This is a genomic window from Sphingobacterium nematocida (assembly GCF_900168125.1).
Taxonomy (GTDB): domain Bacteria; phylum Bacteroidota; class Bacteroidia; order Sphingobacteriales; family Sphingobacteriaceae; genus Sphingobacterium; species Sphingobacterium nematocida.
Map to the genome: position 1 here is coordinate 57,672 of NZ_FUZF01000012.1, position 57,671 is coordinate 115,342.

62 protein-coding genes and 1 tRNA gene (2 of these 63 cut by a window edge) are annotated in these 57,671 nt (G+C 39.0%); 19 read left to right on the forward strand and 44 right to left on the reverse strand.

Annotated features, from left to right (window positions below):
• From B5X76_RS13345 to B5X76_RS13440, 20 genes are all read right to left on the reverse strand, one after another.
• On the reverse strand, positions 1 to 269 hold the start of the coding sequence (locus tag B5X76_RS13345; RefSeq protein ID WP_079643650.1) for a polysaccharide deacetylase family protein. The gene continues 508 nt to the left of window position 1, outside the view; only the first 269 of its 777 coding nucleotides appear in the window; it begins with the start codon at positions 267 to 269; its stop codon lies beyond the left edge, outside the window.
• Between the two features lie 51 nt (positions 270 to 320).
• On the reverse strand, positions 321 to 1,391 hold the full coding sequence (locus B5X76_RS13350) for a beta-ketoacyl synthase N-terminal-like domain-containing protein (RefSeq protein WP_079643652.1): 1,071 nt from the start codon (positions 1,389 to 1,391) through the stop codon (positions 321 to 323).
• 90 nt (positions 1,392 to 1,481) lie between these two features.
• Positions 1,482 to 2,678 (reverse strand): beta-ketoacyl-[acyl-carrier-protein] synthase family protein, encoded by a 1,197-nt coding sequence (locus B5X76_RS13355; RefSeq protein WP_079643654.1) that lies wholly within the window; start codon positions 2,676 to 2,678, stop codon positions 1,482 to 1,484.
• 3 nt (positions 2,679 to 2,681) lie between these two features.
• On the reverse strand, positions 2,682 to 2,939 hold the full coding sequence (locus tag B5X76_RS13360) for a phosphopantetheine-binding protein (protein ID WP_079643656.1): 258 nt from the start codon (positions 2,937 to 2,939) through the stop codon (positions 2,682 to 2,684).
• A gap of 1 nt (position 2,940) precedes the next feature.
• The gene (locus tag B5X76_RS13365) at positions 2,941 to 3,546 is read right to left on the reverse strand and encodes a hypothetical protein (protein WP_217699657.1); all 606 of its coding nucleotides are present in this window, start codon (positions 3,544 to 3,546) and stop codon (positions 2,941 to 2,943) included.
• Positions 3,546 to 4,613, reverse strand: a complete 1,068-nt coding sequence (locus B5X76_RS13370; protein ID WP_217699658.1) for a beta-ketoacyl synthase N-terminal-like domain-containing protein — start codon at positions 4,611 to 4,613, stop codon at positions 3,546 to 3,548. The genes B5X76_RS13365 and B5X76_RS13370 overlap by 1 nt, the downstream gene beginning before the upstream one ends.
• 26 nt (positions 4,614 to 4,639) lie before the next feature.
• Positions 4,640 to 5,086 (reverse strand): acyl-CoA thioesterase, encoded by a 447-nt coding sequence (locus tag B5X76_RS13375; protein WP_079643660.1) that lies wholly within the window; start codon positions 5,084 to 5,086, stop codon positions 4,640 to 4,642.
• Positions 5,061 to 6,347 carry an ABC transporter permease gene (locus tag B5X76_RS13380; protein WP_079643662.1) on the reverse strand — a complete coding sequence of 429 codons (1,287 nt, stop codon included), beginning with the start codon at positions 6,345 to 6,347 and terminating at the stop codon, positions 5,061 to 5,063. The genes B5X76_RS13375 and B5X76_RS13380 overlap by 26 nt, the downstream gene beginning before the upstream one ends.
• The gene (locus B5X76_RS13385) at positions 6,337 to 7,086 is read right to left on the reverse strand and encodes an ABC transporter ATP-binding protein (RefSeq protein WP_079643664.1); all 750 of its coding nucleotides are present in this window, start codon (positions 7,084 to 7,086) and stop codon (positions 6,337 to 6,339) included. Before B5X76_RS13385 ends, B5X76_RS13380 begins: the two co-directional genes overlap by 11 nt.
• Before the next feature lies 1 nt (position 7,087).
• Positions 7,088 to 8,092, reverse strand: coding sequence for a BtrH-related acyltransferase DarH (locus tag B5X76_RS13390; protein ID WP_079643666.1), 1,005 nt, complete (start codon positions 8,090 to 8,092; stop codon positions 7,088 to 7,090).
• Positions 8,092 to 8,496 (reverse strand): flexirubin biosynthesis protein DarG, encoded by a 405-nt coding sequence (locus tag B5X76_RS13395; protein ID WP_079643668.1) that lies wholly within the window; start codon positions 8,494 to 8,496, stop codon positions 8,092 to 8,094. The genes B5X76_RS13390 and B5X76_RS13395 overlap by 1 nt, the downstream gene beginning before the upstream one ends.
• 5 nt (positions 8,497 to 8,501) lie before the next feature.
• On the reverse strand, positions 8,502 to 8,963 hold the full coding sequence (locus tag B5X76_RS13400) for a hotdog family protein (protein WP_139375316.1): 462 nt from the start codon (positions 8,961 to 8,963) through the stop codon (positions 8,502 to 8,504).
• Positions 8,964 to 8,967: 4 nt separating this feature from the next.
• Complete coding sequence (locus B5X76_RS13405) at positions 8,968 to 9,393, reverse strand: hotdog family protein (RefSeq protein WP_079643672.1); 426 nt, start codon at positions 9,391 to 9,393, stop codon at positions 8,968 to 8,970.
• A complete protein-coding gene (locus B5X76_RS13410; protein ID WP_079643674.1) occupies positions 9,393 to 10,526 on the reverse strand; it encodes a dialkylresorcinol biosynthesis protein DarB in 1,134 nt (377 codons plus the stop codon). The genes B5X76_RS13405 and B5X76_RS13410 overlap by 1 nt, the downstream gene beginning before the upstream one ends.
• Before the next feature lie 3 nt (positions 10,527 to 10,529).
• Positions 10,530 to 11,435, reverse strand: a complete 906-nt coding sequence (locus B5X76_RS13415) for a dialkylrecorsinol condensing enzyme DarA (RefSeq protein WP_079643676.1) — start codon at positions 11,433 to 11,435, stop codon at positions 10,530 to 10,532.
• A gap of 4 nt (positions 11,436 to 11,439) precedes the next feature.
• Positions 11,440 to 12,333 (reverse strand): LpxL/LpxP family acyltransferase, encoded by an 894-nt coding sequence (locus B5X76_RS13420; RefSeq protein ID WP_079643678.1) that lies wholly within the window; start codon positions 12,331 to 12,333, stop codon positions 11,440 to 11,442.
• Positions 12,334 to 12,345: 12 nt separating this feature from the next.
• Positions 12,346 to 12,594: an acyl carrier protein gene (locus B5X76_RS13425; protein WP_079643680.1), complete on the reverse strand. Its 249-nt coding sequence runs from the start codon at positions 12,592 to 12,594 to the stop codon at positions 12,346 to 12,348.
• Positions 12,587 to 13,813, reverse strand: coding sequence for a beta-ketoacyl-[acyl-carrier-protein] synthase family protein (locus B5X76_RS13430; protein WP_079643682.1), 1,227 nt, complete (start codon positions 13,811 to 13,813; stop codon positions 12,587 to 12,589). The genes B5X76_RS13425 and B5X76_RS13430 overlap by 8 nt, the downstream gene beginning before the upstream one ends.
• Before the next feature lie 8 nt (positions 13,814 to 13,821).
• Positions 13,822 to 14,553: a flexirubin biosynthesis SDR family reductase FlxB gene (gene fabG, locus B5X76_RS13435; protein WP_079643684.1), complete on the reverse strand. Its 732-nt coding sequence runs from the start codon at positions 14,551 to 14,553 to the stop codon at positions 13,822 to 13,824.
• Between the two features lie 2 nt (positions 14,554 to 14,555).
• Entirely contained in the window at positions 14,556 to 16,079 is a 1,524-nt protein-coding gene (locus B5X76_RS13440) for a flexirubin biosynthesis tyrosine ammonia-lyase FlxA (protein ID WP_079643686.1), read from the reverse strand.
• Between the two features lie 183 nt (positions 16,080 to 16,262).
• Here B5X76_RS13440 and B5X76_RS13445 point away from each other — a divergent pair, with 183 nt between their 5' ends.
• Complete coding sequence (locus tag B5X76_RS13445; protein ID WP_079643688.1) at positions 16,263 to 17,531, forward strand: NAD(P)/FAD-dependent oxidoreductase; 1,269 nt, start codon at positions 16,263 to 16,265, stop codon at positions 17,529 to 17,531.
• A 25-nt stretch (positions 17,532 to 17,556) separates the two neighbouring features.
• On the opposite strand, the gene B5X76_RS13450 is transcribed toward B5X76_RS13445, so the two are convergent.
• Positions 17,557 to 18,405 carry a sugar phosphate isomerase/epimerase family protein gene (locus B5X76_RS13450; protein WP_079643690.1) on the reverse strand — a complete coding sequence of 283 codons (849 nt, stop codon included), beginning with the start codon at positions 18,403 to 18,405 and terminating at the stop codon, positions 17,557 to 17,559.
• Between the two features lie 30 nt (positions 18,406 to 18,435).
• Positions 18,436 to 19,956: a glutamate--tRNA ligase gene (gltX, locus tag B5X76_RS13455; RefSeq protein ID WP_079643692.1), complete on the reverse strand. Its 1,521-nt coding sequence runs from the start codon at positions 19,954 to 19,956 to the stop codon at positions 18,436 to 18,438.
• A gap of 126 nt (positions 19,957 to 20,082) precedes the next feature.
• Here gltX and B5X76_RS13460 point away from each other — a divergent pair, with 126 nt between their 5' ends.
• From B5X76_RS13460 to B5X76_RS13475, 4 genes are all read left to right on the forward strand, one after another.
• Positions 20,083 to 21,306 carry a sensor histidine kinase gene (locus B5X76_RS13460; protein ID WP_079643694.1) on the forward strand — a complete coding sequence of 408 codons (1,224 nt, stop codon included), beginning with the start codon at positions 20,083 to 20,085 and terminating at the stop codon, positions 21,304 to 21,306.
• Complete coding sequence (locus B5X76_RS13465; protein ID WP_079643696.1) at positions 21,287 to 21,805, forward strand: DinB family protein; 519 nt, start codon at positions 21,287 to 21,289, stop codon at positions 21,803 to 21,805. Before B5X76_RS13460 ends, B5X76_RS13465 begins: the two co-directional genes overlap by 20 nt.
• Before the next feature lie 5 nt (positions 21,806 to 21,810).
• The gene (locus B5X76_RS13470; RefSeq protein ID WP_079643698.1) at positions 21,811 to 22,242 is read left to right on the forward strand and encodes a hotdog fold thioesterase; all 432 of its coding nucleotides are present in this window, start codon (positions 21,811 to 21,813) and stop codon (positions 22,240 to 22,242) included.
• A gap of 267 nt (positions 22,243 to 22,509) precedes the next feature.
• A complete protein-coding gene (locus B5X76_RS13475; RefSeq protein WP_245801038.1) occupies positions 22,510 to 23,817 on the forward strand; it encodes a sugar MFS transporter in 1,308 nt (435 codons plus the stop codon).
• A gap of 56 nt (positions 23,818 to 23,873) precedes the next feature.
• On the opposite strand, the gene B5X76_RS13480 is transcribed toward B5X76_RS13475, so the two are convergent.
• The 7 genes from B5X76_RS13480 to B5X76_RS13510 all read right to left on the reverse strand — a co-directional run bounded on the left by B5X76_RS13480 (position 23,874) and on the right by B5X76_RS13510 (position 30,372).
• The gene (locus B5X76_RS13480) at positions 23,874 to 24,449 is read right to left on the reverse strand and encodes a 5-formyltetrahydrofolate cyclo-ligase (RefSeq protein WP_079643700.1); all 576 of its coding nucleotides are present in this window, start codon (positions 24,447 to 24,449) and stop codon (positions 23,874 to 23,876) included.
• Between the two features lie 84 nt (positions 24,450 to 24,533).
• A complete protein-coding gene (gene efp, locus B5X76_RS13485) occupies positions 24,534 to 25,094 on the reverse strand; it encodes an elongation factor P (RefSeq protein WP_079643702.1) in 561 nt (186 codons plus the stop codon).
• An 84-nt stretch (positions 25,095 to 25,178) separates the two neighbouring features.
• Positions 25,179 to 25,799, reverse strand: coding sequence for an ABC transporter ATP-binding protein (locus B5X76_RS13490; protein ID WP_079643704.1), 621 nt, complete (start codon positions 25,797 to 25,799; stop codon positions 25,179 to 25,181).
• A 17-nt stretch (positions 25,800 to 25,816) separates the two neighbouring features.
• Positions 25,817 to 26,611 (reverse strand): acyl-ACP--UDP-N-acetylglucosamine O-acyltransferase, encoded by a 795-nt coding sequence (gene lpxA / locus B5X76_RS13495; RefSeq protein ID WP_079643706.1) that lies wholly within the window; start codon positions 26,609 to 26,611, stop codon positions 25,817 to 25,819.
• 17 nt (positions 26,612 to 26,628) lie between these two features.
• Positions 26,629 to 28,020, reverse strand: coding sequence for a bifunctional UDP-3-O-[3-hydroxymyristoyl] N-acetylglucosamine deacetylase/3-hydroxyacyl-ACP dehydratase (locus tag B5X76_RS13500; protein WP_176141072.1), 1,392 nt, complete (start codon positions 28,018 to 28,020; stop codon positions 26,629 to 26,631).
• Positions 28,021 to 28,046: 26 nt separating this feature from the next.
• Positions 28,047 to 29,078 carry a UDP-3-O-(3-hydroxymyristoyl)glucosamine N-acyltransferase gene (gene lpxD / locus B5X76_RS13505; RefSeq protein WP_079643710.1) on the reverse strand — a complete coding sequence of 344 codons (1,032 nt, stop codon included), beginning with the start codon at positions 29,076 to 29,078 and terminating at the stop codon, positions 28,047 to 28,049.
• A gap of 58 nt (positions 29,079 to 29,136) precedes the next feature.
• A complete protein-coding gene (locus tag B5X76_RS13510; RefSeq protein ID WP_079643712.1) occupies positions 29,137 to 30,372 on the reverse strand; it encodes an HD domain-containing protein in 1,236 nt (411 codons plus the stop codon).
• Positions 30,373 to 30,626: 254 nt separating this feature from the next.
• Here B5X76_RS13510 and porX point away from each other — a divergent pair, with 254 nt between their 5' ends.
• The 6 genes from porX (at position 30,627) to B5X76_RS13540 (ending at position 35,900) form a co-directional block, all read left to right on the forward strand.
• Positions 30,627 to 32,180: a T9SS response regulator signal transducer PorX gene (gene porX, locus B5X76_RS13515; protein ID WP_079643714.1), complete on the forward strand. Its 1,554-nt coding sequence runs from the start codon at positions 30,627 to 30,629 to the stop codon at positions 32,178 to 32,180.
• A 15-nt stretch (positions 32,181 to 32,195) separates the two neighbouring features.
• Positions 32,196 to 32,612, forward strand: coding sequence for a tRNA (adenosine(37)-N6)-threonylcarbamoyltransferase complex ATPase subunit type 1 TsaE (gene tsaE / locus B5X76_RS13520; protein WP_079643716.1), 417 nt, complete (start codon positions 32,196 to 32,198; stop codon positions 32,610 to 32,612).
• A gap of 69 nt (positions 32,613 to 32,681) precedes the next feature.
• The gene (locus tag B5X76_RS13525) at positions 32,682 to 33,218 is read left to right on the forward strand and encodes an RNA polymerase sigma factor (RefSeq protein WP_079643718.1); all 537 of its coding nucleotides are present in this window, start codon (positions 32,682 to 32,684) and stop codon (positions 33,216 to 33,218) included.
• 6 nt (positions 33,219 to 33,224) lie between these two features.
• Positions 33,225 to 33,995, forward strand: a complete 771-nt coding sequence (locus B5X76_RS13530; RefSeq protein ID WP_079643720.1) for a hypothetical protein — start codon at positions 33,225 to 33,227, stop codon at positions 33,993 to 33,995.
• Between the two features lie 4 nt (positions 33,996 to 33,999).
• Positions 34,000 to 34,800: an outer membrane beta-barrel protein gene (locus B5X76_RS13535; protein ID WP_139375317.1), complete on the forward strand. Its 801-nt coding sequence runs from the start codon at positions 34,000 to 34,002 to the stop codon at positions 34,798 to 34,800.
• Positions 34,801 to 34,856: 56 nt separating this feature from the next.
• The gene (locus B5X76_RS13540) at positions 34,857 to 35,900 is read left to right on the forward strand and encodes an ABC transporter ATP-binding protein (RefSeq protein WP_079643724.1); all 1,044 of its coding nucleotides are present in this window, start codon (positions 34,857 to 34,859) and stop codon (positions 35,898 to 35,900) included.
• Here the strand turns inward: B5X76_RS13540 and B5X76_RS13545 are convergent.
• Positions 35,890 to 36,744: an alpha/beta hydrolase gene (locus tag B5X76_RS13545; protein ID WP_245801040.1), complete on the reverse strand. Its 855-nt coding sequence runs from the start codon at positions 36,742 to 36,744 to the stop codon at positions 35,890 to 35,892. The two genes, B5X76_RS13540 and B5X76_RS13545, sit on opposite strands and share 11 nt — an antisense overlap.
• 58 nt (positions 36,745 to 36,802) lie before the next feature.
• Complete coding sequence (locus B5X76_RS13550; RefSeq protein ID WP_079643736.1) at positions 36,803 to 38,014, reverse strand: alanine dehydrogenase; 1,212 nt, start codon at positions 38,012 to 38,014, stop codon at positions 36,803 to 36,805.
• Positions 38,015 to 38,146: 132 nt separating this feature from the next.
• Between B5X76_RS13550 and B5X76_RS13555 the strand changes: the two genes are divergently transcribed.
• The 5 genes from B5X76_RS13555 (at position 38,147) to ytxJ (ending at position 42,801) form a co-directional block, all read left to right on the forward strand.
• Positions 38,147 to 40,066 carry a polysaccharide biosynthesis protein gene (locus tag B5X76_RS13555; protein ID WP_079643738.1) on the forward strand — a complete coding sequence of 640 codons (1,920 nt, stop codon included), beginning with the start codon at positions 38,147 to 38,149 and terminating at the stop codon, positions 40,064 to 40,066.
• 94 nt (positions 40,067 to 40,160) lie between these two features.
• Positions 40,161 to 40,817 carry a tetratricopeptide repeat protein gene (locus B5X76_RS13560; protein WP_079643740.1) on the forward strand — a complete coding sequence of 219 codons (657 nt, stop codon included), beginning with the start codon at positions 40,161 to 40,163 and terminating at the stop codon, positions 40,815 to 40,817.
• 71 nt (positions 40,818 to 40,888) lie between these two features.
• Positions 40,889 to 41,377: a 6,7-dimethyl-8-ribityllumazine synthase gene (gene ribH, locus B5X76_RS13565; RefSeq protein WP_079643742.1), complete on the forward strand. Its 489-nt coding sequence runs from the start codon at positions 40,889 to 40,891 to the stop codon at positions 41,375 to 41,377.
• A 361-nt stretch (positions 41,378 to 41,738) separates the two neighbouring features.
• On the forward strand, positions 41,739 to 42,461 hold the full coding sequence (locus B5X76_RS13570; RefSeq protein ID WP_079643744.1) for a hypothetical protein: 723 nt from the start codon (positions 41,739 to 41,741) through the stop codon (positions 42,459 to 42,461).
• 10 nt (positions 42,462 to 42,471) lie between these two features.
• Entirely contained in the window at positions 42,472 to 42,801 is a 330-nt protein-coding gene (gene ytxJ / locus B5X76_RS13575) for a bacillithiol system redox-active protein YtxJ (protein WP_079643746.1), read from the forward strand.
• Here ytxJ and B5X76_RS13580 read toward each other — a convergent pair.
• Positions 42,791 to 45,280: a beta-N-acetylhexosaminidase gene (locus tag B5X76_RS13580; protein ID WP_079643748.1), complete on the reverse strand. Its 2,490-nt coding sequence runs from the start codon at positions 45,278 to 45,280 to the stop codon at positions 42,791 to 42,793. The genes ytxJ and B5X76_RS13580 overlap by 11 nt on opposite strands.
• A gap of 113 nt (positions 45,281 to 45,393) precedes the next feature.
• On the opposite strand from B5X76_RS13580, the gene B5X76_RS13585 reads away from it, so the two are divergent.
• Positions 45,394 to 45,465: transfer RNA gene (locus tag B5X76_RS13585), tRNA-Glu, on the forward strand.
• A 55-nt stretch (positions 45,466 to 45,520) separates the two neighbouring features.
• Here B5X76_RS13585 and B5X76_RS13590 read toward each other — a convergent pair.
• On the reverse strand, positions 45,521 to 46,318 hold the full coding sequence (locus B5X76_RS13590; RefSeq protein WP_079643750.1) for a M90 family metallopeptidase: 798 nt from the start codon (positions 46,316 to 46,318) through the stop codon (positions 45,521 to 45,523).
• Positions 46,319 to 46,369: 51 nt separating this feature from the next.
• Here B5X76_RS13590 and B5X76_RS13595 point away from each other — a divergent pair, with 51 nt between their 5' ends.
• Positions 46,370 to 46,882, forward strand: coding sequence for a CD225/dispanin family protein (locus tag B5X76_RS13595; RefSeq protein ID WP_079643752.1), 513 nt, complete (start codon positions 46,370 to 46,372; stop codon positions 46,880 to 46,882).
• Positions 46,882 to 47,265 carry a DUF2752 domain-containing protein gene (locus B5X76_RS22465; RefSeq protein ID WP_079643754.1) on the forward strand — a complete coding sequence of 128 codons (384 nt, stop codon included), beginning with the start codon at positions 46,882 to 46,884 and terminating at the stop codon, positions 47,263 to 47,265. The genes B5X76_RS13595 and B5X76_RS22465 overlap by 1 nt, the downstream gene beginning before the upstream one ends.
• Positions 47,266 to 47,341: 76 nt before the next feature.
• Here the strand turns inward: B5X76_RS22465 and groL are convergent, their stop codons facing one another.
• From groL to rlmD, 11 genes are all read right to left on the reverse strand, one after another.
• Positions 47,342 to 48,979: a chaperonin GroEL gene (gene groL / locus B5X76_RS13605; protein WP_079643756.1), complete on the reverse strand. Its 1,638-nt coding sequence runs from the start codon at positions 48,977 to 48,979 to the stop codon at positions 47,342 to 47,344.
• 84 nt (positions 48,980 to 49,063) lie between these two features.
• Entirely contained in the window at positions 49,064 to 49,339 is a 276-nt protein-coding gene (locus tag B5X76_RS13610; protein ID WP_079643758.1) for a co-chaperone GroES, read from the reverse strand.
• Positions 49,340 to 49,554: 215 nt separating this feature from the next.
• Entirely contained in the window at positions 49,555 to 49,908 is a 354-nt protein-coding gene (gene secG, locus B5X76_RS13615; RefSeq protein WP_079643760.1) for a preprotein translocase subunit SecG, read from the reverse strand.
• Between the two features lie 17 nt (positions 49,909 to 49,925).
• Positions 49,926 to 51,029 (reverse strand): hypothetical protein, encoded by a 1,104-nt coding sequence (locus B5X76_RS13620; RefSeq protein WP_079643762.1) that lies wholly within the window; start codon positions 51,027 to 51,029, stop codon positions 49,926 to 49,928.
• 19 nt (positions 51,030 to 51,048) lie between these two features.
• Positions 51,049 to 51,579: an LptE family protein gene (locus tag B5X76_RS13625; RefSeq protein WP_079643764.1), complete on the reverse strand. Its 531-nt coding sequence runs from the start codon at positions 51,577 to 51,579 to the stop codon at positions 51,049 to 51,051.
• A 6-nt stretch (positions 51,580 to 51,585) separates the two neighbouring features.
• A complete protein-coding gene (locus tag B5X76_RS13630; protein WP_079643766.1) occupies positions 51,586 to 52,854 on the reverse strand; it encodes a sigma 54-interacting transcriptional regulator in 1,269 nt (422 codons plus the stop codon).
• A gap of 45 nt (positions 52,855 to 52,899) precedes the next feature.
• Complete coding sequence (gene miaB / locus B5X76_RS13635) at positions 52,900 to 54,333, reverse strand: tRNA (N6-isopentenyl adenosine(37)-C2)-methylthiotransferase MiaB (protein WP_079643768.1); 1,434 nt, start codon at positions 54,331 to 54,333, stop codon at positions 52,900 to 52,902.
• Between the two features lie 477 nt (positions 54,334 to 54,810).
• The gene (locus tag B5X76_RS13640; RefSeq protein ID WP_317042862.1) at positions 54,811 to 55,494 is read right to left on the reverse strand and encodes a YiaD family glycine zipper/OmpA-like lipoprotein; all 684 of its coding nucleotides are present in this window, start codon (positions 55,492 to 55,494) and stop codon (positions 54,811 to 54,813) included.
• Between the two features lie 109 nt (positions 55,495 to 55,603).
• On the reverse strand, positions 55,604 to 56,362 hold the full coding sequence (locus tag B5X76_RS13645) for a hypothetical protein (protein ID WP_079643772.1): 759 nt from the start codon (positions 56,360 to 56,362) through the stop codon (positions 55,604 to 55,606).
• A 60-nt stretch (positions 56,363 to 56,422) separates the two neighbouring features.
• Complete coding sequence (locus tag B5X76_RS13650) at positions 56,423 to 56,824, reverse strand: hypothetical protein (protein ID WP_079643774.1); 402 nt, start codon at positions 56,822 to 56,824, stop codon at positions 56,423 to 56,425.
• 6 nt (positions 56,825 to 56,830) lie between these two features.
• Positions 56,831 to 57,671, reverse strand: the 3' portion of a protein-coding gene (rlmD, locus tag B5X76_RS13655) for a 23S rRNA (uracil(1939)-C(5))-methyltransferase RlmD (RefSeq protein ID WP_079643776.1). It continues 566 nt past the right edge of the window; 841 of the gene's 1,407 nt are visible here — the last part of the coding sequence; its start codon lies off the right edge, out of view; the stop codon is at positions 56,831 to 56,833.

Below are 57,671 nucleotides of genomic sequence, written 5' to 3' on the forward strand. Positions count from 1 at the left end.
TTTAACAGATCTAAAAACTCTTCCGTAATAGGTGTTGGCCCATCGTCAAACGTCAACGATAGGGTATGCCCATCATGACGGAGTTTCTTGTAAAATACATCTGTAAAATAACTTTGACGGATGTCAAAAGAGCCCCAAGTCGTCAGTCCTATCCAAATCAAAATCAAAATAAAACACCAAGACCACGATATCACCGAAAAGACAGCCAATATCGCAGCTAATATCCCCAAGGATAGCAAAAATGGAACGATATTTTTATGTTTGAACATACTTTAAGCAATTTTCTTTTTATCATGCTATCAAGTTAACTAGACAACTCGTTAACTTGACAACAAACTTCCTCTCAACAATACCAAGCTGTGATCTCTTCCTTTATACTGATTATATAGTAAAACATAATTAAGTGGCATTTGTTTTCCTGTTTTCCAAATGATATTTTCTGGAATCATTTGTTCTTTTAAGACATAAGCAGCTGTAGCCACACCAAAAGCCGAAGTCACATCAGAATGTCCAAATAAATGCTTATAATACATCTGTGTACAGCCATCAAACAACAGCCCAAACCGATCGAAATAACTATCATAAAGAACGTCACCATTATTACCAATTACAACAGCTGAAATCAGGGCGGGATCAACGGAGTTCTTGCACAGAAAATCCGTGACGAAAGAACTCACTTCATTTAGATCCAACCGATTCTGAATATGCACATCCACGACCTCCGCGTATGAATTCTCGGTTGAGGTATCACTAAGCGCGAAAAATGCAGCACCTTCACCATAATTAACACCGCGACTACGTGAATCTCGTATAGTTTCATATACACCATCCTCCTTGATCTCTCCGATCAGTTGCTTCAATGTAAACGTGTGTCCCGATATCTCATCAATACCTCCAACCAAAGCTGATTGTACATCGCAAGCTTCAAATTGTTGCAAACTGTCCAATAACGCAGATTCAAAGGACACGTTTCCATTGACATAGGTAAAATTGTAGGCCTTACAGCCTAACCGTAGGGCAATTTGAGCTCCCACAGTATTGTGCGTAGACTGAATAAACGAAGTCGGCGTCAAAAACTCTTCGTCATTATCCAATACACCTTTTAAGAATTTCTCGGAATCCTCTAAACAACCTAGTCCGGTTCCGGTAATAATCGCATCCAGCGCCTGTAGTCTCGATTCATCCAAGGCCTGTTGTGCAGCAAATATACCCATCTTAATGCCTTTGGACATGCGTCGGATCATGTTTGGAGCGATGAGCTCTTTATAAGATGGCTGTTCCGCATAGGCCTTAGATACCCGAATCTCGCTAGCTTGTTCAAAAAAATCAGCCCGCCAGATCCCCTGCGCAGTAACGGCACCTATACCCTGAATAAAACATTTACCTTTCATTTCTCTTTTTATGTGATGGAGTTAACCAGTTATCGTGTTATCCTGTTTTCTAATTAACTACATAACTTATTTACTTGATAACTCAATTAACTATCGTCCAAAAATCAATGTCGAACAATTGCCCCCGAATCCGAAAGAATTAGATAGGACGTAGTTAATATCCTTACGCAATAGCGTGGATTGCGGAATTAAATCAAATTCCTCCATAGGCGTTTCAAAATTTAAACTTGGGAACACCACCCCTTCCTGAATAGCCAGAATACTGTAGACGGCCTCAATAGCCGCAGCCGCAGCTAAAGTATGTCCCGTAAATGCCTTTGTCGAACTGAACAATGGAACATCCGAACCAAATGCACGTAAAAGCGCCCTTCCTTCGGATAAATCATTATTCGGTGTTGCTGTACCATGTACATTAATATAATCCACCTGTTCAGTTGCTATTCCACTAACCGAAAAAGCTTTCTGCATAGCCAGAAAAGCTCCTTCGCCATTTTCGGAAGAGGCTGTCTGATGAAAAGCATCATTAGCATTCCCATATCCCGACAGATAAGCTAAAACAGGCTTTTGTTCACGAGCTATTAATTCAGCAGATTCCAAAACGAGATAAGCAGCTGCCTCACCCAAATTGAGTCCTTTACGATGTTGATCAAATGGTTTGCAATACGTGTCTGACAGAATCATCAATGTATTAAAGCCGTTTAGCGTAAATTTGCTTAACGCATCCGTACCACCCACGATGACTCGGTCCAATCTACCACTTTTGATAAGCCTAGCCCCTAGCATAATAGCATTGGCTGCAGAGGAGCATGCTGTACTAACAGTGGTTACTAGACCCTTCAACCCTAAATCATCCGCTATTTGCTGCGTCGACACTCCTGCATCATGGCTAAGAATGTAATGTTGGAGCTCTGGCTTTTCGGCATAGGTATAAAAATATTTTTCGGTAATGTCCATCCCACCTACGCTTGTAGCAGAAATAAGTCCAGTCCGAATCGAGGAATCTCCTATCTGTAATCTAGCCTGACCTACAGCTTCTCTAGCGGCAAGAATACCCAGCATCCCCGTCCGTGTGACACTATGCCCCTTCTGTAACCCAATTTGATCCTCAAGCTCGCTATTAGATAGTTTAATCTCGCCAACAAGGACATGATCTCGGTGTATGGTTGCAAAATTATCAAGACGGCTAATTCCGCTTTGAGACTTACCAAGCGAAAACAGATTCTCCGTCACGGAAAGACCGATGGCAGAGACAATCCCCATTCCAGTAATACCTATCCCCTTCGACATCGACTATTTAGTACGATTTTTCGAAATAAAATCAGCCATCGTATTGATTGATTCAAATATTGCCTTACCTTGTTTAGGGTCACTTAATTTGATCCCATATCCCTTATCCAATAGTACAATGAGTTCCAGTGCATCGATAGAATCCAATCCCAAACCATCGCCAAACAAAGAATCATCATCATTGATATCTGCTACGCTTACATCCTCTAAATTTAAAACCTCTATGATTTTACCTTTTAATTCCTCTTTTAATTCTTCCATTTTATATTAAAAATAATTGATCAATTTGTTCTACAGTATGGGGTTTTGTCCCATTTCTTTCTACGGTATACAACACCGCCCTATATTCTTCTCCAAACACCTCTACCCAACCACATAACACCCGCTCAGCCTTACCGGACAACAATAAATACTCGGTATAGGTATGTTGGGTAACAGCATCATAACAATCACTTACGAAAAAAGTGTTTTCCGACAACAAATCGTGACGGATACATAACTCGCCAATACATATATTCGCAAGTGTATATACAAATACAGCAGGACTTGGATAATAGTTAGTCTGATCCGCGATCGTAGACCAATGTCGGAGATCTGTATCCAGACTACCTGATTTATTCGCTAAAACAACTGCCGTATCCTGTTTTTCTGGTATCCCTTTCAACAAATATTCTGTTGCAGTAAAGGCCAGTTTGCTCAGGTTATCCATTTTATAAAATTTGGGATAGTCCACCTGAATATTTTTAAAAGCATCCTTTAAAAAAGAAGCTAATGTTCCGACTATATTCGAAAATACGACTTTCCCATTGACAATTATTTGTCGATTTGCTATTTCCGTATACGCTGATATGTAAAATTCCTCTTTCACTAGATCTTCTTTAGAATCATAGCCGTATTACTGCCTCCAAAACCTGAAGCTGTCTTCAAACAATAGTCCAAGGCCTTCTCTTCAGTACTTTTTATTATATTTAGGTATTTGGAAGTTCCTAAGGTATCAAACCCGATCGTGGGGATCAATATATTTTCCTCCATTGATTTGATCGCTATAGCAAGTTCTAACAATCCTGAGGTACCTAGTGTATGTCCATAATAACCTTTTAAACTATGTATAGGTGTATTTGATACCCCCAACCGATCGAAAGCGATGGCCTCCATCTCATCGTTGTATAAAGTCGCTGTGCCATGTGCGGACACTAAGTCGACCTTATCCAATTTGACATCTGCTTCTTGAAAAGCGGATTTGATACTCCGCACTAACCCCTCGCCGGTACGTGAAGGACCAGATATATGGTTCGCGTCATTAACAGCACCTTCACCCAAAATCTGTATCGTACTTATCGATTTTCTATCCGTCACCCAGGCCGCAGCTACCGCCTCTCCTAGAGAAACACCATTTCGTGCGGCATCGAAAGGCCTACATGGCCCACTGCTCATCGCTTGGAACGATTGAAATCCAGATAATACAAACTCACTAACCTGATCGGCAGCGAGGACCAATACATCATCATACTGCCTCATCTGTATTAGCCGCTTGGCGACAGAGACCGCCAACACGCCCGAGACACAGGCATGAGACACCACGATAGGCTTTGTAACAATCCCCAATCGCTTAGCCACTATATCCGCTAATCTCCCTAACTCGGCAGCTTCTACTTGGCCTGATTGTAACTTATCTATGTTTCCTTTTGTTGTGGAAAGAATCATCCCTGTGCGTTCAGACAAAATCCGACCAACGACCAGCGGTTGCGCGACTTGCAACAATAGGTTTTCTAAAATCGATAATGATTCATCCAACAAAACTGTCGGCTCTGAAAACGTAGCCGCATATACCTCTTTGATCCCGCCTACATCCACACATCGTATAGCACTCTTCCCTTTCATCAAAGCGTCCCAGTTACTCTCCAAATCCATTCCCAATGGACTCGCACAATTCACAGCCGATATATATACCGATTTAAACACTATAATAACCCCACTTTCTTCTTCCAATTCAGGATAAAATCGGGTGTATTCAACGTCAATATACCTTCACCATCCAAAAACACCTGTGTTGTTTCTCCTAAACAAACCAACGTATCCTGTATATTGAAAATCCGATACTTAAAGATCATTTTCGCGGCAGGGGTGTCGATAAAAGAGGTTTCTATCCTAAACTTATCCCCGTACCGCAACGGCAGTTTATGTTCACAATTTGATTTGACAATAGGCGTTGTATACCCAGCAGCCTGTACCGCGAGATAATCGATACCATATTCTCTACCGAAAGCTTCTCGTCCGTCCTCAAAAAAAGTAATATAATGACCATGCCATACAATCCCTAACGAGTCAACCTCGTTAAACCGAACTTCGGCCCATTTGGATATTGTCAAATGACTCGCCTCGTTATATAGTTCTTTTCTTCTTATCATATAGGACCGCAATCAGCAAGGTAAGTATAAAAAACAAAAATAATAAAATTAGTTGAGGGAGGATAGCCGTCCAACTACCCTGCCTCAATAGAATATCATAGAAACCATTCAGCGCCCAATTCATCGGTGAGAGATTCGAAATTGTCTGCATAATAGTAGGCATCACGAATACAGGTACCCAAACACCACCCACCGCAGCCAGAATGACCACGAACGTAGCACCAAAAGGAGCTGACTGCTCTTGTGTAGTAGCGATTGTTCCCAATAATATACCAAATCCAATAGCTGCAAGTCCAGCAAATAGAGCCATAGTAGATAGTTGTAAAAAATTATCAGCAACCTCAAATGAAGGCAAATCCAAGAGCGGAAATACATATACCCCAACAATAAGCATCAGGTAAAATTGAATCAGACTAACCAATAAATACGTAAAAGTCTTACCTAAAAGAAATAAGGTATAGGGTACCGGATTGGTAATAAGTCGGATCATAGTACCCTGGGACTTTTCCTTTACGATATTAATAGAGAGCGGTACAACGATAAAAAAAATAGCAAATAACGACCATGCTGGAACATTATGTTGAACAGCACTCGGCTTTATACTATTTCCTTTTTCATCTGGGCCAATCTCACGATACTGTAGAATCTGTCCTTGATCAAACACAGCTTCATCGTTTACACCTAGTTCTTCCTGAAAGACCTTATAAACCTTATCTTTTTCAATCGTCGCAATCAGTTTATCAATAGAACTCTTAATTGCGGTCTTAAAAGATTCTTGTGTAGCTGGGTCGAAATATAAGTTAACATCTTTTTTTTGAATTTGTATAATTGCTGGCTTAGTACTATCGGCCTCTGTATAAGAAAATTCGGCCATCACCTTATCTACATTTTGTTTGATATGAAGATTGAGGTCATCACTAAGTCTTGGCGGAAGTACAATAGCCAGTTGATAATCTCCTCTAAAAACCGCATCCTTCGCCTCAATTTCAGAAAAAGCTATGCCATTGACTCGTTCGACTACCTCAAAATTACCAGTTCCCCCCAACTCTTTTCTAACCGTCTCCGCAATCTCGCCCAAGTCATTATCGACTAATAACACAGGGATACGAGTACCTGTAATAGAATCAAACGACCCTTTTTGTACCATGGTTATTGTTACTAATAGCACCATAGGCATTACAAAAAGTATAATAAGGCCTCCAATATCTCTCGATTGAAGCAACAACTCCTTTCGAATAGCCATTCCGAGCTTATATAACATCCCTAAGTCCCCTTCCTGTCAAAGCAATAAATACATCTTCCAAATTGCGGGCATCTTTTGTTGTACGAATCAATTCCTGTGCTGTACCCTGTACCATCACCTTTCCGCCTTCAATAATCGCAATCCGAGTACACAGTTCCTCCGCTTCTATCAAATGATGTGAAGTATATACCATAGTCATTCCTAACTCATTTTGCTCTTTTAAAAAATCTAAAATCGCATTCTTCGACTGTACGTCCACGCCGACTGTAGGTTCATCTAAAAATAATAACTTGGGCGCATGTAAAATACCCGCTAATAAGTTAACCCGTCGTTTCATACCACCGGAAAATGTACCGATCTTTTTGTGCGCAAACTTTAATAGTCCCATTTTTTCCAACGATTCTTCAATCAATCGCTGCAGATGCAGGCCCCTTAAACCATACATCGCGCCAAAGTACGCTAAATTTTCGCTGGCTGTCAGCGTAGGATATAACGCGTAGTCTTGAGGTACTACACCAATCAACTTACGGATATCCATTGGAGCAGTCTTATAGGTAAGTCCAGAGATAGTAAAACTACCCGACGTAGGCTTTAACAGACCACATAACATGGAAATCAACGTCGTCTTTCCTGCTCCGTTAGGGCCCAGCAATCCAAATATCTCACCTTCGAAAATCTGAAGATTAAGATTCTCAACTGAATAATAATCGCTGTCTTTATATTTTTTGGAAAGGTTGTCTATTCGAATTATCTCCATCTTAACTAACGACTTTTTTCAATTTCTTAAAAAATGCTTCTTCGAGATCGGCAAGGTGGAGTAATTCGGCTGACAATGTGTTGTAGACATCCCCTTGATTACTCCGCTTTTTATAAACGCGAGAAGCATTGACTGCAAAATCACGCCATAAATCACCAATTTCTGTCATTTCCTTAGAAAGATCCAACAAAGCAGGGCTATCAATCTTATGACCCGCTTCCTGTAAAAAAGCGGAATAAATATAGCGAAACCCGCCCCCCCCAGTGCCGATCTCCTCCTGCATACGCACCATCTGCGCTAAATAATAATTTGCCTTTGGTATACCAACTTTCGTTGGCCATTTGGCTATAGCCTTTGCTACAATACGCATTCCTTTGACACCTACAATGGGAACTGGCGCCAACATATCGTTACAGGCCTTTCGTATAGATTTACGAATAGCCTGAACCCAATCAATATCACGCTCAGCCGGCACATAGATCGGATAATATAAATGTCCTTTCGGAGCAAGTACTCCCTTGGCGAAACGAACCCGCTCTAATTCTCTTTCACTCAACCTATGCACGCCTTCCATAGTAGGATCGCTTACAAGATACTCATCCCCTTCTTTACCATAAATCACCAAATTATGAGCATTGAAGTGAAATCTGTAATCATCAGGAAAGTAAGGTAGGTGATATACACCGACTTGTAAGCCTGATGGTATATTTTTCTTTAAATTTTCGTCCAACTGCTGTTGCGCTTTTACTGGATTCGCAAACTTCTTTCTCTTTATTTTTACCCCCAACCGCTTAGCCATACGGCTAAAAATCCATCCCGGCATGGGACGGTAGCTCAGCCCAGGTGCATTACTGACTTTCAAAAAAGGCAAATAAACGTAAAAAATACCTGCACCTAAACCAAAAACCATCGGTTCTGAGAGCTCAAGTCCCTTATTCTTTAACAAATTGGAAGCGACCCCACTTTCACAATGTGCAGATTGGTAATGTATAAAATCTAATTGCATTAATCTCCTTTAAAACTTTTCAATTCTACCACCGTAATGTCGAAGGCACCTGCATACCGTTGCAATTGCCTATTATTTAACCGTTCAAAAATCTGTGGTTGAAAATGTCGCTTAATACGCCATTTCCAAAAACCAGTATACCCAGACAACACACCTATATCCATCCGCGTCAACAACATAAAGTAGTAAATAGGGCTTATTTTACCCTCCTTTACATTAGCCTTTGCCTCATCAATTTCAAACTGTAAGACCTGCATAGTATGGTCCTGAACAATATTTTTCGCTTCCCAACCTGTGCTCAAAGCGGTTGTATATTCTCCGTTCTCATCGACTGCGTAGTATAGCTCGCGGGAGCCCTTTTGCACAATCCTTCCACTGTCTTGAGGTACTTCTGACTTCTTCATGGATATTAAGATTTACGTTCTTGTAAAAACAAATTGATATCAGCCTCTGCAATCTTCATGTCGACAACTTCTGCCACGACCGACATCGTACAAATAGTATAGCCCACACCTTCAAACTGCGAGACCAAGCTTGCCTTTGTACGGATACAGGCTCCTTGCTGGGGCAACTGCTCAATACAAACACTTTTAATAGCAGAAATGAATCCAATCACCCGTTCATCAACGTCTGGATTATAGTCCTCCGAATAGTAGTTCTGCCCGACAATAGAGGAGCAGGTCTGTGCCATATGCTCAATCAAACCCACTTCCTGCAAACAGTCTCCAGTCAAAAACACACAATCCTTCGTAATAGTATACTCACAAATCACATGCCGTTGGCTGATTTCAACGATATAGTCTACCATCAACATGGGGGCTCTGTGAGGTAAAAACTCGTGAATCGGTATTTTGACCAAACCTATATCCATATTATCAATTCGAAGCAATTACTGTTTTCATTTGTGCAGAAGCAACATATTCCTCCCCTATATAGGTCTCTATATTTACCAGGGTAACACCCATAAATTCTTGAACCAGCTCCACTTTAGTCGTTAAAATTTGGCCCACAAGCGGTAATATATTTATATCAGCTTTCTGAATAGAACCTATATATCCTGTTGGAGCTTTCTCTTTACGAATATAGTATCCATATCCTGTATGGGCCGCTACCGACTGTGCCATATGCTCTAGCAGACCACTTTCTTGGAGTCGACCGCTAACTACGAACAAATTGTCATCCATAATTTCAAAATCAACGACAACAGTATCAACTGTATATGCAAGCAGACCTCCAATCATAACCATCGGAGACCGCTGTGGAATCAAATCTATAATATGTTCTCCTCGTAGTGGAAACATCAGCAAACAGTTAAATAAGCATAAGAATAGGTGAACCTCGCACTTTCAGGCACACACAACAGCACATGCTGTCCAGCGAGTAACTTCCCAGAGTTTACTAGCTCCTCTAGCATTAGGTATACAGATCCTGCCCCCACATTTCCAACCGAGCGTAAATTCATAAACCATTTGTCACGCGTGATTTCTATACCTGCTTTTGCAAAGCGATCATACAAACCGTCTACAAAATAATGCGATGACACATGTGGCAATAGATAATCGACGTCTCCAGGATTGATACCATGTTTGTCCATCGCAGATTTCATGCTTTCTACCCCCTTGTCCAAAATATACTTGTCCAATAGTTTTGTATCTTGTTTCACCGCAAAAATTGATTGTTTCAACCATTCGACTGAAGAATAATCACTAAACGGCTTTAATGTTCCGTCAGATAGCTTATCCGAGCCTGCGTACATACATACATCCAGTTCATGGGCATACGAATAACCCTCTATCCACTCTACACGCAACGATAGTGGTCCTCTAGGTTTATTTTCCAAAAGCATAGCGCCTGCACCATCCGAAAGCATCCAGCGTAAAAAGTCTTTATTAAAAGAAATAATAGGTTGTTGCTCCAGCTCCTGAAGGTTTTCAACTTCCTTATTATAATGATCTGCTAGCATCCAAGAAGACATCCTTTCCGAACCTGTGCATACTGCATTTTCGGTATTTCCTGCTTTTATAGATAAATAGCCAAACTTTAAAGCATTCATACCAGCACAACAGTTTCCTGAAGCAGAATTTACTTCTGACTGTCCGTTCTTGAGCTCTCCATGAACCATAACAGCATGTGAAGGCATTAAATAATCAGGAGAAGAGGTACCACAGGAAATCAACTGAATATCCGAAGCCTTGAAATCCTCGTCTAATAAATTCCGTATAGCATTCGCTGTCAATAACACATTAGTGTGGGTAGCTACGCCTTCTTTCGTAAGCGCATAATATCGTGTCTGTATGCCGTTATTACGTAAGACAATCCGTTTTGCCTTGGATTCTTTATCATTGATTTTACCCAAATACATTTCCATATCCTCATTAACAATGGGATCATTGGGTAAAAATTTACTCACACGATTTATAAAAACTTGATTCATCTGCTAAATACCTTGATAATGTGCCTTTTCTTTTTTTATACGTAAAAAATATAAAAGTGGAAAGAGCAATAATTCGATTAAAAATACAATGGGTGACAGAAAATATATTGCAAAAATCACATAATATTTAAAACTTGTCACAAGTAGCTTTCTCTTCTTGGGGTTTTTCAAAATTAGCGTCGACCAGATATGGAACATGCGGTTTGCCTTTTTATCCATAGATACTAAAAAGAACTTGTAATCTACAGCCCCCTGAGCAAGCAACAAAGCCTGTAAACTATCAAAGTTATCTTTCTTCATACTGGATTTAATGGTCTCTCCATACTTATACGCACCCTTTATTTCTTCTTCCGCTACTCCTGGTAACGGAAATATGCCATACGCCCGACGTTTTAAGCCGGAAAATAACCAATCGACTATTGTGACGACTGAAATCATATTATGATGCCTATCCGTCAGTGCAATATTACCAACCAAGCGGGCCCCATTTTGCAACAATAAAGCTTTTACCTTATCCTGTGCTTTGGCCCACATATTACGAGATCCACTGATCGTCACAACAGGTGTACCGCACAAAATCGTAGCAGCATACGGACTTTTCAAAAAAGAATTAATAGGAATTGAAGGCGTCAAATACCATACCTGATAGTGGAACAATATCAGATCATACTTCTTTTCCAGAATATGTTTGGCTGGAGGATGAATCTCTTCAGGAATTTGCTGAAAAGTCTCCGGAAAGACATCAAAGAAAACGGCACTACGCCACGGAAAAGGAAAAGAATGTACAGTTTTGATTTCATAAAAATCAAGCTCCACCTTTTCATCCTCTAAAAATGGTTGAGCTATCGACTTGGCGATATCTTCCAATTGCCCAGACTGGCTATAGTATATTACTAAAACTTGTTTCATAAATCTAGGGAGAAGCCTTTTCCTTTCTATTCCAAAAATCAAAAAAATTAAACCATTGCAATGGGTAGAGAGATAGTATCCCTTCTACACTCTTCACATATGCTTCCAATGCACCCTGTGCATCTCTCCGTCTCACTCCTTCTGCCCGACGTGCATAAAGATGATAATGACTATTGGTCTCTTTCATCACATACACAAATATAATAGGTACGCCCAATCTTGATGCCAAATGGAATGGTCCTGCTGGAAAAATAGCCTTCTTACCAAGGAAATCTGTCTCCAGTACTTTAGAACCTTCAAAATAACGATCTCCAGTAAAACAGATCAGTTCGTTATTAGAAAGGGCATCATTGATATCGAACACGTGCGTCATATCTTCTTTAATATAGATATGCTTGATTGTTGATTTTTCGGCAATCGTCTGTAGATATTCTTTAATAACAGAAACCTCCTGATCTACAGTAACTTGATTAATTTGAAAGCTGAGATCTAGATCAGAAAAAAACTGTTCAGATATTTCAAAATTACCGACATGTGCCGAAATTAAAATCCCACCCTTATGCTCTTCCAAAACTTCTTTTAACGATTCAATTCCATCAAAATCATAGGTGAATCGATCTCGCATACCTGCTGAGATAGCTACTTTATCGATAATGGTCTGTCCAAATATAAAATAGACACGATAAACTTTCCAAAATGCTGTCCACTTTGAAAGCCCTTGCCGATCATGGAGATAATAGAAAATATTTTTAAAACTACGGGGGTAGAACAGGAAGTAATAAAGGGCTACAAAAACAAGAAGTCCGTAAGCTGTACGGACACCAAATTTCTTTATGAAGAAAACAAATATTTTATAGCCAAGGAGTGTTCCTTTCGACTTTCCGTCCCATTGGCTCATGGTTATCAAAAATTATTTTGTCGATATTTTATGTTCAATCACGCTGTAGAAGTCCTGGAAAGTTGTCATGCCTGCAAAATCTGCCTCCCCCAATTTGACACCAAAGTTAGACTCGATCAACACGACTAAATCCACATAATCCAAACTATCTAGATCAAGGGACTCCCTAAGAGGCGCTTCAGGCTGTATGACCTCCGCATCAACCTCAAACTCCTCGATTAAAATTTCATTTATCTTCTGCTTAATATCCGCGTTACTCATTATTAAATTTCTTAACTACTACCGCTGAATTTGTTCCACCAAACCCAAAGGAATTTGACAAATATATGTCAAATTCTTGTTTTATTGTTGATGAAACTAAATTTAATTCTTCCAGTCCCTCATCTACCTGCTTCAAATTAATATTAGGTGCTATAAAGCCATGCTGCAACATCAACGTAGAATACACGATCTCACTCGCTCCTGCCATCCAACATTCATGTCCGGTCATCGACTTTGTTGAGCTTACAAAGGGCTTCCCGCCAAAAACCTCCAGTATAGCCTTAGCTTCATTGGCATCACCAATAGGCGTAGATGTAGCATGGGCATTAATGTAATCAACATCTTCTGCAGCTATACCAGCCTGCTTCAAAGCACGACGCATTGCCATAGCCGGCCCATCTATATTAGGTGTCGAAATATGTCCTCCATTAGACGAAAAACCATATCCCAAGACCTCTGCGATAATAGGTGCCCCACGTTTTATCGCCGATTCATAGCTTTCAAGAATTATTGTAGCTGCTCCGCCGCTAGGCACCAGTCCTGTACGATTGACATCAAAAGGACGAGAAGCTAACTCGGGATGTTCAATATCCTCGGCAAATACACCAAGTCCATCAAAACTTGCCATAGCATAAGGGTTAATCTCTTGTGCTCCTCCACAGATAATCATATCCTGCAGTCCCTGCTTGATAAACATATAGCCCAAACCAATGGCATGTGAACCACTGGCACAGGCAGCACTGATGGTCATATTTATCCCTTTTAAACCTAAGATCGTAGCCAAATTCATCGTTACCGTCGAATTCATAGACTTAAAGATAGCGCCCGAACCGATCAATTGTGTATCCTTCTTGTCCCGGACAATATCCGTAGCTTCTATCACCGCTTTAGATACACTATCGTTGCCGTATAAAATCCCTATTTCGTTAGTCTCGAAGTAAGCAGAATCGATTCCAGCATGCTGTAAAGCCTCACGTGTAGCAACATATGCGTATTCGGACTCTTCTCCCATACTAATTCGCTGTCTCCGAGTCAGCTCATTCTTCAGGTTTGGTACAGGAACCATCCCTGTAAGCGGTGACTTAAATCCAAAATCTATTCTAGATTTATCAACCGTTATACCAGATTTTCCCTCGAATAGAGATTGCTTAACCTCTTCCAAGTTTGTTCCTATGCAAGAATAGATTCCCATTCCTGTGATCACCACCCTTTTATCCATACGTGTATCTAGGAATAAATACCCCCATTTATATTTATTATTTCACCTGTAATATAACTAGATTTTTTGGATGCCAAAAATGAAACTAGGTCCGCTACCTCCTCTGCTTGGCCAAAACGATTTGCTGGAATTAGCTTAACCAACTCCTGTTCATCCATTTCGGCAGTCATATCGGTTTTAATAAAACCTGGAGCTACGGCATTGACTGTAACATTACGTTTAGCTACTTCTTGCGCCAATGCCTTTGTTGCGCCGATGACCCCAGCCTTAGCTGCAGAATAATTGGCTTGTCCTGCCGTACCTTTTACCCCAGAAACTGACACCACATTAATAATACGTCCGTATCGATTTCGTAACATCTTTTGGATAAAAAAGTTCGTCACATGAAAGAATCCATTCAAGGATATATCCAACACACTTTGCCAATCGTCCTTCTTCATCCACATAAACAATCCATCTTTAGTAATACCAGCATTGTTAACCACAACCTCCACAACCGCATCCGGATGCTCTTGTACCCACTTCGTTAACACAGTATTTACAGCCTCTTCATTTGCTACATCAAACCTCAACAAAGTTCCCTGCCCACCGACCTCTTCAACCAATCGCAGTGTTTCAAGCGCCGCAGTTTCATTCCCTTGATAATTGATCAAAACAAAATAGCCCAAATCAACAGCTAATTTTTGACAAATAGACCGTCCAATACCTCGAGATCCACCCGTTACTAATGCACACTTCATAGTTACGCCTGTTTCATTAAATAATTCTTGACAGATTGAATAGCTATATACAAGGGCTTATCTTCGGAAAAAGCTGGAATTATATTTCTAATATCGGTATAAATTGCCTTTGTACGACTAGAAACTAAATCTTGACAGGATAATATATCAATGGCCTGCACTACAGATATTAGCTGTATAGCCAGTACTTCATATGCATTCACGATAACCTTGTGGGTAATCACGGCTGCATTTGTACCCATACTTACGATATCTTGATTATCGTTATTATTGGGTATACTATGCACATACATTGAGTTAGAGAGCGTTTGATTTTCAGCTGTCGTCGAGGTAGCCGTAAACTGGGCACCTTGCATTCCAAAGTTAAAACCAAGCTTACCCATGTTAACGAAAGGAGGCAATATTTCGTTAATCTTCGAATTCATCAGATAATTCAACTGACGCTCTGCCAACATCGTCAATCGGGTTACAGCCAACTTCAATTTATCCATTTCTAACGAGATGTAATCTCCATGAAAATTACCTCCATGATATACATTCTGATCCTCAACAGATATAATCGGATTATCGCTCACAGAGTTTACTTCGCTTTCTAGAATATGTCCCACTTGCTCTATAGTCTCTAATACAGGTCCCAAGATTTGTGGCACACAACGCAAAGAATAATATTCCTGCACTTTATCCTTAAAAATCTCTTCTAAGTTATTTCCTGAATACAAGTCTTCTTCACGTTTACGGATCAATTTAGAGTCTACCAAATGACGGCGCATCATAGCTGCTATATCCTGTTGTCCTTGGTGCTTCTTCACTTCATTTAAAGTAACCGAATAATGGTCATCATGTGCCTTTACAAGTTCATTCATAATAGAAGACAACTCCACGGACCAACTGAGCAACTGTTTTGCATGGAAGTAATTAACCATTCCGGCTCCCGTCATCACCGAAGTACCATTAATTAGGGATATACCCTCCCGAACCTCTACCGCGATTGGTTTCAACCCCAACTCAGAAAACACTTCATGTGTTAATCTCCTTTGATTTTGATATATCACCTCTCCCTCACCGATTAAAGTAAGTGCTAAATGCGCCAACTGCACTAAATCTCCACTAGCTCCTACCCCTCCATGGGCAAAAATCACGGGAGTGATATCACGATTTATAAACTCCAGAAGTAACTCCAAAACGGAGATATGTACACCAGATTTTCCTTTCGAAAGATTACAAAGACGAGTAAGCATAGCCGCCTTAACAATGTCATTTGGAAGGAGGTCTCCAGTTCCAGAGGCGTGACTACGAATCAAATTGTATTGCAATTGAATACGATCTGCATCTTGAATACGATACTGCGCCATCGGGCCAAACCCCGTATTAACACCATAAATAATCTTATTCTCAATAAATGACTTCAAGAAGCTAAAACTCTCTTCGACAACTTTGACAGTCTCGCTGGCCAGTCCTACTTGTTTGTGATTTAATAATATGTCTGCAAATTGATCTAATGAAAGATCTTTATGAATAGAAATCATTTATATATGTGGTCTTTTTACTTTCCAATTTTTAGATTATCTTCTTTCGTCAGCAAGATAATTAAGTACCTTTGCTAGTAGCTGAGTGCAAAAATAACACATTTCCTCTATAAAAAAGCCCTTGATGGCAGAGGTGTGCTAAATAATTGAATTTATTTAGGTTTTAATTGAATTCTTTATAGAATGAAAACAAGTCAAGTTGATATTTTGATTATAGGAGCAGGTCCTTCTGGCTGTGTAGCTGCCGGGTACCTGCAAAAACAAGGTGCGAATATCAAAGTTGTAGAAAAAAGTAGGTTTCCTAGGCTCGTAGTTGGAGAGAGCCTTATTCCTCGTGTCATGGATCACTTCGAAGAGGCCGGCCTCTTGGACGACTTAGACAAGCAGAATTTCCAAAAAAAACCCGGAGCTCGTTTCATCCGAGGGCAAGTCATTAGTATTTTTGATTTTAGCCAAAAATTTGGTAACGGTTGGGATTGGACCTGGCAAATTCCGAGAGCTGATTTTGATATGGTAATGGCACAAAGCTTAATTAAAAAAGGTGTTGATATCAGCTTTGAGACCACGGTAACAGGAATCAGCTTCGAAGGCTCTGACTCCATTACCACAGTTATAGATAAGGACGGAAATCAATCGCACATTAAATCTAAGTTTGTAATCGACTCCAGTGGGTATGGCCGAGTACTGCCTCGGTTACTACAATTGGACAAACCGTCGAAACTGAATCCACATTCAGCGATCTTCTCCCATGTAAAGGATATCAACAGACCCGAGGGCCTCGAAGGTACACAAATCTCATTCGATGTATTAGACACCGAAGTCTGGTTATGGGTTATTCCATTTTCCAATGGAAATACCAGTCTTGGGATAGTGGCCGACACAGCATTTATCGAACAATTGGCTGAAAATGGAGATACGGCCTTAGCGCTACAAAAGGCTATCCAACTCTCCGACTTCTACGTCAAACGATTCGCTGGAACAGAATTTATTTTCGAACCGATTCACTTGAAAAATTACTCCGCCGCAGTCACCAAAATGTATGGTGATGGTTTTGCTCTCACCGGAAATAGTTCGGAGTTTTTAGATCCTGTATTTTCATCTGGTGTATGCTTTGCCACCGAATCCGGAATCCTAGCCGCAAAACTTGCCTGGAGACAAATCAATGGTGAAAAAGTAGACTGGGAAAGAGACTTTACGCAATACATGCAACGTGGTATTGATGTTTTCACCACTTACGTAAAAGAGTGGTATACCGGAAACCTACAAACCCTTTTCTTTCACAGACCCGAAAACTTAGATGTTAAGGAAAAAGTATGTGCCGTATTAGCAGGATATGTCTGGAACGAAGAAAATCCTTTTGTCAAAAAACATAGCAGGGTCATCAAAAGTATAGCCTATATGCTAGAAAACAACAAGGAGCTGTCCGATAACATAGAAAAAACATATAAATAATAAAAGGAGGCTTTACCTCCTTTTATTATTTGATAAGCTTTCTAAAATTAATTACGCTTTGTCGTACGTCATCTTTACTATTTGCCCAATTATACTCATATTCAGCAGAAATCATTCCAGCGAACTTTTGACGCTTTAACTCATCAATAATTCCTTGCAGAGGTAATTTTCCGGTACCCCAATGCACATCATGAGCCTTCTTATCTCCAAATTCGTTGAGGTCTTTGAAGTGTAAATGAAAAACATGTCCATCCAGCTGTTTCAGACAAGTAATAGGATCTAATCCGGATCGCATCCAGTGCCCAACATCAGCTGCAGCGCCCATAAACTTACTCCGCCCCTTTAATGCGTCCAACACGACCTCTGGCTTCCAGTATTTAGAGGGATCGGGATGGTTGTGCAAAGCTGCCTTTATTTTATATTTATCACATAGGCCAGATACGATGTCTAAATGAGCGTCAGAGGGCTCAACATTCAACACTTTAATCCCCATATCCTTCGCAAACACAAATACCTTCTCCCACTCTTCAGCATCCTTCGCTCCAACAACCCCAAAAGCATGTAGCGTAATCCCTTTATCTTTCAACAAACGCTTAACCAGAGCTCTACCTTCAACCGAAAGCTGATATCCCATCGTTTCAGTGCTACCAGCACCAATAGTTTGTCCTGGAAAAGCTTCAACATAACGTAAATCACAACTATCTAGCTTGTCCAAAGCCTGCGCAAAGGAAAATAAGCGAAAAGTATACGCCTGTGCACCTAACTTCCACCCTAAACGTTCTTCAGGACTTCTCTGTAGTGACTTGTTGGTCGCACAGGAAAGTGTCAAAATGCCTATAGCGACAAAAAATGCAAATAGATAAATTCTTCTCATAAAGTTTGGTTTAGACTCAAAGAATCTAAATTAACTATTAAATACATCTAGTGCAACATTAACTCGATTTATCACTTGATCTTTACCTAGAATCTCGGCAATCAGAAAGACATCGGGACCAAACTTCCCACCGACTAGCATAATTCGAAAAGGCATCATCAATTCTCCAATTTTCATCCCGGACGACTGTACACGTTCTTTGAAAAATGGCTCCAACACAGAAGCTTGCCAATCTTGATCTTCAAATTCTACGAGAATCTCCTCAAAGAATTTTGTCTTATCGGCATTCCATTTTGGCTTTACCGCATCAACGTCATAATGCTGTGGCATTTGAAAAAAGAATGACGCCTGTGCCCAAAAGTCAGATACATAAGTCATACGTTCCTTAACAACCGACAAAATAGTAGTAATAGAAGAGTCTTCAATAGCTGAAACTCCATGTTGAACTAAACCTTCACGCACTAAAGGCAATAATGCGGTATTGTCCATCTTTTTTATCCATTCATGATTGAACCATTTGGCTTTTTCAAAATCGAATTTAGCGCCAGATTTGTTAATTCTCTCTACAGAAAATTTCTCTACCAATTCAGAAAGGGTAAAAATCTCTTGCTCTGTCCCATCGTTCCAACCAAGTACGCCCAACATATTCACAAAAGCTTCTGGCAAGAAGCCGAGTTCTCTAAAACCTTTAGTCAGATCTCCCGTTTTGGCATCCGTCCAATTCATTGCATAAACTGGAAAACCTAAACGATCTCCATCGCGTTTACTTAATTTACCGTTACCGTCCGGTTTCAATATCAATGGCAGGTGTGCCCACTGCGGCATATCGTCAGACCAACCTAAATACTCCCACAATAACAAATGAACAGGAGCCGAAGGCAACCACTCTTCACCTCTAAATACATGCGATATTTCCATAGCCTTGTCATCTACCACGACAGCCAAGTGGTAAGTAGGCATACCATCAGCCTTTAAGAGAACCTTGTCGTCGACTAGTTTTGTCTCAAACGAGACTCTACCTCTAATCATATCGTCAAAAGATACAATGTGATCTTCAGGCATCTTAATCCGGATAGTATGTGGTGCGTTCGCATCAAGTAATCTTTGCGTTTCCTCTGCTGATAAACTCAACGAATTACGTAGACTCATCCGATTTTCCTGAGCATAACGAAAATTAGGTTGAGACTGTCTCAGTGCATCAAGCTCTTCTGACGTATCAAAAGCATAATAGGCATGGCCTGCTGCAATTAATTGCTCGGCATACTGTCTGTAGGAAGGCTTACGTTCGCTTTGGCGATAAGGTCCAAAAGCGCCAGGATTTGACGGACTCTCATCAGGCAAAATGCCACACCAAGCCAAACACTCATTTATATATTCTTCTGCTCCAGGGACAAATCGCGTCTGATCAGTATCTTCAATTCTTAAAATAAACTCACCGCCATGCTGCTTTGCAAACAAGTAATTGAACAAAGCTGTTCTTACTCCACCTAAATGTAATCCTCCTGTTGGACTTGGCGCGAAGCGCACTCTAACTTTTTTCTGCGAACTCATAACACAAAATTACTGATTTCTGAATGATTACAATAATATTGAATTAGTAAAAACTACAGTTAGCCCCTATATTTAAAGAGAAATCTTCAATAAAATCACTATTTTGCATATTGATCATTCTAAAAAATGAACACATATAAATACAATAAACAGGTTTGGAAAATAGTCCTACTGCTTTTTGCGGCTCTAATTGGTCTTGCATCACTTTTATATACCAATTATTTGGTCAAAAATCTTTCAAAATCCGAGAGAACCAAAGCAGAGGTATGGGCCATGAGCACACGGAGCATCATGACCATGCCAGATGTTGATGACGACTTCATAAGCTTTATTTATGCTGTACGCGACAGCCTGTCACTGCCTGCTATAATCACCGACGAAAAGGATAATATCATTTTTTGGAGAGACCTCGATAGCACTAAGACAAACATAAAAGCGGAGGAAAACCATAAAGACTGGGTCCATTACGATCCAGATTACTTTCAAAAGCAGTTGTATGCGATGAAAAGCATGCATCCACCCATAACATTAAACTTAGACTCCGGAGAATCCTGGTCTGTTTATTATAAAGAGTCAGATGCCTTACAACAGCTACGCATATTCCCTTACATACAGCTTTCACTAATTGCAATTTTCTTAATTATTGCGTACTCTGTATTCAACTCCATAAAAAAATCAGAACAAAACTTAGTCTGGGTAGGTATGGCAAAAGAAGCGGCACACCAACTAGGAACCCCTATTTCCTCCTTAATGGGCTGGGTAGAACTTATCCGGCTTAAGTTTGATGCTGAAAATGACGATGTGGTAAATGAAATGGAGCGTGATGTAAAGAGACTTGAAATTGTGGCAGATCGCTTTTCGAAAATAGGATCGACACCATCACTCTCTAACCATAATGTCTATCTAGTTGTAAGTGATTTTATCAATTATTTCAAAGTACGAACAAGCGATAAAATAACTTTTATTCTGGAAGGAGACAAACATGTAGAGGCGATGCTTAACGTACCATTATTCGACTGGATAATCGAAAATCTATTAAAAAATGCCGTAAATGCAATTGACACTGAAGGTATAATAAAAGTAGTAATTACGGAAAATATTGCAAAAGAGGAAATTTTTATAGACATTAGTGATACAGGAAAAGGTATTCCGAGATCTAATTTCGAGACCATCTTTCAACCCGGATTTACAACAAGGAAAAGAGGCTGGGGATTAGGACTGAGCTTGACGATGCGCATGGTAAGTTACCATAAAGGGCAGATTTTTGTTAAAGAATCAGAAATAGGAAAAGGAACAACTTTCAGGATAATATTAAAAAGCAACTTAAAATATGAACCTACTCAAGTCTGATGAATACCCAGCTATATATGAAGACTATATCGAAACGATTGTTGAAGACGTTACGAAAGAGCTCACAAATCAGCTAGACACTTTTCCGGCCTTTATAAAAGCTATTCCTGAGGAACGAGGCTCCTATACGTATGCCGAAGGAAAATGGACCGTAAAGGAAATTCTGTGCCATATCCTAGATACCGAACGTGTCATGGCCTACCGCGCGTTGCGCTTTGCTAGAAATGACATGACAGCTCTTGCTTCTTTTGAGCAAGATGAATTCGTCGCTAACGGGAGACATAATGAGCGAACATTTGATAGTATCATTGAAGAATTTACCGCGATTCGAAAATCAAATTTAATATTGTTTGACACATTCAATGAACATGAGTTAGCACGTAAAGGAATGGCATCAGACCGATTGATTAGCGTAAGGGCATTCATTTATGTCATTGCTGGACACCTTAATCATCATCGAATTATTTTGCAGGAACGATATCTTAAGACTCAAGAATAAAATTTATGATCTGGTTTAGAAAATATGCCCTGACAGAAGTTAATACCATATTCGACAAGTATATGACCCAACTATTGGGTATAAAAGCTATCGAAATCAATGATGACAGTATTATTGCGGCTATGCCAATTACAGACAATGTCCGTCAGCCATTTGGCATATTACATGGGGGTGCCTCAGTTGTACTAGCAGAATCTATTGGCAGTGTGGCTTCAAACTTGATTATTGACCCTGAAAAATATGCCGGAGTTGGATTAGATATCAACGCCAATCACGTACGTTCGGCGTCTGAAGGTATGCTTACCGCCACATGTAGTGCTTTACATATAGGAAAAACAACACATGTATGGGACATAAAAATGCACGATGACAACCAAAAGCTCATTTGCATTTCCAGACTAACTGTAGCTATTATTGAAAAATCAAGAATAATTTAAAAACATTTCCAACATTAAATTGTATTTATAACATATAACATCATTTATTGGTTATATGATACGGTTTAGGTTTTTAGAGAGACGTCGCCCATCGAAGTCTCTCTATTTTTTTACACCACATGCAATCGTTTGCTTGAGATATTTCTCTTCTTTAAATGAATAAATTTTATTAGTCTTGTAGTAGAAACTAAAAACCATAGGCCGGATTGATAGTCATGCATTCTATACTAGTTTCAGAAAAATACATTTTATTATTTTAATTAAATTATGTCTTCATCAACACAACCTAGCGCGTTAGCTAATGCGCAACCTCAAAAGACTGCGTTTTTGCCTATGGCAATTTGCTGCGCATTTTTCTTTATCCTTGGTTTTATTACATGGGCAAATGGCTCATTAATCCCTTTTTCTAAAAAAGCATTCAATCTTGAGACCGACCTACAAGCGTACTTAGTAACAACCGCATCTTATATTGCTTATTTTTTCATGGCTTTACCAAGTTCATGGATCATTAAAAAAATAGGGTTTCACAATGGCTTAGTAACATCGATAGTGGTACTAGGTGTAGGTTCATTAGTATTCATTCCTGCTGCCGACAACAGTAGTTACGGCTTATTTCTTACAGCGATATTTGTACAAGGTACAGGGATGGCTTTATTACAAACTGCTGTAAATCCCTACCTAAGTATTATTGGTCCAATAGAAAGTGCTGCACAGCGCATTTCAATAGCTGGTGTTTTCAATAAAACAGCTGGAATTATTGCTCCTATTGTTCTTGGAACATTATTATTAAAAGGGGCTCATGCTTCTGAAGCTCGATTAGAAGCCGCTACAACAGAAGCTGAAAGAAGTACGATCCTGAACGAATTATTACAACAACTGCATACTCCATATATTGCACTAGCTGTCTTTTTATTTGTTTTTGCTGTAATTTTGAAGTTTGTTAAACTTCCGGAAGTAAATATGGAAGATGAATCTACGGAGTCGACAGAAAAGACAACAAATTCCATCTTCAAGTACCCACACTTATTCTTAGGTGCTTTGGCTATCTTTTTCTGCGTCGGAGTAGAGGTAATGGCCGGAGACATTATCGGTACTTACGCAAGAGAGCTAGGTTCAGTTCCTCAAGTTTTCACCGATAATGCAACTGCTTTCACCTTAGGATTTATGCTAATCGGTTATGGAATTGGTATCGCGACTATTCCAAGGTTTATCAGTCAGCAAGCAGCTTTACGAATCTGTACTTCTATAGGTATTTTATTTACCGTCATTTCAGTATTGACTACAGGCATAACTTCGTTTTGGTTTGTAGCTCTACTAGGTTTAGCTAACTCATTGATGTGGCCAGCAATCTTCCCTCTGGGAATTAAAGGGCTAGGAAACTTTACAAAAATAGGTTCTGCAGTCATGATTATGGGTATTGCGGGTGGTGCGATTTGGCCTTTGGTATATGGATACTTAAAAGATCATGTAGGAATCGACTTCCAGCATGCATTTCTCTACACTATGGTACCAGCCTATTTATATATTATATACTTTGCTAGTTGGGGACATAAAATTGGTAAAAAACAAGCCTAATATTTTCAAAGAAGGAATAGAAAAAAGCCTCAGTGACATGTCACTGAGGCTTTTTTCTATTTACTAAAGTCGTATATTTTTTGGGGTGTAACACATGTTTTAATTGGAATATCAAATTCGCCCAAATCTGAAATACAATCTACAGGTTCATAATAACTCAGCCCAATAGTAGCAACATCTGGCCGACATCTGGCCAAAAAACGATCGTAAAACCCCTTTCCATAACCGACTCTATTACCTCTCTTATCTACAACAAGCAAAGGAACCAATACCACATCTAAATCTAATTCTTTAACCTCGGCACCTCCTTTGGGTTCCAAAATCCCCCACTTATTAGCTTCAAGAATCATAGATTCGTCCCATAAAAAATGAGACATCTCACCGCTATCAAAATCAGACCTCGATACCACAAACCGCACATCATTCTTCAGCTGTTTAAGCCAATTCATAAAACTTAGTGTATCAGGTTCATTCAAGCTATCTATCGGTATGTAAACATGCAATAACTTCACGTCTGACCAGTCCATACGCTCCAAATGCGATAAAATGACGGCATCATAGGTCGCTCGTGTCTCCTTATCCAACATTTTACGCCTCTCTTTGTACAGAAGCCTCAATTCGCTTTTATTCATTGCTATCCATAATAGTGATAAAAAAACGGCCTTGCAGCGAAGAGCTTACAAGACCGAATAATCAACCTAAACCTAAAATTTTTATTATTTCACGCGCTCGATATAATCGCCGCTTTGTGTATCAATTCTTACTTTATCACCTTGATTAATAAAAAGGGGAACATTGATTTCCACACCCGTTTCAACAGTTGCTTTCTTTAAAGCATTTGTTGAGGTATCTCCTTTTACTGCTGGTTCAGTATACGTAATCTCAAGCTCAACACTTTTAGGTGTCTGCGCCATAATAGGCTCATCACTCTCAAAAGCCACGATTACATTCATACCCTCTTTCAAAAATCGTGCCGAGTCGCCGAAGAGAAACTTTGGAATATTGAATTGCTCATAACTCTCATTATCCATGACAACAAAAAAATCTTCGTCTTCATATAAATACTGATAATCATTAGTTTCTACACGAGCGATCTCTACGGCCTCGTCAACCCGAAAACGATATTCTACTAATTTACCTGTCTTTACATTGCGCATTCTAGCTTGGTAAAACGCTCGTAAATTACCTGGTGTACGATGTATATATTCCTCTACAGCAACTAGTTCGCCGTTAAAACGCAAAATATTTCCTGATTTTACTTCTGAAGCTTTGGCCATTTGAATTGTAGTTTTTTATTTTCTGTTACAAACTTAGATAAAATGCCTTGTATGTACAAGAGCAAGGCATTCGATAAACTCAGTTTATTTGTAATCCAATATCGAAATACTAGCGTCACAAAACTGATATTCCCTTTCTTGATTAGATCCTATAATAAGAGTTCGGCCTTCGAAAAATGTCTTATCCACTAGATCTAGATACCAAGACTCGCCCTCCAAATCCATATTACTAGTAGGCTCATCCAAAAAAAGCAATTTTGAATCACTGCAACAAGCAAGTGCTAATTTAACTCGTTGCTTCATACCGGAAGAAAAATACTTTAGACCTTTATTCTGCGATCTTTCCATCCCCAAGACAGAAATAATCTCCTTATTATCAAATCCATTCAGATATTTCTTGAATTTAAAATGAAAATCCAACAGTTCTATCAAAGTAAATTCTTCAACAAGTTCGATGTATGGAGCCGCAATGGAAACATGCTGATAAATATCCTCAACAGGAAAAGAACGTGAATCTAATGAAAAATCTAAGGTACCCTCACTGGGAGTGAGCTGCCCTGTCAGGGACTTTATAAGAGTTGACTTACCAGAACCATTGGGACCTAAAATGGCATATTTTTTATTGGAAGAGAAGGTATAATCAATATGTCTAAAAATCCACTCCTGATTAAACCTTCTCCCTAAATTATGTAAAGTTATATTCAATAATTGACCTATTTTAGTTAAACACCAGTTTTCCCTTGATTGAATCCTCGAACCACTCCTCGATTTGAATTACGAACAAAAGTTAGAATCTCATCTCTAAGTTCGGTAGCTTCAAACTCTGCTTCCACTAGGTCTAGGGCCTTAGACAAGTTTCTATTCTGCACAAAAAGTACCCGATAGATATTCTGTATTTCGGCAATTTGTTCTGAGGTATAACCTCTTCTTCTCAAACCTACAGAATTCACACCTGCATAAGAGATAGGTTCACGAGCAGCTTTAATAAACGGAGGAACATCCTTACGTACCAAAGTACCACCAGTTACAAATGCATGCGAACCGATTTGACAAAATTGGTGAACAGCAACCAGACCCGCAAGAACCACATAATCACCCACCGTAATATGTCCCGCTAAAGTACTAGAATTGGAGAATATACAATTATCTCCGATAATACAATCATGGGCAATATGACTATAGGCTTGGATTAAGCAATTTTTACCTATTACAGTTTTGTACCTGTCGCGTGTTCCTCTATTTATGGTTACACACTCACGAATCGTCGTATTGTCTCCAATCTCTGCTGTAGTGATCTCACCCTCAAACTTCAAATCTTGAGGTTCGCCAGAAATAACCGCTCCAGGAAATATTTTACAATTCTTACCGATTCGGGCACCATCCATAATAGTGACATTCGAACCAATCCAAGTACCCTCACCGATTACCACATCTTTGTGAATGGTACTAAAAGGTTCTATGACTACATTTGAAGCTATTTTAGCATCAGGATGTATATATGACAACGGTTGTATCATTTATTTAATTTATTGTCTTACTTAACTTTAACGATTTGCGCCATTAGCTCTGCCTCACAAACGATCTTTTCTCCGACCATGCCCACCCCTTTCATACGAGCAATACCTCTACGGATTGGCTCCAATAGTTCACAACTATAGATAATCGTATCACCAGGCACAACCTGATTTTTAAAACGTGCGCTTTCTATCTTCAGGAACAATGTTAACCAATTCTCTGGATCCGGCACCGTATTAAGAACCAATATCCCACCGGTTTGTGCCATCCCCTCAATACGTAATACACCTGGAAAAATAGGCATTCCTGGAAAATGTCCCATAAACAAATCTTCATTCATAGTAACATTCTTTAATCCCACCACGTGCGTATCAGAAAGCTCCAAAATCTTATCAATCATTAAAAATGGTTGACGATGCGGCAAAACGTTCATAATTTGTACCGTATCATAAACTGGAGTAGCGTGTATATCGTATGTATTTATCTTCTTTTTCGCCTTGTCACGTTTGATCTGATTCTTTATACGTTTGGCAAATGCAACATTTGCAGCATGTCCGGGTCTTGCAGCCATAATATGGCCTTTCAAAGGGCGTCCCACCAATGCCAAGTCACCAATCATATCCAACAGTTTGTGTCGTGCTGGTTCATTTTGATAACGCAGCTGAATGTTGTCTAATATTCCTTCGTCAGCTACAGTGACACGTTTATTGAACAAATTTTGAAGCTTATCCAGTTCTTCTGTACTAACCTCTTTATCAACTATAACGATTGCATTCGACAAATCGCCACCTTTGATCAAATTATTATTAACAAGAGCCTCTAATTCATGTAGAAAGCAAAACGTACGGGATGAAGAGATTTCTTTCTCAAACTCATCTATTTGGCTTATAGAAGCGTGTTGGCTTCCCAATACTGGCGAATTGAAATCGATCATACAGGTCAACCGATATCCATCTAAAGGCATTCCCACAATTTCGACTTTGCGATCCGCATCTACGTAATGTATATTTTCCTTTATCTCGTAGAAATCACGATCTGCATCTTGATCTACAAAGCCAATCTCTTTTAATTTTTGAAGAAAAATTGTCGAGCTACCATCCAAAATCGGAACTTCAGGACCATCCAAATCAATTAACACGTTATCAATCTGAAGACCTATAAACGCAGCCATTAAATGTTCAATCGTACTTACAGAGGCTCCATTCTCAGCAATAGTTGTCCCACGAGATGTGTCCGTTACATTATCTGCATCAACAGATACTATCGGCTGTCCATCCAAATCAACACGTCTAAACTTGAACCAATGATTTTCCGCAGCAGGTTTTATCGTTAGTGTAACAGGCTTTCCTGTATGTAACCCTACTCCAGATATAGTAAATTCAGATTTAATCGTCCTTTGCTTTGCATTCATTTCCTCCATACTTATGGCAATTGATTTTATTGTTTTTCTTTAAGTTTTTGTTCCAAATCCAAAATTCGCTTCTCAAGACTAGGCAATTTTGCATAAACAACCTGAGATCGTAAATGAGCCGTATATGGAGCAAAAGGTGTCCCCCCCCACTTCATATTCTCCTCCTTGATGCTTTTGTTAACCCCGGATTGAGCTTGTACTTGTGTTCCGTTAGCGATACTAATGTGCCCTACTAAACCTACCTGCCCACCTAGGATCACCTGGCGTCCCACTTTCGTACTTCCAGAAACCCCCGTTTGTGCTGCAATAACTGTGTTTTCACCGATCTCGACATTATGCGCTATCTGAATCAAATTATCTAGCTTTACACCTTTTCGAATTATAGTCGATCCCATTGTAGCCCGATCTATTACCGTATTAGCACCTATCTCAACATCATCTTCAATAACAACATTCCCGATTTGAGGTATTTTATCGTATGTTCCGTTAGCCTGAGGAGCGAAGCCAAAACCATCACTCCCGACCACAGTACCAGAGTGAATAATAACGTTTGCGCCTATTGCACAGTCAAAATATACGGTCACTCCAGGAAACAATGTGCTATTATCACCAATACGTACGTTATCCCCGATGTAAACTCTAGGATATATTTTAACATTGTTACCAATTTTAACATCACGTCCTAAATAAGCAAACGCACCAATATAACCGCCCTCACCTATTTGGGCCGTATCGTGAATATACACCTGTTCATCCCTACCCGAGCGTTCATTCCTAAACGAATGATAAATTTTCAATAATTCTGAAAAGGCAGAATAGGCATCTTTCACTCGAATTAGCGTACAAGGTACAGCCTTTTGTAAAACAAGATCCTCGTTGACAATCACAATTGCGGACCCAGTTGTATACAAGAAGTGCTCATACTTTGGATTAGATAGAAACGATAACGTTTCGATAGACCCCTCCTCAATTTTTGCCAATTGAGAAACAGAAACATTAGGATTTCCCTCTATTGTCCCGTTTAATAACGTTGCTATTTGTTCGGCTGTAAACTGCATTTAACTACAAATGTATCTTTTTTTCCCAATTAGTTTTCAACTTTTTTATTCCTAAGACTTACTCCACATACCTTAACTCTTTCGGGTAGGTCAATGCATACTTAACCACTCGCCTAGACAAAGCTTCTAAATTCGAGAGATCCGATGCTTCTGCTATTTCCAAAAGCTCACCACGATTGTTTAATATTTTTATGGGCTCTTTCTCTGCACTATACGCTGAATTTTGAACTTGCTGATAATAAACAACATAATCAACATCGGCATCGCTCAACTGAAAGTACTGTTTTGCCTTACTTCTTATCATCTCTATTTCTGATGAATCAAAACTAGATGATCTCATTTCAGTACCAAATAGATCCCGTCTTAAGAGACGTCGACATAGCATACTCAAAATAGGATCATCATGTAGTTCCCATGCCTTAATCGCGGATAAGATATCCGTATCATCCAACTTTGTGAATAGATCCAAATGAATAGAATCTTTCACAAAAACAACCGCATCAATCTTTGTGTACAAAAAATGCGCGAAAGCAGGCGAAGCATTAAGTTTTTCTCCTTTTTCACAAAGCACTCTAGCTCTCGTTAAAATTTTAATCAACATTTGCTCGGCTGCGATCACCGTCTTGTGAAGATAAACCTGCCAATACATAAGACGACGAGCAATTAAAAACTTTTCTACCGAATAAATTCCTTTAGCTTCAACAACCAGTTCATCATCTTTCACGGTCAACATTTTAATAATTCGATCAAAAGATATAACTCCTTCAGAAACTCCCGTAAAGAAGCTATCTCTGTTGAGGTAATCCATTCGATCTGTGTCCAATTGTCCAGAAACTAATTGATGAAGAAATTTACGAGGGTATCTATCATTAAAAATGACAATTGCCAAAGACAACTCTCCATTGAACTCCCTATTCAGATTGTCCATCAAAAGAGCTGATATCATTTCATGTGAAACACCTTCGATTAAGGAGTGTTCTAAAGAATGGCTAAACGGACCGTGCCCAATATCATGCAATAAAATCGCGATCAAAACGGCCTCCTCTTCTTCAGCACTGATTGCGACATCTTTACTTCTCAATGTATCGATAGCCAACTGCATCAAATGCATAGCACCAATAACATGCTGAAAACGAGTATGCAATGCCCCGGGGTACACCATATGTGTCATGCTGACCTGCTTAATGTACCGTAACCGCTGAATATACGGGTGCTCGATCAAGTCAAAAATCAATCCCGACGGAATTGTAACAAAACCGTACACAGGATCATTGATGATTTTTTTCTTGTTCAATCCGATTTAATATTAAGAGTTTTCGTATTTTTATACTTGTCGAATAAAAACGACAAATACACCACCTAAGATAAGCGCAAAGATACACACAATGCCGTTAATTTATGTTAAAAAATAGCGTTTTGTATGGATTCTAATTAGGTTCGTTTTAAATATAAGCTTATATTACACATATTAGCTTTTCTACTCAAAAATCTACTACGCTTAATTAAGCACATAAAAAATAGTAGTAACACATAAGACCACACAAGAGCATGACAAAAACACATATACTTTGGGCGGATGATGAAATTGAATTTTTAAAACCACACATCCTTCTTCTAGAAGAAAGAGGATATAAAGTTAAAACCGTAAACAACGGAAATGACGCTGTAGACGCTTTCAAGCAAGAGCCCTTTGACCTTGTTTTTTTAGACGAGAACATGCCGGGACTGACAGGCTTAGAAACACTAAGTATACTCAAAACGATAAACCCTACTACCCCAACAATTTTAGTAACTAAAAATGAAGAAGAGCATTTGATGGAAGATGCTATTGGCGCTAAGATTGATGATTACCTAATTAAACCGGTTAATCCAAGACAAATCCTACTAACTATCAAAAAGTTTACAGAAAACAAAAGAATCATTAGTGAAAAAACGTCTATGGCTTACCAACAGGAGTTTAGAAACCTCGGCACTATCATCAACAATGATCTAAACTACGAAGAATGGACTGATGCATACAAAAAACTTATTTACTGGGAGCTCTCTCTAGAAAAACTGGAAGATGATAGCATGCACGAGATTTTGACTATGCAAAAAGCCGATGCGAATGCAACCTTCTCTAAATTTATAGAGAAAAACTACCTGAAATGGATTAACAATCCAGAAGAAAGCCCGACACTATCGCATCAATTATTTAGGAAGAAAGTGTTTCCAAATCTTCAACCAGAAAAGCCAACTTTCTTTTTTTTAATAGACAACCTCAGATATGACCAGTGGAAATTAATCAATGATGTTATCACAGACTATTTCCGATTAGAGGAAGAAGATAGCTATTATAGCATACTTCCTACAGCCACACAATACGCTAGAAATGCTGTATTCAGCGGCCTTACCCCATTAGAAATGGAAAAGAGGTTTCCTGATTTATGGCAAAATGATGAAGACGAAGGTGGTAAAAACCTTCACGAAGATAAATTCCTAGCGGACCAGATTAAGCGTCTATACAGAAGAGAAATAAAGCATAGCTATACAAAGGTACTCACTCTCGAACAAGGAAAAGAAGTACTAGACAACGTAAGCAACTACATGCAAAATGATCTCAACGTACTCGTATACAACTTTGTAGATATGCTCTCACATGCACGCACCGACATGGCCATGATACGTGAACTAGCCAATGACGAGGCAGCGTATAGATCGCTAACAGTCTCCTGGTTTGAACACTCTCCCCTATTAGAAGTACTAAAGTGGCTCTCCCAAAAAAATGTCAGGGTTATCATAACAACAGATCACGGTACAATCCAAGTAAAAAAACCAAGCAAAGTAGTGGGATACAGAAACACAAACACCAACTTAAGGTACAAACAAGGAAAAAATCTCAACTATGTAGAAAAGGACGTTTTCACAATTCGCAACCCACACGAAGCGCAATTGCCAAAACTTCACGTTAGCTCAACTTTTGTGTTTGCAAAAGAAGAAGTGTATTTTGTCTACCCCAACAATTACAATCAATTTGTAAACTATTACAACGGTACATTTCAACACGGGGGCATATCTCTAGAAGAAATGATAATACCATATGCCACATATATACCAAAATAGGTAATTTTGTCAATTATGGAAATCAATGTAAAAGGCTTAGAAGACCTAAAAGAAGCAGCTTCTCGGATTATTAGCAGCTATCCCAATGACCGTATATTCCTCTTTTACGGGACAATGGGCGCCGGAAAAACCACATTGATAAACGAGCTATGTCAATGTCTACATGTACAAGACCACACTTCCAGTCCTACGTTTTCAATAGTAAACGAATACGCTTCTAGCAACGGACCTATTTTTCATTTCGATTTTTATCGCTTGAAATCGGAATCAGAGGCTTTCGACTTCGGGTATGAAGAATATTTTTACTCTGGAAACTATTGCTTTGTCGAATGGCCAGAAAAAATCCCCAATTTGCTCCCAACAAATGCGATAAACGTAACAATCGATATCATTGATCCTCAAAGAAGAACGATAGCTATTGAAAAAAAATAATTTTTTTTCAATAGCGCATGCAACCATTCTTTCTGTCACACCGTCTTCCTATTAACTAATATCAATTAATTGGAAAAGAATAATCTAAATACAATTTGGCTAGGATGCAAAAAGGAGGATAGAAAAGCCCAGGTTGCGTTGTATGATCACTTTTCCAAAAAGATGTTAGCTGTATGCATGCGATATGCCAATACAACGCTTGAAGCTGAAGATATATTACAAAATGGATTTGTTAAGATCTTTACCAAACATCATCTATTTGATGGCTCAGGTTCTCTAGAAGGTTGGGTCAAAAGGATTATGATTAACGTGGCCATTGAGACCCACAGAAAGAACAAAGGAAAACTTTTTGAATCTATTGACAATAATGATTCACTTCAGCTACCGAGTCAAATAGGGACTGATCAAACGGCTTACAAGGACTTGCTGAACCTCGTTCAACAATTACCAACAGGCTATAGAACAATTTTCAATCTCTATGCCGTAGAGGGATATTCACACAAGGAGATTGCTGAGATATTGGAAATATCAGAAGGAAATTCCAAATCACAGCTTTCTAGAGCAAGACAGTGGTTACAAAATAGGTTAGTAAAATTAACATACTAAATCATCATGAAAGAAGAAGATATCGATAGATTGTTCCGTGAAGCATTTCATGAAGCAGAAGAAACACCAAACCGAAATGTTTGGCAACGTATAGAAAGACAATTAGATGAATCAAAAAAGAAACCAGTACGCCTACCTTTTAGGAAACAAACCTGGATAAGATATGCCGGCGCCGCTATTCTACTTTTGGGCACAACCTTTGGTTTACTAAAACTAAACTACAAAGGCGATACGCAATCGGTTTATAGAAACGAAACGATAATCGCGCAAAAACAAGAGAGCAAAGAGAAAAGTTTGAGAATCCAACCTCCTGAAAGTATAGAACAAGAACAGCTCGATACGAATAAAGACAAAGAAGAAAAGATTCAAAACGCAAATATTGCAGTCGCTATACAACCTCAAAGACTAGAAGAGCAAGAAAGCTATGACAGGGTTAATGTAGACCTCAAAATCGGTGATCTAGCAGAATCCAAACCCAAGCTTTTAAGCTTAAAGGGAGTAGAGGAAGGTTACACATCAAGCATCCCAGTTCACCAAGTCACTGAAATAGAAGATATAAAACCTTTGATCAATTTGGATGAAGAAACGGAAAGCATGTATGCACAGACTCCACATGAAACAGTAAATAAGACCGTAGTGACTTCGATATTAAATACCATTTCAGAAAAGATCGAAGTAAGTACCACAAAAGATATTCGTTTCCGAGCGGATGAAGAAGGGTCTTTCCGAATTGACATACTAAACTCACTTGTTAAAAACCGAAATAAAAAAAAATAAAACGATGAAAGCATATAACCTTAAATTTGGATTCCTTGGGATAGTATTAACCACACTAACAATCTCCCTAGCAAAGGGACAAGATGGCCCTGAAAAAGAAAAACTAGACACAATCCGTAAGGACAAAGATCTCAATATAACTATAGGAATTAAGGATCAACCAAACACTTCGAAGTACCCTAGAATTTTTGGTGGTGTAACACTAACTCGTATCGATTGGGGCTTCTCCAGAATAATGGACGACGGAAAATTCACATTATCCGAAGAAAACGATTTCTTGGCCTACAAAAAAGCTTCAAATTTTGGCTTCGATGTCTTACAATTTGGTCTGCGGGTAAGTGATAACTTTAAAACATATCTATCTGCAGGATTCGAATGGAACTATCTACGATTGAAAGAGAATATTCTCTTAGAAGAAAACACACAATCGCTCTCTTATAAAGTCGTAGATCCAAATGAAGTAAATTACACAAAGAATGTACTCACTTCTACCTACCTAAGAATGCCTATTTCATTTGAATGGCGCAGTGACAAAAACCGACACGGAGACCGCATGAAAGTAGCTTTTGGAGCGATGACTGGTGTCCTATTAAAGGGCACTCAACGACTAAAGAGTCGAGAAAATGGTAAGCAAAAGTTCAGAGACAACTATAACCTAGCGACCTTTCAATACGGACCTTTTGTACGGGTCGGATATGACGACTTTGGCATATTTGCAAAATACTATGTAAACGACGTATTTGAAAACAGTCCTGCTCAAAAAGGGCTCAACAATTTCACTTTCGGACTTACACTAGGTTTTTAGGCCATAATAGAAAAAATCATTACTTTTATGCCGAAATCATATTTCGGCATTTTTTTATGGCTCAATCTACATCCTCCTGTCAATATATCCCCTCTGATAAACAACAAATAGGACTAGCTATTATTCATGGAAGAGAGGTGAGTAGTATATTCCAAGGCAAAGAAACAGTAACGGCTGTAGATCACGTAGATTTTGATATTCATATTGGAAGAATCACTGCCATTATCGGCGAATCTGGCAGTGGAAAAAGTACCCTATTAAAGTTAATATACGGTCTGCTAGAACCCCAATCCGGTGAAATAAGGTATAAAGGTTGGTTAGTTCCCACTCGCAAAGACAAACTCATTCCTGGCCACGATGCGATGAAGCTCGTCTCACAAGGATTTGATGATCTGAATTTATACGCAAAAGTATGGGATAATATAGCCTCACAACTTCCCAACACAAACCTAGACTACAAGAAATCAAGAACCGAAGAGATGTTAGTGCGATTAAAAATAGATCATCTAGCACAACAACGGGTAGCTGACTTAAGTGGAGGAGAGCGTCAGAGGGTAGCTATAGCACGTGCATTAATAAATGATCCTGAAGTATTATTAATGGACGAACCCTTCAACCAAGTAGACGCAGCCTTCAGAGATGATTTACAGCAAGATATACGTCAAATTGTCGATGACCTTGGCCTTACAGTTATACTGGTATCGCACGATCCAGCAGAGGTACTAGCAATGTCTGATATGCTTATTGTTATGAAACAAGGAAAAATCGTAGACCTAGGCTCACCAGAGACATTATATTACAGCCCCCGAAATCCCTATACAGCACTTCTACTCGCCAAAAGCAATATTCTTGACGTACAACAAGCCGCCTTATTAAATATACAAACACCGCAGCAGATCGCTATCCACCAAGAATGGATTGACACAATGCCTGATACTGATGGCAATTTATGGATCAAAAACATACGGTTTAGAGGTTTTTACAAGGAGTATATAATAGGTAATGAGTCTTTATCCCTAAACGCGATTGTGAATACAACAGTCCCCCTACCAAAAGGAACTCAAGTAAAACTTGGTATTAAAAGACATATTACTTTTTAACTTCTAGAGTTTTAACTTCCAACGATTGACCTTCCAACCAAATCAACATAGCTTCCAACCAATCTCCAGATTCCTTTTTATTGGTCAAGCCAAATCCATGCCCTCCTTCTTCATACCTATATAACGTATTCGAAATACCAAAATCATCTAATGCCTTTTGGTACAGTAAACTGTTTGCAATAGGCACCACCTTATCATCCGCTGCATGCACTAGATAAGTTGCGGGGGTTATTGAACCGACTTGCTTTTCATTGGAAAACCTTAATACGTCCCGCTCGTCAAAAACAGGTCCTATCAAATTCTTTTTGGAGCCTAGATGTGTTGTCCCCTCAGACATCGTAATTACAGGATACACTAAAACAGAAAAATCAGGTCTAAGGTTCCGATACTCACCCTCTCCAATGTAAGATATATTAAAATGTGTTGACAGGGTGGAAGCTAGATGTCCCCCTGCAGAGAATCCCAATACGCCAACTTTATTCCCTGTTATCCCATGACGATCGCCATGTTCGCGAATATACGCCAATGCCGTCTGGGCATCTTGTATTGGTGCTATTCGTTTGTCCAACATTTGACTATCTACCGGCAACCGATAACGTAAAACATAAGACGCATACCCCAGATCCTTTAGCCTTTTTGCAACGTCGTGTCCTTCATGACTCATCGCTACCCGGGCATATCCCCCGCCAGGAATAATTAGGAAAACCTTATTTTTATCTTGATGGGTTGGTTTATAGAAAAACAACTCCGGGATATTATCTCCTACGTCCACCGACTGTTTCATATTCAGGATGCCATTAGGGTAAAAGTCGACCCTTTCTTGGCCGATCGCAAGATCAATCATTAGCAAAGAAAAAAATATAATAACAAACTTATAACCAGTATAGCACATTACACAACACCTATTGATTTACGACAATCATTAAACTCAAATCTTTATAGGAAAGATTAAACTTATCGGCCATGTCTTTATTGGTCAAACTACCTTGATACAAATATACCGCATTCCTAATCCCGGCATGTCCCCAGATCAAATTACTGATCCCTCCATAATCTGCGATCTGCAATAAAATTGGTGTAAAAATATTCGTCATCGCATAAGTAGCAGTACGTGCCACTCTAGATGCAATATTAGGCACACAGTAATGGATCACTTCGTATTTCTTAAAAACAGGCTTATCGTGTGATGTAATTTCAGAAGTTTCAAAACACCCGCCCTGATCAATTGAGACATCGATCAAAACGGAGTTTGGTTTCATTTTTGAGACCGTTTCCTCCGATATAATACAAGGAGATCGTCCGTTTTTAGCTCTTAATGCACCTATCACCACATCGCAGGAAATAATCGCTTTGTTTAAAATTATAGGTTGCACTACCGATGTAAAAACCCGTGTACCTAGGTTATTCTGGAGTCGACGCAACCTAAATACGGAACTATCAAAAACCTTTACTTGTGCGCCTAATGCGATTGCTGTTCTTGCCGCAAACTCGCCAACAGTCCCAGCCCCAATAATCACGATTTCTGTAGGAGGTACTCCGGTTACTCCGCCCAACATCAACCCTTTTCCTTCAAAAACATTAGACAGGTACTCTGCAGCAATTAAAATAGATGTCGCCCCTACAATCTCACTCATAGCCCGAACAACAGTAAGATGTCCGCCTTCATCCTGTAAATACTCATAAGATAAAGCCGTAACCTGCTTCTTCATCATCGCCTTCAGAACATGAATATCCATCAACGAGGGTTGTTGAGATGACAGCAAAATCTGCTTGTTCTTCATCAATCCCACCTCTTCGATCGTAGGACTGGCTATTTTTATAACGATATCAGCTTTAAAAATCCGCTCTTTTTCATAAACAATCTGCGCCCCTTGTTCACTATAATGATGATCCATAAAATTAGAAGCCTTTCCAGCTCCAGCCTCTATGAGGACTTCATGTCCATGCTCGACCAAGAGAGCGACAGACAATGGAGTTAGCGCGATTCTATTCTCCTGAAACACAATCTCCTTAGGAATACCAATGATAAGCTTACACTTCGAACTTTTGGCCGGTTTAAAAGCTTCTTGAGTTTGCCCAATTATCTCTTGCGCAATCTTAGTCATATTACCCATCTAAATCTATTTATAGAAGTAAATATAAATATATTAGAGTAAGATTCAATCATTTAACCTCACAAAAACAATAAAGTTAAAACTATTACATTTTTCTCCTACATTTGTAATAATCACCACTAAAAATTATAAATGAGATTATTCAGAGTCATCAATCATGTTAAAATTGTCCCTAGATGGATAATTTTTTCTTTGGACCTGTTTGTTGCATCAGTGACATTTTTAACTGCATTTGCTCTTTTTCATAATTTTCAAATCAGCACCATTTCTCCAAATGACTTTGCAACTCAATTCTTACTGTGTATCGGGGCTACAGCAATATCATTTTCAATCTTTAGGCTTTACTCTGGAATAGTACGATATACCAGCGCGGCAGACTCAATACGAATTCTATCCACCATACTATTCACCATAATAATACTCTTTGCGCTTAAATTATTTGGACTAGCCTTACGTACGCCCAAATTTATAGACAGTAGACTTATTATCATCTATTCCTTATTCTTATTTGCAGGCTTGATTACTTACAGGACCTCAATCAAGATTTTCTTTCAATATTCAAAAACTGCTAGAAAGATAAAGAAGAACACATTGGTATTTGGAGCCGGTGAACTGGGCATCGCAGTAAAACGAACATTTGACCATGATCTCACATCGAACAAAATAATAGTAGGGTATCTAGATGACAATGCGTCTAAAATAGGAAAATCTATCGACGGTGTTAAAATTTTTGGTTCTGAGGAGTTAACAAAAGTAATTTATAAATGTGCTGTTGATGAGCTTATCATAGCCACGCCCTCAATTCCTCCGGATAAAAAGGCCGAAGTAATCGAAATTTGCCTCGAGCACAATGTTTCAGTATTGACCCTCCCACCTATTAAAAAAATAATGAATGGGGATCTTACGGTCAATCAAATAAAAAATGTAAGAATAGAAGATCTTCTGGAGCGCTCTACGATCAAACTAGAAAATGAAATCATACTTGACCAACTCAAAGGCAAGCGCATTCTAGTAACAGGAGCAGCAGGATCCATTGGCAGCGAAATCGCAAAACAATTGGGGCAATACAGTCCACAAATGATTATCTTATGCGATCAGGCCGAGTCACCGTTACACAACCTTCAACTCGATCTTCAAGAAAACTTCAAAAACCAACTTTTCCACACATTTATCGCTGATGTGAGAAGTAGGGAGCGTATGCAGATACTCTTTGAAACCTTTCGGCCTCACATTGTCTATCATGCAGCAGCGTACAAACATGTACCAATGATGGAAAACCACCCTATCGAGGGCGTACGGACCAATATATTTGGGACCATGAATCTAGCAAATCTTTCTGTAGAGTTCAATGTCCAAAAGTTTGTCTTTGTATCAACAGATAAAGCTGTTAACCCTACTAATGTTATGGGTGCGACAAAGCGGATAGCAGAAATTTATGTCCAATCACTAAACAGTAAAATTTTAAAAGAAAATAAAACAGGGACTAAATTTATCACGACTAGGTTTGGCAATGTACTAGGATCCAATGGATCTGTCATTCCTCGATTTAGAGAACAGATCGAAAAAGGTGGACCTGTGACAGTGACGCACCCAGAGATAACACGCTATTTCATGACTATCCCAGAGGCTTGTCAACTCGTCATAGAGGCTGGAAGTATGGGCCAAGGCGGCGAAATTTTCGTCTTTGACATGGGAAAATCTGTTAAAATTGTAGATCTAGCGCAAAAGATGATCAAACTCTCAGGATATATACCTAATCAAGATATCGAAATACGATTTACAGGATTGCGACCGGGAGAAAAATTATATGAGGAACTTTTAAATGACCTAGAGAACACGCTCCCAACGCATCATCAAAAAATAATGATTGCCAAAGTGCGAGATAATAATTTCGAGCAAGTATCATCCCAACTTCAAAAACTACTGGAGATAACTAACGCGCAACACAACACCAATATCGTAAGACAAATGAAGGTCATTGTTCCTGAGTTCAAGAGTCAAAATTCAGAATATGAACTATTGGACAAAGAACAGGAAATCCATACCCCTTAAGAGGCAATAAATTAGTATTTTATAACAAGAAAGTATTGCAAATATTTAATAAAAGTGTATTTTTGCGTTCCGTGTAATTATTTAAAATAAACTAATGTCAACGAATATCAATTCAACCGAGAAAAAAGGTTCATTTTTTCAAGATAATCAGAAGAGTGTGATTTTTATCCTAGGAGGTATCATCGTATTAATCTTATTATATATTGGATATCAAAAGTTTTATCTCGCACCTCGTGCTGAAAAGGCTGCCGATGCGATGTACAAAGCGGAGGAATTTGCTTTAATCGATTCTCTACAAAAAAAGGCTATCGATGGAGATGGAGCTTTCTTAGGATTCAAAGAGATTGCTGATGAGTATTCAAATACACCTTCAGCAAATATCGCAAATGCTTATTTAGGAAGTTTATACTTGCGTCAGCAAAACTTTCAAGAAGCTATCAAATACCTAAAAAAATATTCAGAGACAGGAAGCGAAATATTAGATCCTTTGGTAATTGGATTAATTGGAGATTCATATTCTGAAAGCCACGACTATAAGAATGCAGCCGACTATTACAAAAAGGCAGCCGACAAGTCAAAAAACTCTTATACGACGCCATTGTTCCTTAAAAAACTTGGATTAGTGTATGAACAATTAAATGAAAACAAACAAGCTGAAGAGGCCTACTCCAAGATCAAGTCAGAGTACCCTGAAAGTACAGAGGCATCAACAATCGACGGTCCTTTAGCTCGAGTTCAAGCAAAACAATAATCATTAATTAGCGAACAACATACAAAAGGCTGCTCTATAGGCGGCCTTTTTGATTAAAAAAATATTTTATCATGTCAAGTAGTCTAAAAAACCTATCGGATTTCTCACACTTGCAAGTCAAGAGTGCAAAGGGTATCAAATTTGCAATTGTTGTTGCACAATGGAATGCCGAGATAACAGGAGCACTATTATCAGGAGCAGTAGATGGTTTATTAAACCACGGAGCACTTGAAGAAGACATTCAGGTGATGGAGGTACCAGGAAGCTATGAATTAATTTCAGGCGCAGACATAGCATTACGCAACAAACAATTTGATGCTATTATCTGTTTAGGTTGTGTAATACAAGGAGAGACACGCCATTTCGATTTTATCTGTGATGCAGTAGCCAATGGAATCGCAAATGTAGGTCTCAAATACAATAAACCTGTTGTCTTTGGCGTATTAACAACAGACAATATGCAACAAGCTCTAGATAGAGCAGGTGGCAAGCATGGAAATAAAGGTGAAGAAGCTGCGATTACGGCCATTCAAATGAGCCACCTATCGAAGTCTTTCTAGTTGCTATTATTTTTTAATATCCTCAGATCATGAAACCATTATGATTTATACAATCTCACAAAAGAGAATGAATAAATCTGATAGCTTCATCGCTATTAATAGATAAATTATATGCAGATGAAAAATAAATTAATCTTTTTGAGTTTTTTAATAATTGGCACAGCTATTTTATCCTCCTGTGGAACACAATCCACATGCGCAGCTTACAATACCTATCCCAAGAAAAAACACAGAACGAGATAGTACCAAAGAGGCATAAAGCATAGTAATATGAAATATCCATGTAGTAAAGACACTGCACAAACACAGATGAAAATCTGTTGGATATTCCATATGACCCTTGAAATCAAGTTTTATACATATGAAATATCTTATACTCACGGTATTTTTTATTGGATTGTTTCTGTTTGTAAGTTGTGGCCGTCTAAATGCCCAAGAAAAGGAAAATGGAAAAAAATTGATTCAACTGGCAATCGGTGACGCTACTAAATGGGAGAATACGCGCTATTTATTATATACAGTAACCGGTCCATCCTTAATTCCTGGATTCAGCAACGAAAGAACCTTTCTAATCGATAAAACAACAGGAGATTGTCGCTTCGAAGGTGTCAATAAAAGTAAAGAAAACATTGTTATCCTTTTTAATTACAAATCGAAAAAGCTGAGAAAACATTTTATTGGGATACAAGAAGCCAAAGATAACATCGACAGTATATTGGAGAGCATACTCCAACAGTTCTTTACGGATACACAAATACTGTTTTCACCAGCTCTCTTATCCGATAATCCTTCAAATATCAGGGAGTTATCACAAAAGATAATAAATACCGATAAGATTACTATAATCGACTTTACCGGCCTACCCACATTGGGTAATAGCACAGTTGATGGAAGGATGTCGTTAACAAGCAAGGGGGAAATCAAGTCTATCGTCATAGATAACGTTGAATATATGACATCTGTCAGCAAAGATATTGGGGGAGGGATTATTCTTCCTACGATATTTGAGAGCCAATTCAGTTATAGATTTCAAACAGTAGCCGCCTTTACTGATATAGAAACAGGAAAATTCAATAATCTTTAAAAACCTGAAAATGAATTGGGAACCACTTAATACCATAGACCAACTTCACAACATATACAAGTCTGAAGATGTCTTCATACTATTCAAACACAGTACACGTTGCCCAGTTAGTGCAATGGCGAAACGAAGTTTAGAATACGACAAGAACCTTCTCCCTAAAGAGACGATTATATATTATCTGGATTTAATCACTTATCGAGATATTTCCAATACAATTGCAGAAATGTGGAAAGTAAGACATGAATCTCCTCAATTACTGATTATTCAAGGAGACAAATGCCTATATCATGCCTCGCATTCCGATATCGAAATGCGAGACGTTATTTCATTTATTTCTTAAAATAGGCAACCTGTCCCGCACGTCCCTCATCATCTAGCACAGAAAAAGCCAAAACCTGTCCAGATCGATATACAATAGGCCTAGACGCATCGTATTTTGTACTTTGTAATGTAGGCACGCTTCCGTCCAAAGTATAGTAGACCGAAAAACCAGGATACTCTGTATTTGCAACAATTTTTCCGTTGATCTCCTTTACACCGACAGCCGGCAGCCTAAACTTAACACGACCGGTTAACTTAGGTAACTCATGCAATCCGATCTTGTTGATAAACCTAGTATAATCATTTTCTAAAAGCTTGAGGTTAAATTTAGATTCATTCTCATAACTCCTTCTGGATGACCACGCTCGTTCTGCTAGAGCAAAGAATCTCGGAAACACCAAATAATCCATCTGTTCCTCTTTTAGAACTGTCTCTGCCCATAAACCACCTTTGATACCCAAAAAGTTTGACTTCCCTTTTTCGGAAAGTCGAATCCTTTTGCTAAACCCTTGCTTCCCTAACTTCTGACCACTGTAGTAATTATCTATATTCGCAAAAAAGTCTTCTGGAAGTAAAGAATAAGAATGAAACAAATCGGCATAAGTAGCCCATTTTAGCCCCGGCTCCATAAAATTGGTATTCCACATCATATCGAAGTACATATTAGACGCACTTATTAAGACCGTCTGGTACCCCGCATTTGCCAGTCTATAAGCTAGATCTTCCTGACCTCCACCAATTACGTTGTTCCATACGTCTACTTGTATATTTGACTTATTTCGGAGATCTGGGTTCACAATCATACCCTGACCTTTATTGATCATACCAATCTCTTCCCAACCAGCCATATTTAAACCCTTAGCCACACAGATCTCATTAACACGTTGTATATAATAGGGCCAGACCTCATGTACAGATTTCATCCCCTCTTCCTTCATCAACGCATCTATCTTGGGCGATTTGGTCCATACACCATTTGGCACTTCGTCTCCACCAATAGAAATCTTCTGAAAAGGTATATTTGCCTCCTGATACATCGCTATAAATTCATCTATCACCTGCTCAAGAAAAGTATACGTAGAGGGCAGAGCCGGATTAATAACATTGTCACCAAAATGCTGTACCGAATTATACTCAGATCGATCATCAAGATCGTAAAGCAAATATTTCTCAGCTTCTGTCTTTTTTCCTTCTGCCATCAATCGTTCATACCGAGCATGCATAGCCTTGATTGCAGCTCTAGCATGCCCTGGTGTCTCAATTTCCGGAACCACGGTAATATTTCGATCATGGGCATACTTTAAAATTTCAATAAAATCAGCCCTTGTCAAAAATTGATTTGTAGACAGAAGTCCTCCAGATCCGTAAGCAGGTTGTATTGATCTCCCATCCTTAAATAAGGGGGATCTTGTAGCACCAACGGCGGTCAGCTCAGGAAGAGAGGGGATCTCCAAACGCCACCCCTCATCATCAATAAAATGAAAATGAAATACATTCAACTTATAACTCGCCATCAGATCCAGATACTTTAAGATTGTCGATTTATCCTTAAAATTCCTAGCAATATCCATCATGAAACCTCTATAACTATACCTTGGTTCATCCACCACATTAACAAAGGGTATCTCCAAATCGGCTTTAGCAAAATACATTTCAGGCTTCAGCATAGAGACCAGCGACTGTAACGCATAAAGCACCCCTCCCGCTGAACTAGACTCAATACGCACCCCCGCCTTCGTCACAGAAAGCCTGTAAGCTTCATTCTTTAAATCTTCTACTTTCTTGATAACAAACTGCGCTGACTTCTCTTCAGATGAAACAAAATCAAGTTCCCTAAAAAAAGGGATTTTCTCCATAAAAGCCAGGCTAGATTGAAAATCCTCCGAAACGAAACAACTCAATGTGGACGGTACCCTAAAATTTCCCTTTCCAACTTTTATCGATTGAGGTGTTGGAAAAATCATGGGCACAGCAGTTTCCTTATTCAGTTTCGCATTTTTTTCAAACAGGGAAGCATTAAATTCGTTTTGCTTGTCGACGGGAAGTAAAATAGGGCTATAAAGCACATTATCTACTGCATGATAAGTTTTATAATTGTTCTTATCCTGAAAGTAAAAACCATTTGGTACAGTGGAGATATTAGAAATAGCATACCTTGTGGTGTAAACTGTCACCAGCGAATCGTTGGGGTTCAGGGATTGTTCGGCAAACTGCAGCCGAAACAAGTTACCTCGTTCGTTTGAAAAAGAATAGCGATCTGTGGCTTTATCCACTACAGGGTACATCGCATTAAACCAAAGATCCCATTTCCCCAAATCTAAGCTGCTGTTAGAAATATTTTTAATGGTCAATGTTAATTCCAGATTATCTCCCCCATTATATGTTACGCTGGGTTTCCAATGGAGCTGCACTTGATCTGCCACATTCATTTGCTGAGCGAATACACCCTGAACTCCAGAAAAAGTGACCAAGGCTCCAACTAAAAGTAAATTTCTCATGTTTGAGTTTCGATTGATGTCTAAAAATACCAATAGAATCACAGAAAAAAAAAATAAATTTATTTTTGCATTAACAAATATAAATTCTATATTTGCACACCGAAACACATAAAGGCCCGTTCGTCTAGGGGTTAGGACGCCAGATTTTCATTCTGGAAACAGGGGTTCGATTCCCCTACGGGCTACAAAGCAACTCAAAAAGAGTTGCTTTTTTTGTTAAATAGCTCCTAAAATAAGCCCTTAATTTATCAACTCATTTCTGTTATAAATCCGATCTAACAAACTAAAAAGCTCCGGATGCTCGTCTTTCAACAATTTAGGCTTCTTAAAAAAATACTCCGATAACACCGCCAAAAACTCAGCATCATTCGTAGCAGCATACTCTCTTATATCAGACTCACCTCTCCGTATCGCTCTAATCGTCCTATCCATTTCTTTCATCCATGGATCAATCAAATCCTTTGGTATAAGATATTCAGGTATACCATCTACTTCCCCATCAGCTTTATCAATAAGATGAACAAACTCATGCACTGCAGTATTCCCAAGACTATACTGCTCGAAACCGGACCGCAACGCAGGCAACGAGAGAACCATCTTGTGATTCATAGCTCCAGAACCAACCATTCCTGCAATGTTCTTACTTTCCGACACCGTATCAAATCGTTCATCAAAATAATCAGGGTATACGATCACTTCATCCAAATTTTCATACGCCCAAGTCTCAAAATGAAGCAAAGGAATCGTAGCACTAGCCGCGATCAATACACGATCTTCATCTGTCAGATCGGCCCCCTTTTCAGCCGAAATTTTGATCCGTTTCAAAAAATAAACAACCCTATATCTAAAAATAGTCTGTTCCTCAACAGCCAACTTGGTATAAAACTTTACCTTATCCTGTAAAATATCCTCAACAAAGGAAGGAGACAACTCGATATAAACCCGACTAGACTTAACCTTAAACCTTTTGAAAACATAAAAAATCAAAAGAAAACCTGCACAAAATATTAGAACTGTGATTAAATAAGGGTTATACATATATTTTTCGCATTTATTTTTATATTAGTAATATACTAAGAAACCATTAAAATGAAAAGCTACCACTACTCGGACGGGCAAAACTCTTTTGGCCCTATAACACTTGAGGAGCTACGTACGAAGCGTATCACCGCCAACACCCTTATCTGGACCGAAGATTTGGTTACTTGGACAAAAGCCCAAGACATTCCCGAGTTGAAAGATCTATTCATTGACAACACAACACCACAAAAGCCCCTATTAGCCAGCCTCCCACCCGAACACCCCATTCAACCTCATTCCACTGAAAAGACAGCTAATCCAAATTACCCAAAGCCACCAAAGACATACTTAGTGGAGAGTATAATCACGACAATAATATGCTGTTGGCTTTTTGGAATACCCGCTATTATATACGCTTCAAGAGTAGAAAAAAAATTCTATGCCGGCGATATTACAGGAGCGGAAAGGGATTCCAAAAATGCAAAAAAATGGATCATTATTAATTTGATAGCCTGCGCATCAATTTGGTTACTTACCATCGGAATCTTTGGTCTAGGACTTTTTGCATCCATTCTGTTCTAATGACTATCAAACGGCCTTATTTTTTTGTTCTTTACCCTATAGTGATTGGAGGGATAGCTTTTATTTACAAACATTTCAACCCCTTAGAAAGCTCTTTATTCCCCCGCTGTCCAATAAAAACAATTACAGGGCTAGATTGTCCAGGTTGCGGCATCCAACGGGCAGCCCACCACTTACTTAACGGCGAGTTCCAACTAGCTTTAGTACAAAACCCTTTACTTTTCATCCTAACACCTTACATATTATTAGGATTTTATCTACAACTCGTTCCACAACCGAACGAGACAGAAATTAAATTACGAAAGATACTGTACAGTCAAAAAGCTATTATTATTCTCGGGATTATAGCACTTCTATACACAATCATTAGAAATATACAATAGAAAATCTATATGCATAAAAAAATCCCCGATCCAAAAAATAGAATCGGGGATTTCTTATATATGAAAGAACAATTAATTACATCATTCCACCCATTCCGCCACCCATCGGAGGAGCACCAGCACCGGCACCAGCTTCTTCTGGTTCATCAGCCAATACACACTCTGTTGTTAACAACATTGATGCAATTGAAGCTGCATTTTCCAAAGCTACGCGAGATACCTTTGTAGGATCAATAACACCTGCTCCGATTAAGTTTTCAAACTTATCTGTGCGTGCATTATAACCAAAATCAGCGGTACCCTCTTTAACTTTTTGCACAATCACTGCTCCCTCAATTCCTGCATTAAAACAGATCTGACGCAAAGGCTCTTCTATCGCTCTTTTGATAATGTCGATACCAATCTGCTCATCTTCATTATCACCTTTAAGACCCGCTAAAGCCTCTACAGCGCGAATGAATGCTACACCACCACCAGCAACGATACCTTCTTCAACAGCAGCACGAGTTGCGTGCAATGCGTCATCTACACGGTCTTTCTTTTCTTTCATTTCTACCTCAGTAGTAGCACCAACATAAAGAACAGCAACACCGCCAGACAATTTAGCTAAACGCTCTTGCAATTTCTCGCGATCATAATCTGATGTAGTGGTTTCGATTTGAGAACGAATTTGAGCAACACGGGCTTTGATATCGTCAACATTACCTGAACCATTAATTACTGTTGTGTTATCCTTATCAATAACAACTTTTTCAGCTTGACCTAAGTAAGATAATTCCGCATTTTCCAATTTGTAACCTCTTTCTTCAGAGATCACAGTACCACCTGTTAAGATAGCTATATCTTCCAACATAGCTTTACGACGATCACCAAATCCAGGAGCCTTAACAGCAGCTACTTTCAACGAACCACGAATTTTGTTCACAACCAAGGTAGCCAAAGCCTCGCCATCTAAATCTTCAGCAATAATCAATAATGGTTTACCTGTCTGAACCTGTTTTTCCAAAATAGGCAACAACTCCTTCATATTACTGATTTTTTTATCATAAATCAAAATATAAGGATTCTCCAACTCAGCTTCCATTTTGTCAGAGTTTGTCACGAAGTATGGAGACAAGTAACCACGGTCAAACTGCATACCTTCTACAGTCTTCACTTCAGTCTCTGTTCCCTTTGCCTCTTCGACAGTAATAACTCCATCATTACCAACTTTCTGCATCGCTTCTGCGATTAAAGATCCGATAACTTCATCATTATTAGCTGAGATAGACGCTACTTGTTTAATCTTGTTGTTGTCCGCGCCGACAGCTTGCGACTGGGATTTCAAGTTAGCAACGACAGCAGTTACTGCTTTATCAATACCTCTTTTTAAATCCATCGGATTAGCACCTGCAGCAACAGACTTAATACCGGGAGCAACAATAGCTTGCGCCAATACAGTTGCAGTAGTAGTACCATCACCAGCTTGATCAGCCGTTTTAGAAGCTACTTCTTTCACCATTTGAGCACCCATATTTTCCAATGCATCTTTAAGCTCGATTTCTTTAGCTACAGAAACACCATCTTTAGTAATTGCAGGAGAACCAAATTTCTTCTCAATAATTACGTTACGACCTTTAGGTCCTAATGTAACCTTTACCGCATTCGCTAATGTATCTACTCCTTTTTTAAGGGCTTCACGCGCCTCAACGTTATATTTAACTTGTTTTGCCATGTTATTTTCGTATTGAGTATTGAGTTTTTGCGTCTGGAGATACTCATCTCTGCATCCGCTAACTCTTCATTCCTAAATTTTTATTTATAATACTGCGTAAATATCAGACTCACGCATAATCAAATACTCTTTCCCTTCGTATGTGATCTCAGTTCCAGCGTACTTGCCATACAACACTTTATCACCCACTTTAACTGTAAGTGGTTCGTCTGGTTTTCCAGTACCTACAGCAACGATAGTGCCCTGAGATGGTTTTTCCTTAGCTGTATCCGGGATATAAATGCCCGATGCTGTTTTCTCTTCTGCTGGAGCAGCCTCTACAACCACTCTGTCTCCGATAGGTCTAATACTTAATGCCATAATTTATACTATTATACGTTTACTTTTAATATTATCGTTTCTTCTATTCCATCACCAACTGTGCCAAACACAGATACGTTTAAAAGATTGCCATTTTTTCATTTCAAACAATACCGCATGACAGTATTTCGCAAGATACACCGTGCCATGATGACAGTTCCAAAACAAAAAAGCCTCACATACAATATGTGAGGCCTCTCTTATCTTGTCATACCCTATTTAGATGAATCCTGTGCCACAGGTGCAGGATTAGCTTGCTGCCCTTGTGCTGGAGCATTCAAGTTCAATGAAGGAGCTTGCGCTGGGGCTTCGATTTGTTCAGAAAGACCACCAGATTTCGTTCCTGCGCTAGGACCTAAGATATTAATAGCTAAGCTAAATACCATAAGAGCAATTACTAGTGTCCAGGTACCTTTTTCTAAAAAGTCTCCTGTACGTTGTACGCCCATAAGATTACTTCCACCAGCAAAACCTGATGATAAACCTCCCCCTTTTGGATTCTGAATAAGCACGAAAAATGCTAAAATCACACTTACCAAAATAATCAGGATAATGAATAATGTTGTCATTTCTTAGTTAATATTATTTATAAGTTTTTCTCTAAATCTTGAATTCGGGCCGCAAAATACGATTTTTTTTCTGGATATTTCAAAATTAATTTTTTGAATACCTCGATCGCTTTTAAATAGAGCGCTTGATCAACATAAATATTCGCCAGAGTCTCTGTAACCAATGAATAATTATCTTCTGCGCTCTGCCTTGCCATATTTTCATTATTCAAATTTTCAGCCGATGGGGCCTGAATCATTGGTTCCTCTTTTATAAAACGATCAATGACCTGATCACTCTTTTTAGGTTCCACATGTTTTAATGGGCTATTTTTGACCGCGTCACTCAATTTGCTTTCGGGCTCCTGAAAATGAATTATATTTTCTTTGATTTGTTGATCAAGTATAGTCTCGTCCAGCTTAGACAAATCGAAATTTCCCTTTTCAGGCCTCGGTAAATGTGGTGTAATAAAAGGCTGATATGTACTTGCATGTTCTAACCGTGTCTTGTGCAACCACCATCGAAAGCTATAGGGCATCAGGTCATCATTGTACAGACTGACATCTTCAGGGTCCTCAGATGCTGGCTTAGGCACAATTTCTTCTTCCACATCAACCGCACTCTCACGCTCCTTCCTTTCGAACACAAAATAATCTCCAAGCACAGCACCGCCTTGAACAAGCTTATCCAACTCAATACCCTCTTCGCTTGGCGTCAGAACTTCTGTTTCCTCAACAATAGAACTAACAGCAATCTCCTCCTCTACATCCACTCTATCATCCCCAACTAAGAGCTCCTCTTCATCGCCATTCTCCGATTCAAGAATAACATCTTCAGTAAGATTATCGTACAACTCGAATGGCACATATCCCTCCCGCTCTGGAACGAGCTCCTCAACTTTTACTACAGGCGCATTTACAAAATTCCAAAGCCAATTTGCATTCGCAGCATACAACAGCGCTAACTCTCGATTCGGAGAATCTTCATTAATAAGTTTCTTTCTGCGTTCGTAAGCAAAGATAAGCGGCTGAGAATAAGGGTAGCGAACTATGAGACCCAAAAGATCATCCTCCGTCAATCTAGACGGATCAATAAGTGCCTGTCGATACAGTGTATGTTGTGAATTATTTAAATCTATCATTACCTCTATCGGTTTATCACTACCAGTTCGCAAAAGCTTTATTGTATATATCCTCAGTTAACGCCTTTATAATATCTTGATTTAACTGAGCTTCATAAGACGTAACATCCGAACCGGGAAATTCTTTGAATTGAGAGAAACTCTCTTCAAAATTACTCTCTCCAGTCTGATCCAATCTGTTGGTATATTTTACTTTCACCGTGATAGTCAACCTACTATTCTCTGCACGTTCCAGTCCGCCAGCGGCTACCGAAGCCGGAGTAATCGTATAGTTTGTAATCACCCCCTCAAAAATTGCATCACCGTCTGAATTAACTTGACTTAAACTAGATTGTGTACGAATCCGCTCCTTCAGTACTTCCGTAAAATTCTGACTAAGAGTCGTGTATACCATTGGTGCAATATTCTCAAAGTACAAAACAGTATATGTCTTCATATCTTTAGGAATAGACCCCCCTGTAAAACTATACTTCACACCACAGCTTTGAATCACAAGCAGCGTAAATAAAAGAACTCCGATTACTCTAATTTGAGCTATTAACTTCCACATAAGTACTTAATCTAAATTTAAATCCTTAATTTTTCTGTATAAAGTACGTTCGGAAATACCGAGTTCCTGCGCAGCAGACTTCCGTTTACCTTTGTGCTTTTTCAGCGCCTTTTTAATCATATCCGACTCTTTGTCTACCAACGAGAGAGATTCTTCGATCTCTTCAACATCTTGTGTATCATCAATCGAAACATAGCTATTGCCTGAAGAGCTAGTACTCGGATTGTGGATTGTCAATGTAGGCGTCGTATTAATCTCTTCCTTATAGAGCTGTGTCGCCCCTGGCTTTACCTCTTGATATAATTGATTAATATACTGCGAATTTTGATCATAAGATGCTGGAGTAGTTCCATTTTGCAACAGTTCTACTACTAATTTCTTCAGATCGACCATATCCTTTTTCATATCAAAAAGAACCTTATAAAGAATATCTCTTTCCGAAAAATCTTCTTTATTCTGATCTTTCACAAATACAGGAAGACTGCTAGCACTTTTTTCTATCGGCAAATAGTTACTTAAAATACGGGCATCAACAATACGCTCTTTTTCCAAAACAGCTATTTGTTCTGCTATATTTTTCAACTGACGAACATTTCCTGGCCAGCTGTAATTAGACAAAAGTTCCTGAGCGTCAGGAGTCAACTGTACTCCCGGCGAACGATATTTGTCTGAAAAATCGACAACAAATTTCCGAAAAAGCAAAAAGATATCTTCCTTACGTTCCCGCAAAGAAGGTATTCGCAAAGGAACCGTATTTAATCGATAATAAAGATCCTCCCTGAATTTACCTTTCTTTACCGCTTCATATACGTCTACGTTAGTAGCCGCAACTACACGTACATTGGTCTTCTGAACTTTCGAAGACCCGACTCGTATATATTCTCCGGATTCTAAAACACGAAGTAAACGAGCCTGTGTATTTAGTGGTAATTCCCCAACTTCATCCAAAAATATAGTACCCCCATCGACCACCTCAAAATATCCTTTACGTGCTTCGTGAGCTCCTGTAAAAGAACCTTTTTCATGACCAAAAAGCTCCGAATCAATAGTTCCTTCAGGAATTGCACCGCAATTGACCGCAATAAAAGGACCATGCTTTCGCGCACTTAATTGGTGAATAATATGAGAAAAGACCTCCTTTCCCGATCCACTCTCACCCTGTATTAGCACAGATATATCCGTAGGAGCAACCTGCTTTGCTACGTCTATTGCCCGATTGAGTAATGGAGAGTTACCAATGATTCCAAATCTATTTTTTATATCCTGGATATCCATTCTTACTTCGTATTAAGAATCTTTATTGAGTTTATATCAAGCAAATTAATCGACTATTTTACCGATCAATGTAGCAGAGGTACAGCTTTCGCCCAATACATGCACATAGTCACCGACGCTATATCTCGCATCCACAGGGAATACAACCATTGTATTTTGATCGTTCCGACCACAATAATCCTTATCCGAACGCTTAGAAAATCCCTCAATCAAGACTTTATGTACTTTCCCCACATATTTTTGTATACGCTCCAAACTGTGCTCTTGTTGTTTATTTACAACCTCTGTCAAGCGTCTTTTTTTCACATCTTCAGGTATATCATCTTCAAAACGTTTGGCTGCTAAAGTACCCGGCCGTTCAGAATAGGCAAACATATAGGCAAAGTCATACTTTACGAAATCCATCATCGACAAAGTCTCCTGATGCTCCGCCTCAGTCTCGGTACAAAAACCTGTAATCACATCCGTAGATATTGCACACTCTGGGATGATACGACGGATTGCTTCTACACGCTCCATATACCATTCCCTGTCGTATGTGCGGTTCATCAATTCCAATACCCGCGAATTACCAGACTGTACCGGCAAGTGGATGTATTTACAGATGTTTTCATATTTACCAATAGTATACAATACGTCATCTGTAATATCTTTTGGATGAGAAGTCGAAAATCGTATTCTCAATTCAGGACTAACCAAAGCAACTTGCTCCAACAAACTTGCAAAGTTCACTGTCGGCAGTGCCTCCTCACCTTCTGCTACTTTAGGGGTGTACTTGTACGAATCCACATTCTGCCCCAGCAATGTAACCTCCCGATATCCTGCAGAGAACAACTCTTGGGCTTCTTTCAAAATAGATTGTGTATCTCGACTTCTTTCTCTCCCACGCGTAAACGGAACCACACAGAATGAGCACATGTTGTCACAGCCTCTCATAATTGATATAAATGCAGAGACTCCATTAGAATTTAAACGTACGGGGCTGATATCAGCATAAGTTTCCTCCCTAGATAGCAGTACATTTACCGCTTTACTTCCATCATCAACCTTATCGATCAAATTAGGTAAATCACGGTAAGCGTCCGGTCCAACAACGACATCAACTAACTTTTCCTCTTCTAAAAACTTTGCCTTCAATCGTTCTGCCATACATCCCAAGACCCCAACGACCATCCCCGGATTTTTAGCTTTAACAGCTTCAAATTCTTTCAGCCTTTTCCTAACGCGTTGTTCAGCATTCTCACGGATCGAACAAGTATTTATAAAAACGACATCTGCCTCCTTGTAATCCTTGGTCGTTTCAAATCCTTGATCTATAAGAATAGAAGCAACGATCTCACTGTCAGAAAAATTCATCTGACAGCCATAACTCTCAATATAGAGTTTCCTTCCATCCGATTTACCGGTTGGAGCTAGTTCCAATGCCTCTCCCTGACGACCTTCATCGTGCGTCTTTGTTGTATGTGTTAATTCTAACATAGCTTATTGTAAAAGACTACAAAGTTAAAAATAAAATATCATTTTTTATGACAGTTTGGCAGAGCTTACCAAATTTTAACAAATAACTAAAAAGATATTCGTCTACATATTTTTAAAAGAATCTCACTCAGGTTTATACATCATTCCGTCTTGATCCATTAACACCTCAATACTTATCTCGCGATTGTTCAGTCATTATGCGTTTATGAGCGAATAATTAACCTTTAAATATATAAGGAAGTACGTTCTTGTATCCTGATAGTATCCTCTAAAAAGATTGTACATACAAAACTTTCATGATTCGATTGATTCACCAACAGAGATTAACCACACTCGATTGTATCGAGTATACTCTTGGATACCAATCGCAAAAACATCTCCATGAAAAAAGTTCTTAAAGCCTCTGATAATGTACACTTCAAAAAAAAGCTCTCCAATATGGAGAGCCCTTTATGATATCTTTATACAACGATTATACTATTGTCCTGCTTGTCTTTTTGCTTCTTCCTGCATTTTTTTACCCGCTGTGATTACAATTTCTACGCGACGATTTTGAGCACGTCCAGCCTCTGTATCATTAGAGGCAATTGGTTCAGAGTAGTTCTTTCCTTCAGTTGAGATACGTCCAGCAGACAACCCTTGTGAAACCGCATATTCTTTTACAGATCTAGCGCGATCGTTAGAAACTTTATCATTTGCAGCCAAAGTACCTACGTTATCCGTATGACCAATAACCAAAATTTCCGTATTAGGTTCTTTATTCAAAGTCTCTACAAGCTTAGCAATATTTGTTTTTGCATCGCCTTTTAATGTTGATTTATTGAAATCGAATAAAATTCCAGAATCAAATTTCACTAAGATAGCTTCTCCAACCTGCTCGACTTGCGCACCAGCTACTGTATTCTCGATCTCTTTCGCTTGTTTATCCATCTTATTACCGATCAACGCCCCAGCAGCACCGCCGATCACCGCTCCTGCAATTGCTCCGATAGCTGTATTACCTGCTTTACCACCGATCAACGCCCCTAAGCCAGCACCCGCTGCTGTACCAATAGCACCACCTTTGGTTGTATTATTAGCATTTTGAATTGTCGAACAACTCCCTAACAACATCGCAGATGTAGCCAACGAAAGACCATAAACTGCTAATTTCCTATTCATTTTCATAACTTTACAAATAATGTTTCTATATATCCTTTGACTACCAAACAAAGCAAATGCCAAAAGTCATTTTTAATCATGAACTAGGCCTCATTAAGCTGTCCTTTATTTAATTTTGTGGAGGAATCTCCAGTTTTGGTAGTTTGACAGGAGCAGGTCTTCCCTGTTCATCCCACGATTTAAAGGATTTGGCAATATAATTTAATAAGTCATATTGCCCCCAGTTTTTGGAAAGATCATAAGAAGGTCGATAAATCTCCATGAAATTCTGAAGCGCCTCTCCCTCTAAACCAGTATGTTCGCTAACGACACTTTTCGTAAAAATACGATCCACAGCAATTTCGTTTACTTCACGATCCATATACTTCTCAAATCGTTTCATATTCTTAGCCTCCCTTCCAAAAAGGTTATACAATGCCGTGGCCGGACTATTTAAATACGTTCCGACCTTATTTTTACCTCCATTATAGATACCCTTTTTTTCATAATCCTTCAGAATATCCTCCATCTCCTGCTGTCTCGTTTTTCTAGCTACAATCACCGTTTCTATCTGCATTCCAGGCTGCATTTCCAATACAATATCATCCAGCGTATACAATACAAGCTTCAAAGACCCGTATCCGACTTTTGAAATAGAAAGACTATCCCCAACCATTGCTTCAATATAAAAAACCCCAAAGTTATTTGAAGTGACCTTTTTACTCGTCTTCAGATTTATCACATTAACATCTGCCAAACGAAGACCTGTACTCTTTTCCAAAACCAAACCAGATACCTTAGGCAGGTCTGTGAGCTGCGCAAATCCCCTTTGAACAAAAAGGAACAAAACAGAGAATAGTATTGCTATTTTGATAAAAAACTTAATCATCAGTACTAATGTAAACAAATATCTGACTAGAGAATGTTAAAAAGTATTAAACTAAAAAAACTATTTAAATGGATAGAAAACAAAATTTGCTCCCTCAGGCACCACCACAAATAGACACATAAAGTCACTTGCCTTCTTAAAGTTTTTCTCAAAATAAGCCCTTCTGTCCTCTTGAATCACACTTTTATCAACAAACTCTTCCAACGAACTCGCATTTATTGTCCATTTCGTATCAAGTTCAGCACGATCCAAAATCACCTCTCCTATATTAACCTCATGTTGATGAGCTACAAATATTGGATACAGCGTATACCCTTCAGCGATCATTTCGTTCGATATCTCTTTTATAGAATCGCTATAAAAATCCAAATCGACTTTTAAGCTTTGCAATGGACTTGGCTGAGATGTGTTTGGAGTATTCTCGTCCTCAGGCTGGCCTTTAAAAAGATCTTTTAAATCCATACAATACTATTTTAACATTAATAAAACAACATTTTCCACATGTTGTGTCTGTGGAAACATATCAACAGGTTTGATCCGTATCACATCATATTTTACGCTAAGCATCTCCAGATCACGAGCCTGCGTAGCAGCATTACAACTCACATAGACAACCTTTGGCGCCTCCATCTCTAAAATACGATCTACAACATCAGCGTGCATTCCCGCGCGAGGAGGATCAGTAATAACTACATCAGGTTTACCGTGAGCAGCAATAAAGTCCGCTGTCAATACATCCTTCATGTCTCCAGCAAAAAACTTCGTATTATGGATATCATTAATTGCCGAATTGACCTTGGCGTCTTCAATGGCTGTCGGCACATACTCAACACCAACGACTTCTCTTGCATTTTTTGCCACAAAATTAGCAATTGTACCAGCACCAGTATACAAATCATAAACTAATTCTGTACCCTTAAGATCTGCAAACTCTCGTGTAATTTTATACAATTCATAAGCCTGACGAGAATTCGTTTGATAGAAAGACTTAGGTCCAACCTTAAACTTCAAACCTTCCATCTCTTCATAAATAAAATCCCGTCCTCGGAATACATGAATATCCTGATCAAAAATAGTATCATTCTTTTTCTGATTGATAATATAAAGCAACGATACTATTTCAGGGAATTGAGAAGCGATATAGCTCATCAATAACTCAACTTGTCCTTCCTCTGGATAAGCAAAAACAACAATAACCATAACTTCTCCAGTAGAAGAAGTCCTAATAATAAGATTACGCAATGCCCCTTCGTGCATACGAAGGTCATAAAACGAGATTTGCTTCTCAACAGCATAATTTCGAACAGCG

Coding starts and splice junctions, on each gene's coding strand:
- B5X76_RS13350 (WP_079643652.1), bottom strand. CDS start 1,391: ATGAAAGGTAAATGTTTTATTCAGGGTATAGGTGCCGTTACTGCGCAG.
- B5X76_RS13355 (WP_079643654.1), bottom strand. CDS start 2,678: ATGTCGAAGGGGATAGGTATTACTGGAATGGGGATTGTCTCTGCCATC.
- B5X76_RS13360 (WP_079643656.1), bottom strand. CDS start 2,939: ATGGAAGAATTAAAAGAGGAATTAAAAGGTAAAATCATAGAGGTTTTA.
- B5X76_RS13375 (WP_079643660.1), bottom strand. CDS start 5,086: ATGATAAGAAGAAAAGAACTATATAACGAGGCGAGTCATTTGACAATA.
- B5X76_RS13380 (WP_079643662.1), bottom strand. CDS start 6,347: ATGTTATATAAGCTCGGAATGGCTATTCGAAAGGAGTTGTTGCTTCAA.
- B5X76_RS13385 (WP_079643664.1), bottom strand. CDS start 7,086: ATGGAGATAATTCGAATAGACAACCTTTCCAAAAAATATAAAGACAGC.
- B5X76_RS13390 (WP_079643666.1), bottom strand. CDS start 8,092: ATGCAATTAGATTTTATACATTACCAATCTGCACATTGTGAAAGTGGG.
- B5X76_RS13395 (WP_079643668.1), bottom strand. CDS start 8,496: ATGAAGAAGTCAGAAGTACCTCAAGACAGTGGAAGGATTGTGCAAAAG.
- B5X76_RS13400 (WP_139375316.1), bottom strand. CDS start 8,963: ATGGATATAGGTTTGGTCAAAATACCGATTCACGAGTTTTTACCTCAC.
- B5X76_RS13405 (WP_079643672.1), bottom strand. CDS start 9,393: ATGTTTCCACTACGAGGAGAACATATTATAGATTTGATTCCACAGCGG.
- B5X76_RS13410 (WP_079643674.1), bottom strand. CDS start 10,526: ATGAATCAAGTTTTTATAAATCGTGTGAGTAAATTTTTACCCAATGAT.
- B5X76_RS13415 (WP_079643676.1), bottom strand. CDS start 11,435: ATGAAACAAGTTTTAGTAATATACTATAGCCAGTCTGGGCAATTGGAA.
- B5X76_RS13420 (WP_079643678.1), bottom strand. CDS start 12,333: ATGAGCCAATGGGACGGAAAGTCGAAAGGAACACTCCTTGGCTATAAA.
- B5X76_RS13425 (WP_079643680.1), bottom strand. CDS start 12,594: ATGAGTAACGCGGATATTAAGCAGAAGATAAATGAAATTTTAATCGAG.
- B5X76_RS13430 (WP_079643682.1), bottom strand. CDS start 13,813: ATGGATAAAAGGGTGGTGATCACAGGAATGGGAATCTATTCTTGCATA.
- fabG (WP_079643684.1), bottom strand. CDS start 14,553: ATGAAGTGTGCATTAGTAACGGGTGGATCTCGAGGTATTGGACGGTCT.
- B5X76_RS13440 (WP_079643686.1), bottom strand. CDS start 16,079: ATGATTTCTATTCATAAAGATCTTTCATTAGATCAATTTGCAGACATA.
- B5X76_RS13445 (WP_079643688.1), top strand. CDS start 16,263: ATGAAAACAAGTCAAGTTGATATTTTGATTATAGGAGCAGGTCCTTCT.
- B5X76_RS13450 (WP_079643690.1), bottom strand. CDS start 18,405: ATGAGAAGAATTTATCTATTTGCATTTTTTGTCGCTATAGGCATTTTG.
- gltX (WP_079643692.1), bottom strand. CDS start 19,956: ATGAGTTCGCAGAAAAAAGTTAGAGTGCGCTTCGCGCCAAGTCCAACA.
- B5X76_RS13460 (WP_079643694.1), top strand. CDS start 20,083: ATGAACACATATAAATACAATAAACAGGTTTGGAAAATAGTCCTACTG.
- B5X76_RS13465 (WP_079643696.1), top strand. CDS start 21,287: ATGAACCTACTCAAGTCTGATGAATACCCAGCTATATATGAAGACTAT.
- B5X76_RS13470 (WP_079643698.1), top strand. CDS start 21,811: ATGATCTGGTTTAGAAAATATGCCCTGACAGAAGTTAATACCATATTC.
- B5X76_RS13475 (WP_245801038.1), top strand. CDS start 22,510: ATGTCTTCATCAACACAACCTAGCGCGTTAGCTAATGCGCAACCTCAA.
- B5X76_RS13480 (WP_079643700.1), bottom strand. CDS start 24,449: ATGAATAAAAGCGAATTGAGGCTTCTGTACAAAGAGAGGCGTAAAATG.
- efp (WP_079643702.1), bottom strand. CDS start 25,094: ATGGCCAAAGCTTCAGAAGTAAAATCAGGAAATATTTTGCGTTTTAAC.
- lpxA (WP_079643706.1), bottom strand. CDS start 26,611: ATGATACAACCGTTGTCATATATACATCCTGATGCTAAAATAGCTTCA.
- B5X76_RS13500 (WP_176141072.1), bottom strand. CDS start 28,020: ATGAATGCAAAGCAAAGGACGATTAAATCTGAATTTACTATATCTGGA.
- lpxD (WP_079643710.1), bottom strand. CDS start 29,078: ATGCAGTTTACAGCCGAACAAATAGCAACGTTATTAAACGGGACAATA.
- porX (WP_079643714.1), top strand. CDS start 30,627: ATGACAAAAACACATATACTTTGGGCGGATGATGAAATTGAATTTTTA.
- tsaE (WP_079643716.1), top strand. CDS start 32,196: ATGGAAATCAATGTAAAAGGCTTAGAAGACCTAAAAGAAGCAGCTTCT.
- B5X76_RS13530 (WP_079643720.1), top strand. CDS start 33,225: ATGAAAGAAGAAGATATCGATAGATTGTTCCGTGAAGCATTTCATGAA.
- B5X76_RS13535 (WP_139375317.1), top strand. CDS start 34,000: ATGAAAGCATATAACCTTAAATTTGGATTCCTTGGGATAGTATTAACC.
- B5X76_RS13540 (WP_079643724.1), top strand. CDS start 34,857: ATGGCTCAATCTACATCCTCCTGTCAATATATCCCCTCTGATAAACAA.
- B5X76_RS13545 (WP_245801040.1), bottom strand. CDS start 36,744: ATGATTGATCTTGCGATCGGCCAAGAAAGGGTCGACTTTTACCCTAAT.
- B5X76_RS13550 (WP_079643736.1), bottom strand. CDS start 38,014: ATGGGTAATATGACTAAGATTGCGCAAGAGATAATTGGGCAAACTCAA.
- B5X76_RS13555 (WP_079643738.1), top strand. CDS start 38,147: ATGAGATTATTCAGAGTCATCAATCATGTTAAAATTGTCCCTAGATGG.
- B5X76_RS13560 (WP_079643740.1), top strand. CDS start 40,161: ATGTCAACGAATATCAATTCAACCGAGAAAAAAGGTTCATTTTTTCAA.
- ribH (WP_079643742.1), top strand. CDS start 40,889: ATGTCAAGTAGTCTAAAAAACCTATCGGATTTCTCACACTTGCAAGTC.
- B5X76_RS13570 (WP_079643744.1), top strand. CDS start 41,739: ATGAAATATCTTATACTCACGGTATTTTTTATTGGATTGTTTCTGTTT.
- ytxJ (WP_079643746.1), top strand. CDS start 42,472: ATGAATTGGGAACCACTTAATACCATAGACCAACTTCACAACATATAC.
- B5X76_RS13580 (WP_079643748.1), bottom strand. CDS start 45,280: ATGAGAAATTTACTTTTAGTTGGAGCCTTGGTCACTTTTTCTGGAGTT.
- B5X76_RS13590 (WP_079643750.1), bottom strand. CDS start 46,318: ATGTATAACCCTTATTTAATCACAGTTCTAATATTTTGTGCAGGTTTT.
- B5X76_RS13595 (WP_079643752.1), top strand. CDS start 46,370: ATGAAAAGCTACCACTACTCGGACGGGCAAAACTCTTTTGGCCCTATA.
- B5X76_RS22465 (WP_079643754.1), top strand. CDS start 46,882: ATGACTATCAAACGGCCTTATTTTTTTGTTCTTTACCCTATAGTGATT.
- groL (WP_079643756.1), bottom strand. CDS start 48,979: ATGGCAAAACAAGTTAAATATAACGTTGAGGCGCGTGAAGCCCTTAAA.
- B5X76_RS13610 (WP_079643758.1), bottom strand. CDS start 49,339: ATGGCATTAAGTATTAGACCTATCGGAGACAGAGTGGTTGTAGAGGCT.
- secG (WP_079643760.1), bottom strand. CDS start 49,908: ATGACAACATTATTCATTATCCTGATTATTTTGGTAAGTGTGATTTTA.
- B5X76_RS13620 (WP_079643762.1), bottom strand. CDS start 51,029: ATGATAGATTTAAATAATTCACAACATACACTGTATCGACAGGCACTT.
- B5X76_RS13625 (WP_079643764.1), bottom strand. CDS start 51,579: ATGTGGAAGTTAATAGCTCAAATTAGAGTAATCGGAGTTCTTTTATTT.
- B5X76_RS13630 (WP_079643766.1), bottom strand. CDS start 52,854: ATGGATATCCAGGATATAAAAAATAGATTTGGAATCATTGGTAACTCT.
- miaB (WP_079643768.1), bottom strand. CDS start 54,333: ATGTTAGAATTAACACATACAACAAAGACGCACGATGAAGGTCGTCAG.
- B5X76_RS13640 (WP_317042862.1), bottom strand. CDS start 55,494: ATGAATAGGAAATTAGCAGTTTATGGTCTTTCGTTGGCTACATCTGCG.
- B5X76_RS13645 (WP_079643772.1), bottom strand. CDS start 56,362: ATGATTAAGTTTTTTATCAAAATAGCAATACTATTCTCTGTTTTGTTC.
- B5X76_RS13650 (WP_079643774.1), bottom strand. CDS start 56,824: ATGGATTTAAAAGATCTTTTTAAAGGCCAGCCTGAGGACGAGAATACT.